Origin of the sequence: Microbacterium sp. 2FI, assembly GCF_005502885.1 — a bacterium.
GTDB lineage: Bacteria > Actinomycetota > Actinomycetes > Actinomycetales > Microbacteriaceae > Microbacterium.
The window spans coordinates 1-57671 of record NZ_SCMR01000023.1 but is presented as its reverse complement, the minus strand read 5'-3'; the positions used below and the strand labels follow the sequence as shown (position 1 = coordinate 57671).

At 69.5% G+C, this 57671-nt stretch carries 55 protein-coding genes (1 of these 55 running past the window's edge); 39 read left to right on the top strand and 16 right to left on the bottom strand.

The features are described from left to right. On the bottom strand, positions 1-801 hold the 5' portion of the coding sequence (locus tag FFS15_RS15775) for a serine hydrolase domain-containing protein (protein ID WP_137846002.1). The gene continues 225 nt to the left of window position 1, outside the view; 801 of the gene's 1026 nt are visible here — the first part of the coding sequence; the start codon lies at positions 799-801; its stop codon lies beyond the left edge, outside the window. Between the two features lie 76 nt (positions 802-877). Here FFS15_RS15775 and FFS15_RS15770 point away from each other — a divergent pair, with 76 nt between their 5' ends. Next, positions 878-2335, top strand: coding sequence for an amino acid permease (locus FFS15_RS15770; RefSeq protein WP_137846001.1), 1458 nt, complete (start codon positions 878-880; stop codon positions 2333-2335). Here the strand turns inward: FFS15_RS15770 and FFS15_RS15765 are convergent. Beyond that, positions 2268-3155, bottom strand: coding sequence for a DUF1653 domain-containing protein (locus FFS15_RS15765; RefSeq protein ID WP_137846000.1), 888 nt, complete (start codon positions 3153-3155; stop codon positions 2268-2270). The genes FFS15_RS15770 and FFS15_RS15765 overlap by 68 nt on opposite strands. A gap of 84 nt (positions 3156-3239) precedes the next feature. Here FFS15_RS15765 and FFS15_RS15760 point away from each other — a divergent pair, with 84 nt between their 5' ends. From FFS15_RS15760 to FFS15_RS15725, 9 genes are all read left to right on the top strand, one after another. Then, on the top strand, positions 3240-4232 hold the full coding sequence (locus FFS15_RS15760) for an NAD(P)-dependent alcohol dehydrogenase (RefSeq protein WP_137845999.1): 993 nt from the start codon (positions 3240-3242) through the stop codon (positions 4230-4232). Positions 4233-4421: 189 nt separating this feature from the next. Next, entirely contained in the window at positions 4422-4949 is a 528-nt protein-coding gene (locus FFS15_RS15755; RefSeq protein ID WP_137845998.1) for a hypothetical protein, read from the top strand. Between the two features lie 62 nt (positions 4950-5011). Then, positions 5012-6061 carry a zinc-dependent alcohol dehydrogenase family protein gene (locus FFS15_RS15750; RefSeq protein ID WP_137845997.1) on the top strand — a complete coding sequence of 350 codons (1050 nt, stop codon included), beginning with the start codon at positions 5012-5014 and terminating at the stop codon, positions 6059-6061. 119 nt (positions 6062-6180) lie between these two features. Further along, on the top strand, positions 6181-6348 hold the full coding sequence (locus FFS15_RS18700) for a hypothetical protein (protein ID WP_171013235.1): 168 nt from the start codon (positions 6181-6183) through the stop codon (positions 6346-6348). A 3-nt stretch (positions 6349-6351) separates the two neighbouring features. Beyond that, a complete protein-coding gene (locus FFS15_RS15745) occupies positions 6352-7065 on the top strand; it encodes a PH domain-containing protein (RefSeq protein WP_137845996.1) in 714 nt (237 codons plus the stop codon). Between the two features lie 201 nt (positions 7066-7266). Next, a complete protein-coding gene (gene rpsA, locus FFS15_RS15740; RefSeq protein ID WP_137845995.1) occupies positions 7267-8718 on the top strand; it encodes a 30S ribosomal protein S1 in 1452 nt (483 codons plus the stop codon). A gap of 119 nt (positions 8719-8837) precedes the next feature. After that, positions 8838-9371 (top strand): GIY-YIG nuclease family protein, encoded by a 534-nt coding sequence (locus FFS15_RS15735; RefSeq protein WP_137846011.1) that lies wholly within the window; start codon positions 8838-8840, stop codon positions 9369-9371. Between the two features lie 41 nt (positions 9372-9412). Beyond that, on the top strand, positions 9413-11116 hold the full coding sequence (locus FFS15_RS15730; protein WP_137845994.1) for an ATP-binding protein: 1704 nt from the start codon (positions 9413-9415) through the stop codon (positions 11114-11116). Further along, positions 11113-12279, top strand: coding sequence for a hypothetical protein (locus FFS15_RS15725; RefSeq protein WP_137845993.1), 1167 nt, complete (start codon positions 11113-11115; stop codon positions 12277-12279). The genes FFS15_RS15730 and FFS15_RS15725 overlap by 4 nt, the downstream gene beginning before the upstream one ends. 21 nt (positions 12280-12300) lie before the next feature. On the opposite strand, the gene FFS15_RS15720 is transcribed toward FFS15_RS15725, so the two are convergent. Further along, entirely contained in the window at positions 12301-13113 is an 813-nt protein-coding gene (locus tag FFS15_RS15720; protein ID WP_249354124.1) for a response regulator transcription factor, read from the bottom strand. 414 nt (positions 13114-13527) lie between these two features. On the opposite strand from FFS15_RS15720, the gene coaE reads away from it, so the two are divergent. The 4 genes from coaE (at position 13528) to FFS15_RS15700 (ending at position 19049) form a co-directional block, all read left to right on the top strand. Further along, the gene (gene coaE, locus FFS15_RS15715; RefSeq protein ID WP_137845992.1) at positions 13528-14154 is read left to right on the top strand and encodes a dephospho-CoA kinase; all 627 of its coding nucleotides are present in this window, start codon (positions 13528-13530) and stop codon (positions 14152-14154) included. A gap of 43 nt (positions 14155-14197) precedes the next feature. Further along, on the top strand, positions 14198-14749 hold the full coding sequence (locus FFS15_RS15710; protein WP_137845991.1) for a hypothetical protein: 552 nt from the start codon (positions 14198-14200) through the stop codon (positions 14747-14749). 41 nt (positions 14750-14790) lie between these two features. Continuing rightward, positions 14791-16866, top strand: coding sequence for an excinuclease ABC subunit UvrB (uvrB, locus tag FFS15_RS15705; RefSeq protein WP_137845990.1), 2076 nt, complete (start codon positions 14791-14793; stop codon positions 16864-16866). 149 nt (positions 16867-17015) lie between these two features. Further along, the gene (locus FFS15_RS15700) at positions 17016-19049 is read left to right on the top strand and encodes a bifunctional UDP-sugar hydrolase/5'-nucleotidase (RefSeq protein ID WP_212743179.1); all 2034 of its coding nucleotides are present in this window, start codon (positions 17016-17018) and stop codon (positions 19047-19049) included. A 69-nt stretch (positions 19050-19118) separates the two neighbouring features. On the opposite strand, the gene FFS15_RS15695 is transcribed toward FFS15_RS15700, so the two are convergent. Beyond that, positions 19119-19355, bottom strand: coding sequence for a hypothetical protein (locus FFS15_RS15695; protein ID WP_171013234.1), 237 nt, complete (start codon positions 19353-19355; stop codon positions 19119-19121). Between the two features lie 43 nt (positions 19356-19398). Here FFS15_RS15695 and FFS15_RS15690 point away from each other — a divergent pair, with 43 nt between their 5' ends. The 11 genes from FFS15_RS15690 (at position 19399) to FFS15_RS15640 (ending at position 31198) form a co-directional block, all read left to right on the top strand. Beyond that, entirely contained in the window at positions 19399-19875 is a 477-nt protein-coding gene (locus tag FFS15_RS15690; protein ID WP_137845989.1) for a MarR family transcriptional regulator, read from the top strand. A 9-nt stretch (positions 19876-19884) separates the two neighbouring features. Continuing rightward, the gene (gene uvrA, locus FFS15_RS15685) at positions 19885-22782 is read left to right on the top strand and encodes an excinuclease ABC subunit UvrA (RefSeq protein WP_137845988.1); all 2898 of its coding nucleotides are present in this window, start codon (positions 19885-19887) and stop codon (positions 22780-22782) included. Between the two features lie 5 nt (positions 22783-22787). Next, a complete protein-coding gene (gene uvrC, locus FFS15_RS15680) occupies positions 22788-24692 on the top strand; it encodes an excinuclease ABC subunit UvrC (RefSeq protein WP_137845987.1) in 1905 nt (634 codons plus the stop codon). 22 nt (positions 24693-24714) lie between these two features. Next, positions 24715-25596, top strand: coding sequence for an RNase adapter RapZ (gene rapZ, locus FFS15_RS15675; RefSeq protein ID WP_137845986.1), 882 nt, complete (start codon positions 24715-24717; stop codon positions 25594-25596). A gap of 57 nt (positions 25597-25653) precedes the next feature. After that, on the top strand, positions 25654-26631 hold the full coding sequence (whiA, locus tag FFS15_RS15670) for a DNA-binding protein WhiA (RefSeq protein ID WP_137845985.1): 978 nt from the start codon (positions 25654-25656) through the stop codon (positions 26629-26631). 131 nt (positions 26632-26762) lie between these two features. After that, positions 26763-27389: a superoxide dismutase gene (locus FFS15_RS15665; protein ID WP_137845984.1), complete on the top strand. Its 627-nt coding sequence runs from the start codon at positions 26763-26765 to the stop codon at positions 27387-27389. Positions 27390-27492: 103 nt separating this feature from the next. Continuing rightward, positions 27493-28503 carry a type I glyceraldehyde-3-phosphate dehydrogenase gene (gap, locus tag FFS15_RS15660; protein WP_137845983.1) on the top strand — a complete coding sequence of 337 codons (1011 nt, stop codon included), beginning with the start codon at positions 27493-27495 and terminating at the stop codon, positions 28501-28503. Between the two features lie 9 nt (positions 28504-28512). Continuing rightward, on the top strand, positions 28513-29742 hold the full coding sequence (locus FFS15_RS15655) for a phosphoglycerate kinase (protein WP_137845982.1): 1230 nt from the start codon (positions 28513-28515) through the stop codon (positions 29740-29742). Then, positions 29730-30521 (top strand): triose-phosphate isomerase, encoded by a 792-nt coding sequence (gene tpiA / locus FFS15_RS15650; RefSeq protein ID WP_137845981.1) that lies wholly within the window; start codon positions 29730-29732, stop codon positions 30519-30521. The genes FFS15_RS15655 and tpiA overlap by 13 nt, the downstream gene beginning before the upstream one ends. Positions 30522-30593: 72 nt before the next feature. Then, positions 30594-30842, top strand: coding sequence for a preprotein translocase subunit SecG (gene secG, locus FFS15_RS15645; protein WP_137845980.1), 249 nt, complete (start codon positions 30594-30596; stop codon positions 30840-30842). Further along, entirely contained in the window at positions 30842-31198 is a 357-nt protein-coding gene (locus FFS15_RS15640; protein ID WP_137845979.1) for an RNA polymerase-binding protein RbpA, read from the top strand. The genes secG and FFS15_RS15640 overlap by 1 nt, the downstream gene beginning before the upstream one ends. Positions 31199-31239: 41 nt before the next feature. Here the strand turns inward: FFS15_RS15640 and pgl are convergent, their stop codons facing one another. Genes pgl through tkt form a run of 6 tightly spaced genes read right to left on the bottom strand, consistent with a single transcriptional unit; the run spans position 31240 to position 39441 of the window. After that, positions 31240-32028, bottom strand: a complete 789-nt coding sequence (gene pgl / locus FFS15_RS15635; RefSeq protein WP_137845978.1) for a 6-phosphogluconolactonase — start codon at positions 32026-32028, stop codon at positions 31240-31242. Positions 32029-32037: 9 nt separating this feature from the next. Continuing rightward, positions 32038-33000: a glucose-6-phosphate dehydrogenase assembly protein OpcA gene (locus FFS15_RS15630; protein ID WP_137845977.1), complete on the bottom strand. Its 963-nt coding sequence runs from the start codon at positions 32998-33000 to the stop codon at positions 32038-32040. Then, a complete protein-coding gene (gene zwf, locus FFS15_RS15625) occupies positions 32997-34547 on the bottom strand; it encodes a glucose-6-phosphate dehydrogenase (RefSeq protein WP_137845976.1) in 1551 nt (516 codons plus the stop codon). Before zwf ends, FFS15_RS15630 begins: the two co-directional genes overlap by 4 nt. Before the next feature lie 25 nt (positions 34548-34572). Then, positions 34573-36195: a glucose-6-phosphate isomerase gene (locus FFS15_RS15620; RefSeq protein ID WP_137845975.1), complete on the bottom strand. Its 1623-nt coding sequence runs from the start codon at positions 36193-36195 to the stop codon at positions 34573-34575. After that, positions 36192-37316: a transaldolase gene (gene tal, locus FFS15_RS15615; protein ID WP_137845974.1), complete on the bottom strand. Its 1125-nt coding sequence runs from the start codon at positions 37314-37316 to the stop codon at positions 36192-36194. Before tal ends, FFS15_RS15620 begins: the two co-directional genes overlap by 4 nt. Before the next feature lie 19 nt (positions 37317-37335). Then, the gene (gene tkt, locus FFS15_RS15610; protein WP_137845973.1) at positions 37336-39441 is read right to left on the bottom strand and encodes a transketolase; all 2106 of its coding nucleotides are present in this window, start codon (positions 39439-39441) and stop codon (positions 37336-37338) included. 316 nt (positions 39442-39757) lie between these two features. Between tkt and FFS15_RS15605 the strand changes: the two genes are divergently transcribed. Then, positions 39758-40699, top strand: coding sequence for a heme o synthase (locus tag FFS15_RS15605; RefSeq protein WP_137845972.1), 942 nt, complete (start codon positions 39758-39760; stop codon positions 40697-40699). On the opposite strand, the gene FFS15_RS15600 is transcribed toward FFS15_RS15605, so the two are convergent. Further along, positions 40696-41079, bottom strand: coding sequence for a dinucleotide-utilizing enzyme (locus FFS15_RS15600; protein WP_137845971.1), 384 nt, complete (start codon positions 41077-41079; stop codon positions 40696-40698). The two genes, FFS15_RS15605 and FFS15_RS15600, sit on opposite strands and share 4 nt — an antisense overlap. Before the next feature lie 84 nt (positions 41080-41163). Then, positions 41164-42033, bottom strand: a complete 870-nt coding sequence (locus FFS15_RS15595; protein WP_249354122.1) for a COX15/CtaA family protein — start codon at positions 42031-42033, stop codon at positions 41164-41166. 349 nt (positions 42034-42382) lie between these two features. On the opposite strand from FFS15_RS15595, the gene sufB reads away from it, so the two are divergent. The 13 genes from sufB to FFS15_RS15530 all read left to right on the top strand — a co-directional run bounded on the left by sufB (position 42383) and on the right by FFS15_RS15530 (position 55649). Then, the gene (sufB, locus tag FFS15_RS15590; RefSeq protein WP_137845969.1) at positions 42383-43801 is read left to right on the top strand and encodes a Fe-S cluster assembly protein SufB; all 1419 of its coding nucleotides are present in this window, start codon (positions 42383-42385) and stop codon (positions 43799-43801) included. Further along, entirely contained in the window at positions 43802-45004 is a 1203-nt protein-coding gene (gene sufD, locus FFS15_RS15585) for a Fe-S cluster assembly protein SufD (protein WP_137845968.1), read from the top strand. Further along, positions 45001-45327 carry a non-heme iron oxygenase ferredoxin subunit gene (locus FFS15_RS15580; protein WP_137845967.1) on the top strand — a complete coding sequence of 109 codons (327 nt, stop codon included), beginning with the start codon at positions 45001-45003 and terminating at the stop codon, positions 45325-45327. The genes sufD and FFS15_RS15580 overlap by 4 nt, the downstream gene beginning before the upstream one ends. 11 nt (positions 45328-45338) lie before the next feature. Further along, positions 45339-46121 carry a Fe-S cluster assembly ATPase SufC gene (gene sufC / locus FFS15_RS15575; protein WP_137845966.1) on the top strand — a complete coding sequence of 261 codons (783 nt, stop codon included), beginning with the start codon at positions 45339-45341 and terminating at the stop codon, positions 46119-46121. 9 nt (positions 46122-46130) lie between these two features. Continuing rightward, positions 46131-46460 (top strand): metal-sulfur cluster assembly factor, encoded by a 330-nt coding sequence (locus tag FFS15_RS15570; protein WP_137845965.1) that lies wholly within the window; start codon positions 46131-46133, stop codon positions 46458-46460. A 44-nt stretch (positions 46461-46504) separates the two neighbouring features. Next, positions 46505-47665: an aminotransferase class I/II-fold pyridoxal phosphate-dependent enzyme gene (locus FFS15_RS15565; protein WP_137845964.1), complete on the top strand. Its 1161-nt coding sequence runs from the start codon at positions 46505-46507 to the stop codon at positions 47663-47665. Then, positions 47662-49038 carry an MFS transporter gene (locus FFS15_RS15560; protein ID WP_137845963.1) on the top strand — a complete coding sequence of 459 codons (1377 nt, stop codon included), beginning with the start codon at positions 47662-47664 and terminating at the stop codon, positions 49036-49038. The genes FFS15_RS15565 and FFS15_RS15560 overlap by 4 nt, the downstream gene beginning before the upstream one ends. A 44-nt stretch (positions 49039-49082) precedes the next feature. After that, complete coding sequence (locus tag FFS15_RS15555) at positions 49083-50027, top strand: siderophore-interacting protein (protein ID WP_137845962.1); 945 nt, start codon at positions 49083-49085, stop codon at positions 50025-50027. Then, positions 50024-51046, top strand: a complete 1023-nt coding sequence (locus FFS15_RS15550) for an iron ABC transporter permease (RefSeq protein WP_137845961.1) — start codon at positions 50024-50026, stop codon at positions 51044-51046. Before FFS15_RS15555 ends, FFS15_RS15550 begins: the two co-directional genes overlap by 4 nt. Further along, entirely contained in the window at positions 51043-52056 is a 1014-nt protein-coding gene (locus tag FFS15_RS15545) for an iron ABC transporter permease (protein WP_249354118.1), read from the top strand. The genes FFS15_RS15550 and FFS15_RS15545 overlap by 4 nt, the downstream gene beginning before the upstream one ends. Next, positions 52053-52856: an ABC transporter ATP-binding protein gene (locus FFS15_RS15540; protein ID WP_137845960.1), complete on the top strand. Its 804-nt coding sequence runs from the start codon at positions 52053-52055 to the stop codon at positions 52854-52856. Before FFS15_RS15545 ends, FFS15_RS15540 begins: the two co-directional genes overlap by 4 nt. 52 nt (positions 52857-52908) lie before the next feature. Continuing rightward, the gene (locus tag FFS15_RS15535) at positions 52909-53931 is read left to right on the top strand and encodes an ABC transporter substrate-binding protein (RefSeq protein WP_137845959.1); all 1023 of its coding nucleotides are present in this window, start codon (positions 52909-52911) and stop codon (positions 53929-53931) included. A 119-nt stretch (positions 53932-54050) separates the two neighbouring features. After that, positions 54051-55649, top strand: coding sequence for an ABC-F family ATP-binding cassette domain-containing protein (locus FFS15_RS15530; protein ID WP_137845958.1), 1599 nt, complete (start codon positions 54051-54053; stop codon positions 55647-55649). A gap of 6 nt (positions 55650-55655) precedes the next feature. Here FFS15_RS15530 and FFS15_RS15525 read toward each other — a convergent pair whose 3' ends face one another. The 4 genes from FFS15_RS15525 to FFS15_RS15510 all read right to left on the bottom strand — a co-directional run. Next, positions 55656-56537, bottom strand: coding sequence for an SURF1 family protein (locus tag FFS15_RS15525; protein WP_137845957.1), 882 nt, complete (start codon positions 56535-56537; stop codon positions 55656-55658). Next, positions 56534-56764, bottom strand: a complete 231-nt coding sequence (locus FFS15_RS15520) for a hypothetical protein (protein ID WP_137845956.1) — start codon at positions 56762-56764, stop codon at positions 56534-56536. Before FFS15_RS15520 ends, FFS15_RS15525 begins: the two co-directional genes overlap by 4 nt. Next, a complete protein-coding gene (locus FFS15_RS15515; protein ID WP_137845955.1) occupies positions 56761-57150 on the bottom strand; it encodes a DUF3099 domain-containing protein in 390 nt (129 codons plus the stop codon). Before FFS15_RS15515 ends, FFS15_RS15520 begins: the two co-directional genes overlap by 4 nt. Before the next feature lie 21 nt (positions 57151-57171). After that, a partial coding sequence (locus FFS15_RS15510) for a DUF4190 domain-containing protein (protein ID WP_137845954.1) occupies positions 57172-57671 on the bottom strand: 500 nt, incomplete at its 5' end.

Below are 57671 nucleotides of genomic sequence, written 5' to 3'. Positions count from 1 at the left end.
GTCCGCGACGGACGCCTGCGAGACCACCGCGCCGTCGGCGGCAGCGCGCCAGAACCGACTGAAGTCGGGGGCCGTGATGAAGGCGCCCCCGTCGCCGTTGCCGCGGACGGGCAGGTGCAGCACGTTCGTGCGGAGCGATTCCGGATCGTCGTAGACGTAGCCGAAGGCCGCGTCGCCCGGCAGCCCATCCAGCCGCAGATACGCCGTCTTCTCGAGCCCCGCGCGCTCGAACACGCGTGCGGCGATGAGGTCGTGGAACGGCAGCCCGCTGACCCGCTCGGCGATGATCGCGAGCACCATATAGCCGCCGTTGTTGTAGGCGAACCGCTCCCCGGGCGGAGACTTCTGCGGCTGGCCGTCGATCGCGCGCACGAACGCCTCGGTCTCGAACAGCTCGTGCACCGGCACCGTGAGGATGTAGTCGTCGACGTCCCAGTCGGCTTCCTCGTCGAGATAGTCGCCGATGCCCGACGTGTGGGTGAGCAGGTGCTCGATGGTCACACCATCGTCGATCAGCGGCAGATCGTCGTTCAGGATGCTGCGCACGGGCGTGTCGAGCGTGAGCGTGCCGTCCTCGACGAGCGAGATCACCGCGAGCGCCGTGAACGCCTTGCAGGCGCTGGCCATGCCGAACCGCGTGTCGACCGTGTTCGGGATGCCGTGGGCGCGGTCGGCGAGACCGTACGCCTGGGCGAACGCGGGGACTCCGTCGACGTCGATCGAGATGACGCCCGAGAAGCCGTCGGCGAGGGCGCGCGCGTCGAGGGATGCGGCGAGCGCGGGGAGGTCGGAAGCGGACATGTCTTCACGCTAGGGCGTGGGATGCCGCGGCAGAAGGGGGTCGCGGCGAGACGAGCGGCCCCTAGACTCTCGTGACATGGGCGCCGCGAACGAGCTCTTCCGTCGGAAGCCGATCACGCCGCCGGCGCCGGCGCCCGGCGGACTGACCCGCGGCATAGGCACCTTTCAGCTCGCGATGCTCGGCGTCGGGGCGACCGTCGGCACCGGCGTCTTCTTCGTCATGCACGAGGCGGTCCCGCTCGCCGGCCCCGCCGTCATCGTGTCGTTCCTGATCGCCGCGATCGCCGCAGGGCTGTCGGCGGTCTGCTACGCCGAGATGGCCTCGGCAGTCCCGGTGTCGGGATCGACATACTCGTACGCGTACGCCACGCTCGGCGAGATCGTCGCGATGGGGGTCGCCGCCTGCCTCATGCTCGAGTACGGCGTTTCGACCGCTGCCGTCGCCTCCGGATGGAGCGGCTACCTCGACCGGCTCGTGGGAGACCTCTTCGGGTGGGACATCCCGGCGGCGCTCGCCGCAGGACCCCTCGAGGGCGGTGTCATCAACCTGCCCGCCGTCGTGCTGGTCGGCATGTGCGCGCTGCTGCTCATCCGCGGCACCCGCGAGTCGGCGACGGTGAACACCGTGATGGTCTTCATCAAGATCGGCGTGCTGGTGATGTTCGGCGTCATTGCGATCAGCGCCTTCCAGGCCGACAATTTCGCCGACTTCGCGCCGCACGGCGCGGCGGGGGTGACGGCGGCGGCCGGAACAATCTTCTTCACCTTCATCGGCCTCGACGCGGTCTCCACCGCCGGTGACGAGGTGCGCGATCCGCAGCGCTCGCTGCCGCGCGCGATCCTGATCGCGCTCGTCACCGTCGTCGCGGTGTACCTCTTCGTCACGATCGCGGCGGTCGGCGCGCAGCCGTGGCAGGACTTCGAAGACCCCGAGCAGCAGAGCGCCGGTCTCTCGGTGATCCTCGCCGATGTGCTCGGCGCCTCGTGGCCGGCGACGCTGCTCGCGGCGGGCGCGGTGATCTCGATCTTCTCGGTGACGCTCGTGACGCTTTACGGTCAGACCCGCATCCTGTATTCGATCGGTCGTGACGGGCTGATCCCGAAGGCGTTCGCCCGCGTCGATCCCCGCACTCACACCCCGGTGTTCTCGACGGTCGTCGTCGCGATCGCGGTGGCGCTGCTCGCGGGCCTCGTCCCACTGTCGAACCTGTGGGACCTGGTGTCGATGGGCACGCTCGTCGCGTTCATCGTGGTCTCGATCGGCGTGATGGTGCTGCGGCGGACGCGCCCCGATCTGCCGCGCGGGTTCCGCGTGCCGGGGTATCCGGTCACGCCGATCCTGTCGATCCTCGCGTGCCTATACCTGATCTCCGGCCTCGGGTTCTCGACGTACGCGTGGTTCGCCGGGTGGGTGGCGGTCGTGCTCGCCTTCTACCTGCTGTGGGGGAGGCGGCACAGCCTGCTGGCTACGGCCGATCGCGCGGATGATCCGGCTGACCCGGCTGTGGACCCGCCGGCGGATCGACGCGGGTGAACCGCGGGCCCGCGTAACCGTCGCGCTCGACGTGCTCGGTCCACATCGTGACCGGTCGCACCCACAGCCCGCCGTCTCCGTACAGTGCGCGGTACACGACGTGCTCGGCCTCGGTCTCGCTGTGGCGTGCGACGCTCACGACCTCGTACTCGCCGCCCTTGAAGTGGCGGTAGCGCCCGGGGGCGACAGCCGTGGATCCGGTCGCGCGCTTGCCCGCGGTGAGGCCGTCGAGGATGAGGTCGAGACCGATGACGAACCCGTCGCCGGCCGGGGCGCCGTCGAAGTGCTGCCGTGCATGCGCGCGCAGGTGCGGGTAGGGGGCGAGCATCTGCTCGAGCGCATCGGGCTCGGGGAGCGCGCTCGCAGAGGGCGCGAACTCGAGAGCCTGCCACGTGTACCCGTAGACGTGGCCGTCGAGCACGTGCAGCGCGTGAAATGCGGCATCCCGATCGATTCCGCCGGCGCTGATGTGCGCGAGTGTCGCCTCGATCACGGCGAGGCGCGTCGGCCCGCCCGCGGCGAGGGGGAGCCGGAAGAACCACGGATGCCGCAGCAACGCCGCATGCGTCGACCCGCACAGCCGGTGCAGCCCGCGGCGCCAGTCGGACTCGTCTGGAGCGAGGTCGACCTCGCTCCAGATGCGGTCGCCGAGGCCGGCGTGCAGATCGCCCTTGTCGGCGATGTGGTTGTAGAGCGACATCGCCTCGACGCCGAGTTCGCTCGCGAGGCGGCGCATCGAGACGGCGGCGAGTCCCTCGCGATCGGCGAGGGAGAGTGCGGCGTCGATGACGGCATCCCGTGTCAGTCCCGCTCGTGCCATCCGCCCCTCCCTTGACAAACTTACGGCGTAAGCCTAGCGTCACCGGTGGAAACTTACGCTGTACGTCTTCGAGGAGCCATCTGCATGCGAGCGCTGACCTACGACCGGTACACGGATGCCGCGGGCCTTCGCTTCACGGATCAGCCTGTGCCCGAACCCGGCGACGGTCGTGTGCGGGTGCGCGTGATCGCCGCGGGACTCAACCCGTTCGACTGGCACATGCACCGGGGTGAGCCCTGGATCATGCGGATGCAGGAGGGCTTCCGCTTCGACGGGGTCCGCACCGCGGGGGCGGATGTCGCCGGAATCGTCGATGCCGTGGGGACTGCCGTGACCGCACTCGCCGTCGGAGACCGCGTGCTCGGCTCGATGGGCGGGGGAGCGCTCGCCGAGTTCGCCGTCGCGAAGGCAGGTGCGTTCGCGCGGCTGCCGGACGGGGTGTCGTGGGAGGATGCCGCGGCCACTCCGATGGCCGGGCTCACCGCGTTGCAGGGGCTCCGCGACGGCGGGGGACTGCGCGACGGCGGGAGCGTGCTGGTGTGGGGCGCGTCCGGAGGTGTCGGGCATCTCGCGGTGCAGCTCGCGCGTGTGCTGGGAGCTTTGCGTGTGGATGCCGTGTGCTCGCCGCGCACCGGCGACCTCGTGCGCGGGCTCGGCGCCGATCGGGTGTTCGACTACACAAAGGGCGAGCCGGGGTCGGGGGTCGGGCAGGGGGACTACGACATCGTGCTCGACACCGTCGCGACGGCGCCCATCGCGCGGCTGCGGCGGCTGCTGCGCCGGGGTGGGCGCGTGGTCATGGTCGGCGGGCTGAGCCGGGGGCGCGTGCTGGGTCCGCTGTCGTCGCTCGTGACGCGAACCGTCGCCGGCAACGTGCGACGCGTCGACGCCCGCGGTCTCATGGCCCGCGTCGACGCGAGCGACCTCGAACTGCTTGCCGGGTGGCTGGCCGCGGGCGCGATCGCGCCCGTCGTGCAGGAGGTGCTCCCGTTCGACCGTGCGGTCGAGGCGCTCGAGATCGTCGAGCGCGGGCACGTGGCGGGGAAGGTCGTCGTGCGCGTGACGGGCGACGGCTGAGCCTTCCGCCGGTGCGGTTTCACACGAGGGCGCCAGTTTGCGGCATCCGCGCCAGAGATCGGTGTAGCGGATGCCGCAAACTGGCGCCGTCGCGGGTCAGAGTCCCGGCCAGGTGCCCTTCCGCCGGCACGTGCGGCGGAGTAGTGTGCGCGTCAACGACGCCCGTGTGCGAAGGAATGGGGATCCCGCATGCGAACTCAGCGCTCCACGCTCGTCTCTGCGGCGATGCTCATCGTCTTCGTGCTCGTGGGGATCACCACGACTGCTTCGGCGTGCGCGCCGGCGGCGCGGCAGGCCGGACAGTACCTGCCCGACGCACTGGGATACACCGACGATGCGCTGCGGTCGGGCTCGCAGACGCTCGACGACCTGCGCATCGCCGCGCGGAACGCCGTCAGCGAGGCGAGCGACGACCTCGACACGATGGCCGACGATGTGGCACGGGCACAGACGGCGGTCGAGTCCAACCCGGCCGCCGACTTCGCATTCGAGTACGCCTGCTCGACCACCGTCGACATCGCCACCGGCGAGGTCACCAGCGTCGAGGACGCGTTCTACGCGCTGGTCGCGCAGTTGGAGGGTCTCGATGAGGCGCGCGGCATGCAGGCGGATGCCGAGGAGGTGCTCGGCGCGATCGACCTCTACTACTCGGGCGAGTCTGAAGCCGCGAACCTCGCGCTCACCGTGCTGCTCTTCAAGGCCGTCTACTGCGGTTGAGTCGGCGACCGTGCTCGCCATCGCGCGGTGCCGGTCGCGCGGCATCCCTCTAGGCTCGAATCGTGCTCGCCACCGTCATCCACGCCGCCCGCGACATCCGTGTCGAAGAAGTCCCCGACCCCGTGCTCTCCACCGGGGGCGATGCGATCGTCCGTGTCGTCGCCGCGTGCGTGTGCGGATCAGACCTGTGGCCGTATCGCGGCGTGACGGCGACCGACGAGCCTCACCGGATCGGCCACGAGTTCGTCGGTGTCGTCGAAGCAGTCGGTGACGACGTGCGCGACATCACGCCCGGCGATTTCGTCATCGCGCCGTTCTACGTGTGCGACGGCACGTGCGTCAACTGCCGCAACGGCGTGAGCACGTCGTGCCTCACCGGCGGCTGGTGGGGGAGTGCCGACCGTCTCGGCGGGTTCGCCGACGGCGGCCAGGGCGAGCGCGTGCGCGTTCCGCTCGCCGACGGAACGCTCGCCGTCGTACCCGGCCCCGTCGCCGATGACGAGATCCCCGGACTCCTCACCCTGAGCGACGTCATGGGCACGGGCCACCACGCCGCGGTGTCGGCAGGCGTCCAGGCAGGCGACTCCGTCGCGGTCGTCGGGGACGGCGCGGTGGGCCTGTGCGCGATCATCGCCGCGAAGCGCCTCGGCGCGACGACGATCATCGCGATGTCGCGTCATCCCGAGCGGCAGGAGCTCGCCCGGAGGTTCGGTGCCACGCACATCGTCGCCGAGCGCGGCAAGGATGGCATCGAACGCGTCCGCGAACTCACCGACGGCATCGGCGCCGATCGCGTGCTCGAATGCGTCGGCACGAAGGAGTCGATGGACCAGGCGCTTCGATCCACCCGCCCGGGCGGCATGGTCGGCTACGTCGGCGTGCCCAACGGCGGCCCCGAGCTTCCCATCGCGCAGATGTTCGGGCGCAACGTCGGCGTGAACGGCGGCGTCGCGCCCGTGCGCGGCTACATCGACGAACTTCTCCCCGACGTTCGATCCGGGGCGATCGTGCCCGGACTCGTGTTCGATCTCGAGCTGCCGCTCGGCGAAGCAGCGGAGGCGTACGCCGCAATGGACGAACGCCGCGCGGTCAAGGTGCTCCTGCGCCCCTGACGCCGTCGGCGCACATCCCGATCCGCGTGTCTGACGCGATCGCGGCGAAGTGTGGGGTACAACAGCATGTGCTGCGTTCCGGGGGGATCGTTCACCGCCGTCGTGAAAGGACCCCACCTGTGAAGCTCGTCAAGCGCGTCCTCATCGGACTCGTCATCGCATTCGCCGTGTTCTACCTCGTCACGAGGCCGGAGGATGCCGCGAATGCGGTGCAGGGTGCGTTCGGCGCCATCTGGGGCACCGGGGTAGCCGTCACCGAGTTCTTCGTCGCCCTCGCCGGCGGCTGAGCCGTGTTCGATCCCCGGATCGAGCGGCACCTGATCGCCGATCAGGGCGAGGTCGTCATCGACGAAGTGCGCAAGCACTGGGCAGCCGTCGTCGCCGCGACCCTCGAGCTCGGCGCGGGAATGCTCGTCACCCTGCTGGCGACGGTCGTTCCGCCGGTGGTCTGGTGGCTTCCTGCGCTCGTCGGCGTCGGCGTGATCCTGCACGCGTCGTGGCGCATCCTCGAGCAGCGCATGAATCGCTTCGTCATCACCAACATGCGCGTGTTCCGCGTGCACGGCATCCTGTCGCAGCGGATCGCGACCATGCCCCTCGCGCGCATCCTCGACATCTCCGTGCACAAGCCGCTCGTCGGCCGCATCTTCGGCTACGGGCACTTCATCTTCGAGTCGGCGGCGCAGTCGCAGGGGCTCCGCGAGATCCGCTACGTCGGCGATCCCGACGGGAGGGGCCTGACCATCCAGCGGGTGATCCAGCAGTCCGGCCTGCGCGGGTTCGTCGCCGACCAGTCGCCGTCGCCCCGGGTCGCACGGCCGCCGCTGCCGCCTGCGCCGACGCGGACCGCTTCCGACGCGCCCGGCGGCTGGGAGTGGCTCGCCGGAGCGCGCCGTCGTGAGGACGAGCGGCTGGCAGAACTCCGCGGCGAGCAGCTGACCGAGCCGATTCCGCCGTACGACCCCGATCGCACGACCACGGCGCCGATCGACCTGCCCCGCTGAACCCCGCATTCTGCTACTCTGGAGTGTCATTCATGTGGCTCTACAGCCACGCCTCGATGCGGTTCGCGCCGTCTCGTCTGTGACATCGCATCAAACAATCCGCTTCGCTTCGGCTCGAGGCATCCGTTCGCGCTCGCGCGGCCGGCCCGCCGATGAAGGCCGAAGCCCGAGACCCTCAACCCAACAAGGACAACCCACTACATGACTACCGCAACGACCGCCACGGCCACCAAGCAGGTCGCGATCAACGACATCGGATCCGCTGAAGACTTCCTGGCCGCGGTCGAACTGACCATCAAGTCCTTCAACGACGGAGACCTCATCGAGGGCACCGTCGTGAAGGTCGACCGCGACGAGGTCCTCCTCGACGTCGGCTTCAAGACCGAGGGCGTCATCCCCTCGCGCGAGCTTTCGATCAAGCACGACATCGACCCCAACGAGGTCGTCAAGGTCGGCGACGAGGTCGAGGCGCTTGTTCTCCAGAAGGAGGACAAGGAAGGCCGTCTGATCCTCTCCAAGAAGCGTGCTCAGTACGAGCGTGCGTGGGGCGACGTCGAGAAGATCAAGGAGACCGACGGTGTCGTCACCGGTTCGGTCATCGAGGTCGTCAAGGGCGGTCTCATCGTCGACATCGGCCTCCGCGGCTTCCTCCCGGCTTCGCTCATCGAGCTGCGCCGTGTTCGCGATCTGACGCCGTACCTCGGCCAGGAGATCGAGGCGAAGATCCTCGAGCTCGACAAGAACCGCAACAACGTCGTGCTCTCGCGCCGCGCGCTGCTCGAGCAGACGCAGTCGGAGTCCCGCACCACGTTCCTCAACAACCTCCACAAGGGCCAGGTCCGCAAGGGCACCGTCTCGTCGATCGTCAACTTCGGTGCGTTCGTCGACCTCGGTGGCGTCGACGGTCTCGTCCACGTCTCGGAGCTCTCGTGGAAGCACATCGAGCACGCGTCCGAGGTCGTCGAGGTCGGTCAGGAAGTCACCGTCGAGATCCTCGAGGTCGACCTCGACCGTGAGCGCGTGTCGCTCTCGCTCAAGGCGACGCAGGAGGACCCGTGGCAGGTCTTCGCCCGCACCCACGCCATCGGCCAGGTCGCTCCGGGCAAGGTCACCAAGCTCGTTCCGTTCGGTGCGTTCGTCCGCGTCGCCGACGGCATCGAGGGCCTCGTGCACATCTCGGAGCTCTCGGGCAAGCACGTCGAGCTCGCGGAGCAGGTCGTCTCGGTCGGCGAAGAGGTCTTCGTCAAGATCATCGACATCGACCTCGAGCGTCGCCGCATCTCGCTCTCGCTCAAGCAGGCGAACGAGTCGGTCGACCCCTTCGGCACCGAGTTCGACCCGGCCCTGTACGGCATGGTCACGGAGTACGACGAGAACGGCGAGTACAAGTACCCCGAGGGCTTCGACCCCGAGACCAACGCCTGGCTCGAGGGCTTCGACACCCAGCGCGAGAAGTGGGAGCAGGAGTACGCCGCTGCCCAGGGCCGCTGGGAGGCTCACAAGGCAGCCGTCGCCAAGGCCCTCGAGGCCGAGGCGAACGCACCGGCCGTCGAGGCCGGCTCGTCCTCGTTCTCTTCGGAGAGCACCGGCGGCGGCACCCTCGCCGACGACGAGGCACTCGCGGCTCTCCGCGAGAAGCTCTCGGGTCGCTGATCCGCAGCTGAACACCACACAGGGTCGGAGCCTTCGGGCTCCGACCCTGTGTCGTTCCCCCCGGCTACCGTCGAGGCGTGCCCGATGACGCTTCTGGATTCCCTCGTTCGTGCATTGAGATGGGCGACGGATGCCGTGGCACCGTGTCCGCCGATGCGCCGATCGCGCTGTGCGACGGCCATTTCGCCGAGGCTGCCGAGTGGGCCGTCCGTGAGCACGGCGTCGTCGACGTCCTGCCGTCGCCGTGTCGCCTGTGCGGGTCGCGCACCGGCATCCGCTATCCGTCGGGATGGATCTGCGCGAGCTGCGAGTGGCGCCACGGCGAGGTCGTCGACGGCGAGCTGGCACCACCCCGCGTCGACGTCGTGTACTACCTGCGCGTCGCCGACCGGGTGAAGATCGGCACGACCGCGAACCCGCGGCAGCGATTCGGCGCGATCTGGCACGACGAGCTCCTCGCCTTCGAGCGCGGCGATCGCGCGCTCGAGCAGCGACGGCATGCGCATTTCGCCGCAGACCGCTTCGCACGCACCGAATGGTTCCGCTTCTCCGACGATCTGCGCGCGCATGTCGCGGTCGTCGCGGCCGGGGTCGACGATCCGTGGGACCTCTTCCGACGCTGGACGAGCGAGGCGATCGCCCTCCGCGGCTGAGGCACCGCGCCGAAAGGCCCGGCATCCGTTACCGTCGCCATATGTCCGTCGCACCGAACCCGCGGCCGCACAGCGATGCGGTCCGCACCCAGCGCACGCGCACGGCGTGGCTGCGCGACGACTTCGTCGACCGGACGCGCGCCCGCACCGCGACCCTCAACCAGCTGCTGCTGGGGACGGTGGTCTTCGCCCTCGGCGTCCTGATCGCGCTCGGGCCGTTCGAGGGCGACGAGGTGCTGCTCTTCACCGGTGTCGTCGTCATCTTCGTCGTGACCGGCGCGACGCTCGTGATCCCCTGGAACCGGATCCCGTTCGGCTGGGTCGCCGTCGTCCCCGCGATCGACATCGTGGCGATCACGATGATGCAGATCGCCGCTCCCGGTTCTGCGTTCGGACTCCTGTGGATCTTCCCCACGACGTGGCTCGCGTCGGGGTTCGGGCTCCTCGGCATGTTCGCGGTGATCGTCTCCGTCGCCGGCATCGTGAGCGTGCTGATGGCGATCAGCGCATCGCAGGTCACGTATTCGACGCTCCTCGTGCCGCTCGTCCTGTTCGCGGTGGCGGTGACGAGCCACCTCAACGCCCGTCGCTCCGACGCCCAGCGGACCCTCCTCGCGAAACAGGCGCGGCTCCTCGGCCGCGTGCTCGAGCGCACGAGGCGCCAGGAGCAGGTCGTCACCGAGGTGCTCGATGCCGTCGACTTCGGCGTGATCCGGGTCACCGCCGACGGGAACATCGCGGTCACGAATGAAGCCCACGCTCGCCTCCAGCACGCGGTCGGAGACGATGACGAGGATGCCGCACCACCCGCGTTCCGCGACGACGGCGTGACGCGCCTCCCCGCCGACGAGCTTCCGCTCGAGCGCGCGCTGCGCGGTGAGGCCTTCGAGAGTCAGCTCGTGTGGTTCGGCATCGAGCCCGGCCCCCGCCAGGCACTCAGCATCACCGCGCGTCGCCTCACCGACTCGTCGGGGACGGATGTCGGCGCCGTCGTCGTCTCGCGCGATGTCACCTCCGAGCTCACCGCCCTCCGCGCCCGCGACGATCTGGTCGCCTCCGTCTCGCATGAGCTGCGGACGCCGCTCACCTCGATCCTCGGCTACCTCGATCTCGCGATCGAGGACCCGGACGTGCCCGACCACGTGCGGGCGAACCTCGACATCGCCGAGCGCAACGCCGAGCGACTGCTGCGGATCGTCGCAGACATCCTCGCCGCGTCGAGTTCGTCGTCGTCGTCGGTGGAGGCGTCGATCGCGCCCCGCTCCCTCGACGCGCGCGATGTGGTCCATGCCTCCGTCGAAGCTCTGATGCCGCGGGCGCAGAGCCGCGCGATCACCATCGACACCGGAGGGCTCGAAGAGGCGATGCTGTGGGCCGACCCCCTGCGCATCCGCCAGGTGATCGACAACCTGCTCTCGAACGCGATCGCCTACAACCGCGACGGCGGCACGGTCTTCGTCGGAACGACGACCGACGGCACCTCGAGCTGGATCCTCGTCCGCGACACCGGCGTCGGCATCAGCGAAGCCGACCGATCCCGCCTGTTCCAGCGTTACTACCAGGCCGGCGCCCCGCGCCGCGCCGGCACCGGGCTCGGCCTCGCCATCACGCGCGACATCGTGCGCGCCCACGGCGGCGAGCTCGGCCTGCACTCCTCGCCGGGCGTCGGCTCGACCTTCGTCGTCAAGCTCCCGGCATCCTCTCCCGACGCACCCGACGCACCCGCAGAAGGATCCACCTCATGAACCTCGAGATCGCGAGTGTGCTCGTCGTCACGGCTCTCGTCATCAACGTCAGCGGCATCCTGTTCATCGTCGAGACGCTCCTGCGCCGCGACGAGGGCGCGGGTCGTGTGTGGGCCCTCGCGTTCCTCGCCGCGATGCTCACGACCCTCGCGTACGTCATCTGGGCGCAGTCGCCGGATGCGTGGTGGGCGGTCGCGGTGGGCAACGGCGCGTTCGTCGCGGGGACGGGATGCATGTGGCTCGGATGCCGTCGCTTCAACGATCGCGCGATGGGGTGGTCGTCGTTCCTCGTGGCCACGGCGGTGCTCGCCGCCGCGATCGCCGTGATCGTCGAAGGACCCGACGGCGGCGACTGGGCGGGAGCCCTCTGGATGTTCGTCCCGCTGCTGGTGTTCGCCGGCTTCGGTGCGGTGGAGTGCCTGCGCGGCGAGCTCCGCGACTCGAAGACGGCGTGGGTGCTCGGGGCCGTGCTGGGGTTCCAGTCGCTGTTCTACGTCTCGCGCACCACGGCCTTCGTCACCTCGGGGCCCGACAGCTCGCTCTTCCAGCAGGCGTTCGGCACCGTCAGCACGAGCCTGCTGACGATCACCCTCACGATCGTCGCGGTCGTGTCGACCTCGGTGCTGCGAGCGACGCGCGCCCCGATGCGCGGGTATCTGAATCCCACCGGATTCAATGCGCCGCGCGACGGCATCCTCTCATCCGAGGAGTTCGCGACCGCGATGGCCGAGCTGTGCGCCCGCGCGCGCTGGCGCTCGGAGCTCGTCGGCGTCGTCGCCGTGCGCGTCGACGACCTCGAGCAGATCTCGACGGCATTCGGAAGCGAGGTGGCCCGCGCCGTCACCGAGACGTGGCGCACCGGCGTGCGCCGCCATGCGCCCTCGAACGCCCTCGTCGCCGAAGACGGACCCACCGGACTCCTCGTGGGCGTCGTCGTCGACGCGCCCGCGCAGGCGCGTCGTCAGGCGGCCGTGATCTATCGCGGTCTGTTCGACGACCTCGGCCGTGTCGGCGGGGGCGTGATCCCCGTGGTCGGCGTCGGAGTCGCGCTCTCCGATGCCGTCGGCTACGAGCCCGACGCGCTCGTGCAGGTCGCGCGAGACGCTGCGAGCCGCGCGGCGGTCAGCGTCGAATCGTCGGTGCTCGTCGGGGACGACGAGTAGCGGCATCCGTGCCTGTCGTCGCTACGGCGCCGTGAGCCGATAGCCGACGCCCCGTACCGTCTCGATCCAACGGGGGGCGGCGGGGGACTCGCCGAGCTTGCGGCGCAGGTTCGCGACGTGCACCTCGATTGCGCGGGCGTCGCTGTCGCTGACGAATTCGGCGCCGGTGTAGGTCTCGCCGCGGAGCATCAGCGCGAGGTCGGACTTTCCGCGGACGCGCCGGCCGGCGGTCAGCAGATCCGCCAGGATGTCGAACTCGCTGCGGGTGAGCTCGAGTTCGAGGTCGTCGACGGTCGCGATGCGGGTCGCGGGGTTCAGGCGCAGCCCCTGGTGCTCCAGCCACGTCGTCGGCGGGGCGACCGACTCCGCCATCGTCGCCGGTGCGGCGGGCGACGGTGCGGCGAGGTGCTGTCGCGGACGCCGCAGCATCGCGTCGATGCGCGCGCGCAGCTCGCGTGGCCGGAACGGCTTCGAGACGTAGTCGTCGGCGCCGGCCTCGAGCCCCTGCAACGCATCGATCTCCTCGGTACGCGCGCTCAGCATCACGATGTAGGTGGTGCTGACGGCACGGATGCGCTTGGCCGCCTCGAACCCGTCCATGCCCGGCATGTTCACGTCGAGTGTCGTCACGATCGGCTGATGCCGGCGGACGAGTTCGACGCCGGACTCGCCGTCGGCGGCGCCGTGCACCGTGAATCCGGCCTGCGCCAGCACAGTGGACAGGAGCGACCGGATGTCTTCCTCGTCCTCGATCACGACTGCGATGCGTTCTTCGTCCACCGACTCACCCTCCCGAGCCGGTGAGATGACGGTCGGCTCGCGGATGTCGGTCAGGATATCCCAGAACGCGGTCTGGAACCGCCGCTCGGCGGTGCTCACGTCAGATGCCGACGCAGCGCGATGCGCCGTCGCGCCGGGTGAGGCGGAAGCGGGAAGCCCCCAGAGCACCCCGCTTCCACCCCCGCCCGGAGCGAGAGGCCGCGCGGATGGCGAGGCAGGTCCCCAGGCCTCGCCGTCCGCGCGTGTCCGATGCACGAACGGTGCCGGCGGTCGCCCCCACGATCGCCGCCTCCGTCGTACGGGAGTCGATCCTCACGTCCGCACCTCCTCGGTGCCGTTCGAACGGAACCATCTCCTTCGGGTGCTCCCGACGCTAGCGCGGCGGCCTCAGGCGACCCTCAGGTCGAACTCAGGAGACGCTGAAGTTCACCGCGACACGAGGAGGTCGCACCGTGGCATCCTCGTTGCATGCCTCTCGTCGCACTCACCGGCGGTATCGCCTCGGGCAAGTCCACGATCGCCCGCCGTCTCGCCGAGCACGGTGCCGTCGTCGTCGACGCCGACCGGATCGTGCGAGACGTGCAGGCCCCCGGCTCGCCGGTGCTGGCTGCGATCGCGGCGGAGTTCGGGGAGCGGATGCTGCGGCCCGACGGCTCGCTCGACCGCGCCGGCCTCGGCTCCCGCGTGTTCGGCGACGCCGACGCCGTCTCTCGACTCAACGCCATCGTGCACCCCGCGGTGCAAGCGGAGTCCGCCCGCCGGTTCGCAGAGGCCTTCGCCGCCGACGCCGACGCGGTCGTGGTCTACGACGTGCCTCTGCTGGTCGAAGCCCGCGTCGGCGACCCGTGGGAGCTGATCATCGTCGCCCAAGCGCCGGTCGAGGTCCGCCGGCGCCGCCTGGTGGAGATACGCGGGATGAGCGAAGCGGATGCCGCAGCCCGCATCGCGTCTCAGGTCGACGACGACGCGCGGCTCGCGATCGCCGACGTCGTCATCGACACCTCGGGCACCATCGACGACACCCTCGGGCGGGTGGACGCCCTCTGGGCGGAGCTCCCGCGCCGGGTCCGGGAGCGGACATCGGGCGTATCCTGAGCACACCACGCAGAAGGGCGTGACAGCACGACGGAGGTGCGACATGGGGATGCTCTCGAGGTTCCGACGCAAGAAGTCGCCGTACCGGGCGCTCAGCGAGGAAGAGCGCATGTCGCGCTACGTGTATCTGCTGGGGACGCTCCCGGCATCCGTCATCGAGAGCGCGCACGCGACCGCCTTCAAGGACCTTCCCGCCGACCGGCGGCGCGAGATGCTCGAGCAGCTGAAGCCGTTCATGGCCGAGGACGAGAAGTCGGCGGCATCCGATGACCCTGTGCTGCTCGCGCGGCTCATCCGCCGGGCCGAGGAGCACCGCGCGAAGCGGGCCGAGAACGCGTCGGCAGCTCCTGCCGCGGCTACGGCGACGAGCGTCGCGGTCGACCCGCGAGACGGCGTCGACTCGCGGGATGTGCTCGCGAGCGCGGGAGTCATGGCGCTCGTCGCGAACAACTTCCTCTTCTCCGCTGCGATCACGAGCTACTTCACGGTCGGAGCGGGGTCGATGGTCATCGCCTCCGAGCCCGGCTGGGTGGGCGAGAGCTTCGGCTCGACGGAGAGCGGCGGCTTCGACGGCGGCGGAGGCTTCGGCGGCTGACCTCCGGCCCCGGTGTCGGAGCCCTCGCCTACGCTGGACGAGTGCAGCCCACACGTTCCGTCCGCCCTTTCGAGGTCGTCAGCGACTACGTCCCCTCGGGGGATCAGCCGCACGCGATCGCCGAGCTCGCGGCGCGCATCAACGCGGGTGAGACCGACGTGGTGCTCCTGGGCGCGACCGGCACCGGCAAGTCTGCGACCACGGCCTGGCTGGTCGAGGCGGTGCAGCGCCCGACGCTCGTCCTCGCGCACAACAAGACGCTGGCGGCGCAGCTGGCCAACGAGTTCCGCGAGCTCATGCCGAACAACGCGGTCGAGTACTTCGTCAGCTACTACGACTACTACCAGCCCGAGGCGTACGTCCCGCAGACCGACACCTTCATCGAGAAGGACTCGTCGGTCAACGCCGAGGTCGAGAGGCTGCGCCACTCGACGACGAACTCGCTGCTCTCGCGCCGCGACGTGATCGTGGTGAGCACCGTCTCGTGCATCTACGGCCTCGGCGCCCCCGAGGAGTACATGCGGGCGATGGTCGCGCTGCAGGTCGGCGAGCGCTACGACCGCGACGCCCTCATCCGCAAGTTCATCGCGATGCAGTACAACCGCAACGACGTCGACTTCTCGCGCGGCAACTTCCGCGTCCGCGGCGACACGATCGAGATCATCCCCGTGTACGAGGAGTACGCGATCCGCGTCGAGCTGTTCGGCGACGAGATCGAGGCGCTGTACATGCTGCATCCGCTCACGGGCGACGTCGTGCAGAAGCTCGATGCGGTGCCGATCTTCCCGGCGTCGCACTACGTCGCCGGCACCGAGACCGTCCACCGCGCGATCGGCACGATCGAGGACGAGCTCGCCGACCGGTTGAAAGACCTCGAGCGGCAGAACAAGCTGCTGGAAGCACAGCGGCTGCGCATGCGCACCACCTTCGACCTCGAGATGCTGCAGCAGCTCGGATTCTGCTCGGGCATCGAGAACTACTCGCGCCACCTCGACGGCCGCTCACCCGGCGAGCCGCCGCACACGCTGCTCGACTTCTTCCCCGACGACTTCCTCATGGTCATCGACGAGTCGCACGTGACGGTTCCGCAGATCGGGGCGATGTACGAGGGCGACGCGTCGCGCAAGCGCACGCTCGTCGAGCACGGCTTCCGCCTGCCGAGCGCGCTCGACAACAGGCCGCTGCGGTGGGACGAGTTCAAGAACCGCGTCGGGCAGACCGTCTACCTGTCGGCGACGCCCGGGCGCTACGAGATGGGCATCGCCGACGGCGTCGTCGAGCAGATCATCCGCCCGACCGGGCTCGTCGACCCGCACATCGTCGTCAAGCCCTCCAAGGGTCAGATCGACGACCTGCTCGAAGAGATCCGCGTGCGCGCCCACCGTGACGAGCGCGTGCTCGTGACGACCCTCACGAAGAAGATGGCCGAAGAGCTCACCGACTTCCTCGGCGAGCACGGCGTGCGCGTGCGCTATCTGCACTCCGACGTCGACACCCTTCGCCGCGTCGAGCTGCTGAGCGAACTGCGGGCGGGCGTCTACGACGTGCTCGTCGGCATCAACCTGCTCCGTGAGGGCCTCGATCTGCCCGAAGTCTCGCTCGTGTCGATCCTGGATGCCGACAAGGAGGGGTTCCTGCGGTCGGGAACATCGCTCATCCAGACGATCGGCCGTGCCGCCCGCAACGTCTCAGGCGAGGTGCACATGTACGCCGACACCGTCACCGACTCGATGCGCAAGGCCATCGACGAGACCGACCGCCGCCGTGAGAAGCAGGTCGCCTACAACCTCGAGCACGGCATCGATCCGCAGCCGCTGCGCAAGAAGATCGCCGACATCACCGACGCGCTCGCGCGCGAGGGCGCCGACACCAAGGCGATGCTCAGTCGCAATCGCAGCGGAGCGTCGGGCAAGGGCAAGGCGCCGACGCCGAATCTGCGCCGCACGGGCATCGCCGCCGAGGGGGCTCAGCAGCTCGAGGCGACGATCTCCGACCTGAGCGATCAGATGCTCGCCGCCGCGGGCGAGCTCAAGTTCGAGCTCGCGGCACGCCTGCGCGACGAGGTGCAGGACCTCAAGAAGGAGCTGCGCGCCATGGAGCGCGCCGGCCACGCGTGAGTGGCCGCGGGCGCAGAACATTGCCGGCCGGTGTCGGGTTCGCATCCACTTCGTGAGGGGTGTGTGAGGACTCGGCGGCGCGCCTTCCTTCCCGTGACCCCTCGGGTTAGCTTCGAAGGCACCCTTGCCCGAATGAAGGAGATCACGCAATGCAGCTACCCACGCCCGGTGCGACCAGCACAACGGCATCCGCACGAACCAGACGTCGAGTGGCGGCAGGAGCACTCGCCGGCGCAGCAACCCTCGCCCTCGCGCTCGGTGCCGTCGTGCCCGCACAGGCCGCGCCGCCCAGCGCCCCTCCGGGCAACGCCTTCGGGCGGATGATCGACATCAATCTGGTGACCGTCAACGACTTCCACGGGCGCATCGAGCAGTCCGGCGCGATCGCGGGCATCGCGCGGCTCTCCGGCGCCGTGAACGCGCTCCGCGCCGAGAACCCGAACACGATCTTCGCCGCCGCAGGCGACATGATCGGGGCTTCGACCTTCACCTCCTTCATCCAGGACGACGTCCCCACGATCGACGCGCTCAACGCCGCCGGTCTCGACGTGAGCTCGGTGGGCAACCACGAGTTCGACAGGGGCTTCGCCGACCTCACCGACCGCGTCATCCCGCTCGCCGACTGGGAGTACCTGGGGGCGAACGTCTACCACAAGGGCACGGAAGATCCCGCGCTGCCGGAGTACTGGATCACCGAGGTCCGCGAGAAGAAGAAGGCCGTGCGCATCGGCTTCGTCGGAGCCGTCACCGACGAGCTTCCGTCGCTCGTGAGCCCCGGGGGGATCGAGGACATCTCGGTCGGCAGCCCGGTCGAGGCCGCCAACCGCGTCGCCGGAGAGCTCAGCGACGGCGACGAGGGCAACGGCGAGGCCGACATCATCGTGCTGCTCGTCCACGAGGGCGCCGCGACCACCGACATCGCCTCGGCGACCGACGCGAGCACGCGGTTCGGCCAGATCGTGCTGAACGCGGACGACGACATCGATGCGATCGTCTCGGGTCACACGCACCTCGCGTACAACCACGTGATCGACGGTCGCCCGGTCATCTCGTCCGGCCAGTACGGCGAGCGCTTCTCGAACATGGAGATCAGCTGGGACACCAAGTCCGAGAAGATCACCGCGATGGAGAACACCGTGTACACGATGGCGACCGCCTTCGATGCGAGCGGCAACGTCACTGCCTATCTCGCCGAACCCGACCCCGTGCTCGTTCCGATCGTCACCGAGGCGACGAACGTCGCGAAGGTGCTGGGCAGTGTCGAGCTCGGCAGTGCCGCAGCGAACTTCGGGCGCGCGATCTTCAAGACGCCGGTCGCGGGGGAGTCGTTCCCCGAGAACCGCGGCGGCGAGTCGACGCTCGGCAACTTCGTCGCCGACGTGCAGAAGTGGTCGCTCAACGCCGATCAGGATCGCGGGGTTCAGATCGCCTTCATGAACCCCGGCGGACTGCGCGCCGACCTTGCGTCGGGCGAGGTCACGTACGCCGAGGCGGCCGCCGTGCAGCCGTTCGCGAACACGCTGGTGTCGATGACGCTCACGGGCGCTCAGATCAAGAGCGTGCTCGAGGAGCAGTGGCAGCCCGCCGGCGCATCGCGGCCGTTCCTCAAGCTCGGGGTCAGCGCCGGGTTCACGTACACCTATGACCCGCTCGGGGCTCCCGGGGCGCGTATCACCCAGATGTGGCTCGACGGTGTCGCGATCGACCCGGCGGCGCCGTACGTCGTCGGCGTCAACTCCTTCCTCTCCACCGGCGGCGACAACTTCACGACGTTCCGCTCGGGGACCGGCAAGGCAGACAGCGGCAAGGTCGATCTCGAGTCGATGGTCGACTGGTTCGACGCGTTCGGCACGGCTGCGATCGACCTCGGGCAGCGGGCGGTCGGCGTGAACGTGGCCGGCGGGACCACGGTCGCTGCAGGATCGACCGTCCTGGTGAACATGTCGTCGCTGGACTTCACACGTGACGAGCCGGACGCGCTCAACGTGCTCGTCACCTCGGGCGGCGCGACCGTCGGCAGCGCACCGGTCGACACGGACTTCACGCCGACCACGGACGAGGTCGGAACCGCCGCGGTCAGCGTCGCGATTCCGGCGGGTGCGAGCGGTCCGACGACGTTCCAGGTGTCGGTGGCTCCCACCGGGACGACCACCTCGTTCACGCTGAACGTCACCGCGCCCTGAGACTCCTCTGATCGCAGCGACCCCGGACGATATTCGTCCGGGGTCGCTGCGCGTGGTGGCGACGCCGCGTCAGGGGCAGTGCATGATCGGCTTGGGTCCGGAGCGATCGAATTCATGCGCGGTCATCGGCGCACCGCACAGCGGGCACGAGCGCTCGGCGCGCTCGGCGGCCGAGGGTGGGGGAGTCGACTCGTACGGCCCGACCGCGGCGGGTCCCGCCAGGCGGATGAGGTTCGCATTGAGGTAGGCGTACCAGCCGCCCGCCTCTTTCACGCGCTTGCGCAGCGGCATCCGATTCTCGGTCATGAAGATTAGTGTACTAATGATTAGTGGACGATAGGATGCCGTCATGACGGACGACCCGCTCGCGCTCGAGAATCAGCTCTGCTTCGCCGTGGTGACCGCGGCGCGAAATGTGGTGTCGGTGTACCGGCCGGTGCTCGAGCCGCTGGGACTCACGCATCCGCAGTACCTCGTGATGCTGGCGCTCTGGGAGCAGTCGCCGCGATCGCTCGGCGAGCTTGCGGGCGAGCTCGCGATGGAGCCCGCCACACTCTCGCCCCTGATCAAACGGCTCGAGACGCAGGGGCGCGTCCGCCGTTCGCGACGCAGCGACGACGAGCGTGTGCTCGACATCTCGCTGACCGACGAAGGACGAGCGCTGCGGGATGCCGCCCTCGACGTTCCGAGGCAGATCATGGAGCGGGTCGGCATGGACGTCGCCGAGGTCGTCCGGCTGCGCGATGCGCTGGCGCGTTTCGCGGGAGGCCGTTCCGGCGGCGGCGTCGAGTCCGGTGTCGGAGCCGGTGTCGGAGCCCCCGCCTAGACTTGTCGGGTGCCCATCGTCCCCGTCTCATCGCATGCCCACACGAGCGGAACACTGTCGGTTCGGGGTGCTCGCGTCCACAATCTGAAGAACGTGGATCTCGACATCCCGCGCGATTCCCTCGTCGTCTTCACGGGGCTCTCCGGCTCGGGCAAGTCCAGTCTCGCGTTCGACACGATCTTCGCCGAAGGCCAACGCCGCTACGTCGAATCGCTCAGCGCCTACGCCCGGCAGTTCCTCGGGCAGGTAGACCGTCCCGACGTCGACTTCATCGAAGGACTCAGCCCCGCGGTCTCGATCGACCAGAAGTCGACCAACCGCAACCCGCGCTCCACGGTCGGCACGATCACCGAGATCCACGACTACATGCGTCTGCTGTGGGCGCGCATCGGCGTGCCCCACTGCCCGGAGTGCGGCGAGGTCATCCAGCGCCAGACCGTGCAGCAGATCGCCGACCAGCTGATGGAGCTGCCCGAGCGCACGCGGTACCAGATCGTCGCGCCTGTCGTCACGCAGAAGAAGGGCGAGTTCGTCGACCTCTTCAAAGAGCTCTCGGCCAAGGGCTACGCGCGCGCCGTCGTCGACGGCGACCTCATTCAGCTGGCAGAGCCGCCGGTGCTCAAGAAGAGCTACAAGCACGACATCGCCGTCGTCGTCGACCGCCTTGTGGCCAGCTCCGACATCCTCAGCCGCGTCACCGACTCGGTCGAGACGGCGCTCGGGCTCGCGGGCGGCATCGTGCAGGTCAACTTCGTCGATGAAGAGGGGGATGCCGCATGGCAGTCCTTCTCCGAGAAGCTCGCGTGCCCGAACGGCCACCCGCTGCACCTGACCGAGATCGAGCCGCGAACGTTCTCGTTCAATGCGCCCTTCGGCGCGTGCCCCACATGCTCGGGCCTCGGCACGCGCATGTCGGTCGACGTCGAGCTCATGCTCGGCGACGACGAGCTGTCGATCCGCGAAGGCGTCCTCATTCCGTGGACCACGCAGGGCAAGGGGCTCTTCCAGTACTACGAGCGGCTCCTCGAGGGGCTCGCCGCCGACCTCAACTTCTCGCTCGACACCCCGTGGCGCGACCTTCGGGTCGATGTGCAGGACGCAGTGCTGCGCGGCGAGAACTACAAGGTGACGGTCAAGTGGAAGAACCGCTACGGCCGTGAGATGCGATACTCGTCGGGCTTCGAGGGCGTCGTGCCCTACATCGAGCGCCAATACATCCAGGCCGACTCCGACGCGCAACGCCAGCGCTGGTCCGAGTACCTGCGCGAGGTGCCGTGCTCGGCGTGCGACGGCGCACGCCTCAAGCCCGAGGTTCTCGCCGTCCTCGTCCACGGCCACTCGATCGCCGACGCCTCGCGCCTGAGCCTCGCCGACGCGCACGAGTACTTCGCGACGCTCGAACTCACCGAGCGCGAGGCGAAGATCGCCGCGCAGGTGCTGCGCGAGATCCGTGCACGCTTGAACTTCCTGCTGCAGGTCGGCCTCAACTACCTGAGCCTCAGTCGGTCGGCAGGCTCGCTGTCGGGCGGCGAGGCCCAGCGCATCCGCCTCGCGACGCAGATCGGGTCGGGCCTGACCGGCGTGCTGTACGTGCTCGACGAGCCGTCGATCGGGCTTCATCAGCGCGACAACCGGCGCCTCATCGAGACGCTCGTCACGCTGCGTGACCTCGGCAACACCCTGATCGTCGTCGAGCACGACGAAGAGACCATCCATGCCGCCGACTGGATCGTCGACATCGGCCCGCGCGCGGGCGTCGACGGCGGCAACGTCGTGCACTCCGGTCCTCTCGCCGAGCTCCTCGCCGAGAGCGGATCCATCACGGGCGACTACCTCGCCGGGCGCCGTGCGATCCCGACCCCCGCCAAGCGTCGGCGCATCGACCGGAAGCGCCTCATCACCGTCGTCGGGGCGCGCGAGAACAACCTGCGCAACGTCACGGCCGAGTTCCCGATCGGCGTGCTCACCGCGGTCACCGGCGTGAGCGGGTCGGGCAAGTCGTCGCTCGTGAACGGCATCCTCTACGAGGTGCTCGCCAACCGCCTCAACGGTGCGCGACGCGTCGCGGGCAAGCACACGCGCGTGACCGGGACCGACGACCTCGACAAGGTCGTCCACGTCGACCAGGCACCGATCGGCCGCACACCGCGATCGAACCCCGCCACGTACACGGGCGTCTTCGACCGGGTGCGGACGCTCTTCAGCGAAACCCCCGAGGCGAAGGCGCGCGGCTATCAGCCCGGCCGGTTCAGCTTCAACGTCAAGGGCGGCCGCTGCGAAGCGTGCTCCGGCGACGGCACGATCAAGATCGAGATGAACTTCCTGCCCGATGTCTACGTCGACTGCGAGGTGTGCCACGGCAAACGCTACAACCGCGACACGCTGTCGGTGCACTACAAGGGCAAGAACATCGCCGAGGTGCTCGAGATGCCGATCGCCGAGGCGGCCGAGTTCTTCGAGCCGATCCAGGCGATCCACCGGTACCTGAAGACTCTCGTCGACGTCGGCCTCGGCTACGTGCGACTCGGCCAGTCGGCGACGACGCTCTCGGGCGGTGAGGCGCAGCGCGTCAAGCTCGCGACCGAGCTCCAGCGCCGCAGCAACGGCCGCAGCGTCTACGTGCTCGATGAGCCGACGACAGGTCTGCACTTCGAAGACGTCGCGCGCCTCCTCGAGGTGCTGAACAGCCTCGTCGAGAAGGGCAACACGGTCATCGTCATCGAGCACAACCTCGACGTCATCAAGTCGGCGGACTGGATCATCGACCTCGGCCCCGAGGGCGGCTCCGGCGGCGGCGAGATCGTCGCCACCGGCACTCCCGAGGTCGTCGCCCGCGCCGAGGGCAGCCACACCGGCATGTTCCTCGCGGAGGTGCTGGCGACGCCCGCAGTCCGCAAAGCGGGCTGACAGGCATGGCCGACCAGCTCGCGTACAAGCCGCGGCCGGGCGAGATCCCCACGAACCCCGGCGTCTACAGATTCCGTGATCGTGACGGTCGCGTGCTCTACGTCGGAAAGGCGAAGAACCTCCGCTCGCGGCTGTCGAACTACTTCGCGCCCCTCCACACCCTTCATGAGCGCACGCGGCGGATGGTGCTCACCGCGGCGTCCGTCGAATGGACCGTCGTCGCCAGCGACGTCGACTCGCTCCAGCTCGAGTACATGTGGATCAAGGAGTTCGATCCGCCCTTCAACGTCCGCTACAAGGACGACAAGTCGTACCCGTTCCTCGCTGTGACCCTCGCCGACGAGGCGCCGCGCGTGATCGTCACGCGCAACCGGCGGATCCCGGGCGCGAAGTACTTCGGGCCCTACCCGAAGGTCTGGGCCGTGCACGACACGATCGACCTCATGATCAAGGTCTTCCCGATCCGCACGTGCAGCGACGCGTCGTATCGCAAGGCGATGGCGACCGGACGCCCGTGCTTCCCAGGCCAGATCGGCCGGTGCGGCGGTCCGTGCTCGATGAAGGTCTCGATCGAGGACCATCGGGCGATCGTCGACGACTTCGTCGCGTTCCTCTCGGGCGGCGACCAACGATTCACGAAGACGCTCACCGCCCGCATGCGCGAAGCGTCTGCGGCGATGGACTACGAGGCAGCCGCGGGCTTCCGTGACAAGCTGCAGGCGATCGATGCGGTGCTCAGCAAGAGCGCGCTCGTCCTCGCCGCCGACACCGACGCCGACCTCTTCGGCATCGCAGAGGACGAGCTGGCCGCCACGGTGCAGCACTTCGTGATCCGCGGCGGTCGCGTGCGCGGTGTTCGGGCGACGACGATCGAGAAGGAGCTCGACATCACGGGCGGCGACCTGGTCGACCAGGTGCTGCAGCGCACGTACGGCAACGCCGCACCCGCAGATATCCCCAAGCAGGTCCTCGTTCCGGTCATGCCCGACGACGCCGCCGAACTCGAGGCGTGGCTGCGCGATCGCCGCGGCCGCGGGGTCACGATCCAGATCGCCCAGCGAGGCCGCAAGGCCGACCTCATGCGCACCGCCAGCCTCAACGCCCAGCAGGCGCTCGTGCTGCACAAGACGAGGCGGACGAGCGATTACGTAGCACGCACACAGGCGCTCACCGACCTGCAGGACGCGCTGGGTCTTCTCGAAGCTCCGCTGCGCATCGAGTGCTTCGACGTGTCTCACCTCTCAGGCACCAACGTCGTGGCATCCATGGTCGTGTTCGAGGACGGGCTGCCGCGCAAGGACCAGTACCGCTCGTTCGGCGTGGCCGAGACCACCGACGACACCGACTCGCTCCACCAGGTGCTCCTCCGCCGGCTCGCGTACCTCGATCGGCCCGAGGAGGTCGAGGCGGATGCCGAGCCCGACGTGACCGCCGACGGCGAGGTCGTCGTCACAGCCCGGCGCCGACCGCGCTTCGCGTACCGTCCGCAGCTGCTCGTCGTCGACGGCGGCAAGCCGCAGGTCGAGGCTGCCGCCCGGGCGCTGCGCGATGCCGGCCACGAGGAGATCGCACTGTGCGGCATCGCGAAGCGACTCGAGGAGGTGTGGATGCCGGGGGAGGAGTATCCCGTCATCCTTCCCCGCACGTCCGAGGCTCTGTATCTGCTGCAGCGGCTCCGCGACGAAGCGCATCGGTTCGCCATCACCCACCAGCGACGTCGACGCAAGCGCGACATCCAGTCGGTGCTCGCCGAGATTCCCGGTCTCGGCGACGCGAGGATCAAGGCGCTGCTGCGCCACTTCGGCTCGGTGGCAGGGCTCAAGCGTGCGACGCCGGACGAGATCGCCGAGCTCCCCGGCGTCGGCCCCAAGCTCGCAGCCGCGATCCACGCGCATCTGTCGGATGGGTAGGCTGAACCCGACGGGGGTGGTCATGAACGACGCGGAGCGCCGAGAAGCCGGCGAAGTGCTGATCGTCACGGGGATGTCGGGCGCCGGGCGGTCGACGGCGGCGAACGCGCTCGAAGACCTCGACTGGTACGTCGTCGACAACCTCCCGCCGCAGATGCTGCGGCCGCTGCTCGACCTCACCGAGCTCGCGGGGGAGTCCCTCCCCAAGGTCGCGGTCGTCGTCGATGTGCGCGGACGCGATCTGTTCGCAGACCTGCCCGAGGCGATGCGTGCCCTTCGCGAGCGCCGTCAGATCCGCCTGCTGTTCCTCGACGCCTCCGACGAGGTGCTCGTCCGCCGGTTCGAGGCGGTCCGTCGCCCGCACCCGCTGCAGGGCGACGGCACGATCCTCGACGGCATCCGTCGAGAGCGCGACCGCCTCGCCGCCGTGCGCGAGAGCGCCGACCTCATCATCGACACGTCGTCGCACAACATCCACCAGCTCGCGACGCAGGTGGCGGAGCTCTTCCGCGACGAGGGCGCTGCCCGTCATCTGCTCACGATCATGAGCTTCGGGTTCAAGTACGGGCTGCCGCCCGACGCCGACCTCGTGGCAGACATGCGATTCCTGCCGAACCCGTTCTGGAACGAGGACCTGCGCGCATTGACCGGTGAGGACGAGGGCGTCCGCGACTACGTTCTCGCCCAGGCCGGGGCGCTCGAATTCATCGACGCGTACGCCGCGGCGATGCTCCCCGTGATCGCCGGATACCAGCGAGAGAACAAGCGGCACTCGGTGATCGCGATCGGCTGCACCGGCGGCAAGCACCGCTCGGTGGTGATGGCGCGTGAGCTCGCGACGCGCCTGGCCGACGCACCGGGGATCGCGGTGCGGGTGAAGGATCGCGACCTGGGCCGCGAGTGACGCGCCTGCGCGAGTAGGCTTGACCCTCGTTCCCCACCCCACACCGCGAGGAGACCCGTGTCGCTGACCGCCGACGTGAAGGCCGAGCTCATCACTGTGCGCGACCCCCGCCCGACCGCTCGTGTGGCCGAGCTCACCTCGCTCCTGCGGTTCTCCGGCGGGCTTCACTCGATCGCGAACCGGGTGGCCGTCGAGGCCGAGCTCGACTCCGATGTGCTGGGCCGACGCGTCGCCCGCGACCTCGTCGAGCTGTACGGCGTGAGGCCCGAGCTGGTCCACGTCCAGGGCTCGGGCACCCGCAGCGGCAGCCACTACGCCGTGCGCGTGATCGAGGGCGGCGAGACCCTCGCGCGACAGACCGGTCTGCTCGACCAGCGCCGTCGGCCGGTGCGCGGCCTCCCCAACAAGCTCACGACCGGCTCCCGCGGCGATCTCGCCGCGATCTGGCGCGGCGCGTTCCTCGCCGCCGGGTCCCTGAGCGAGCCGGGTCGCTCCGCGGCGCTCGAGATCACCTGCCCGGCCCCCGAGGCCGCGATGGCGCTCGTCGGCGCGGCGCATCGCCTCGGCATCCCGGCCAAAGCCCGCGAAGTGCGCGGCGTGCCCCGCGTCGTCGTGCGCGAGGGTGAGGCGATCCGCGCGGCACTGTCGGCGATGGGCGCCGAGCGCGCCGCCGCCGAATGGGACCAGATGCGCCAGCGCCGTGAGGTGCGCGCCGGCGTCAACCGCCTCGTGAACTTCGACGACGCGAACCTCCGCCGGTCGGCGCAGGCCGCAGTCGCCGCGTGCGCCCGCGTCGAGCGCGCCCTCGAGATCCTCGGCGACGAGGTGCCCGACCATCTTCGTGAGGCCGGCGATCTGCGCCTCGCGCACCGCGATGCGAGCCTCGACGAACTCGGCCACCATGCCGACCCGCCGCTGACCAAGGATGCCGTCGCCGGTCGCATCCGTCGCCTCCTCGCGATGGCCGACAAGAAGGCCGAGACCGACGGCATCCCCGGCACCGAGTCGGCCGTGCCCGCAGGCCTCGAAGACTGAGTTTCCGCGCCTTTACGGCACGTCACAGAGGGAAGCAACCCCCGCCGCGCGGTGTTGCCCCTCAGTAGGATGAACGCGTCACCCTCGCAGTGCCGGGATCCACGGCGCTGCGCCGACTGGAAGAAGAGAACATGGCGAAGTACACCTTGCCCGACCTCCCCTACGACTACGCAGCGCTCGCACCGAGCATCAGCGCGACGATCATGGAGCTGCATCACAGCAAGCACCACAATGCGTACGTGACGGGTGCGAACACCGCTCTCGAGCAGCTCGCCGAAGCGCGCGACTCGGGCAATCTCGCGAACATCAACAAGCTCGAGAAGGATCTCGCCTTCAATCTCGGCGGGCACACCAACCACTCGATCTTCTGGACGAACCTCTCTCCCAACGGCGGCGACAAGCCGACGGGCGACCTCGAGTCGGCGATCGATGACCACTTCGGGTCGTTCGACAAGTTCCAGGCCCACTTCACCGCCGCTGCGCTCGGCGTGCAGGGTTCGGGCTGGGCGGGACTGTTCTGGGACTCGATCGGCGAGAACCTGATCATCCAGCAGTTCTTCGACCAGCAGTCCTCGTTCGCGGCGGGCTCCGTGCCGCTGCTGCTGCTGGACGTGTGGGAGCACGCGTACTACCTCGACTACAAGAACGTGCGCGCCGACTACGTCAAGGCGTTCTGGAACATCGCCGACTGGCAGAACGTGCAGGACCGCTTCACGGTGGCCCGCGAGAAGACCTCGGGCCTGCTGGTACTGTCATAGCAAGCGTGGGCGTCCCGGCGGGCAGCCCCGCCGGGACGCCGTTGTCCACCGTCTGAACGCACAAACCGCGCACTCGCGCACGACACTTCTCAGGAGAAATTCCGTGGCTGTCAAGATCGGAATCAACGGCTTCGGCCGCATCGGACGCAACTACCTTCGCGCGGCTCTCGCGCAGGGGGCAGACCTGGAGATCGTGGCGGTGAACGACCTCACCGACAACAAGTCCCTCGCGCACCTCCTCAAGTACGACTCCGTCGGCGGCGTTCTCGCCGAGGACGTCTCGTACGACGAGGACTCCATCACCGTCGGCGGCAAGACCATCAAGGTCTTCGAAGAGCGCGACCCCGCGAACCTCCCCTGGGGCGAGCTCGGCGTCGACATCGTCATCGAGTCGACCGGCCGCTTCACCAAGGCCGAAGACGCGAAGAAGCACGTCCAGGGCGGCGCCAAGAAGGTGCTCATCTCCGCTCCCGCCACCGGCGACGACGTCACGATCGTCATGGGCGTCAACGAGGGCGACTACAACCCCGAGACCGACGTCATCATCTCCAACGCGTCGTGCACCACGAACTGCCTCGCGCCCCTCGCGAAGGTCTTCAACGACGCGTTCGGCATCGAGCGCGGCTTCATGATGACCGCGCACGCCTACACGGCCGACCAGAACCTGCAGGACGGCCCGCACAGCGACCTGCGTCGTGCGCGTGGCGCAGCGATCAACATCGTCCCCGCCTCGACCGGTGCCGCGAAGGCCATCGGCCACGTGCTGCCCGAGCTCAACGGCAAGCTGAGCGGCTCGTCGTACCGCGTGCCGGTGCCCACCGGCTCGATCGTCGACCTCACGATCGTCACGCCGACCGACGGCCTCACCGCCGACCAGATCAACGCCGTCTACAAGACCGCTGCCGCCGAGGGCCGTCTCGCCGGCTTCCTGCAGTACACCGAGGACCCGATCGTCTCCAGCGACATCCAGGGCAACCCGCACTCGTCGATCTTCGACGCGGAGCTGACCAACGTCAGCGGCAACCTGGTGAAGGTCTCGGCGTGGTACGACAACGAGTGGGGCTACTCCAACCGTCTCGTCGACCTGACCGAGTACGTCGCCGAGCGCCTCTAAGCGATCGCCATGACCCTGCGCACCCTCGATTCGCTCGTGGAGTCGGTGGGCACGCTCGCAGGCACGCGTGTCATCGTCCGTTGCGATCTCAACGTCCCTCTGAAGGACGGCGTGATCACGGACGATGGCCGCGTGCGCGCGTCGCTGCCCACGCTCAACGCCCTCATCAACCAGGGCGCCCGACTCGTCGTCTGCTCGCACCTGGGCCGCCCCGACGGGGCCCCCGACGAGAAGTACAGCCTCGCCCCGGTCGCCCAGCGACTGTCGGAGCTGCTCGGCAAGCCCGTCGCGTTCGCTCGCGACACGGTGGGCGAGTCCGCGCACGAGGCTGTCGCCGCCCTCGAGGACGGCGACGTCGCGGTGATCGAGAATCTGCGCTTCAACGCCGGCGAGACCGCGAAGGACGACGCCACGCGTCGTGCCTTCGCGGAGCAGCTCGCGGAACTCGGAGATGCGCTGGTGTCGGACGGCTTCGGCGTCGTGCACCGCAAGCAGGCGAGCGTCTACGACCTCGCCGAGATTCTGCCGTCGGCGGCCGGGCTGCTGATCGCGGCCGAGCTCGATGTGCTCGACCGCCTCACCGAGAACCCCGAGCGCCCGTACACGGTCGTGCTCGGCGGTTCGAAGGTGAGTGACAAGCTGGGCGTCATCTCGCACCTGCTGCCCCGCGTCGACCGCATCCTCGTGGGCGGCGGCATGCTGTTCACGTTCCTGGCAGCGCAGGGTCACAAGGTCGCCTCCAGCCTGCTCGAGGCCGACCAGCTCGACACTGTGCGCGACTACATGCGCACGGCGGAGGCGACAGGCGTCGAGATCGTGCTCCCGACAGACGTCGTCGTGGCGTCGAAGTTCGGTGCGGATGCCGAGCACGTCGTCACGCGCGCCGACGGCATCGAAGACACGCCGTTCGGCGCATCGGGCCTTGGCCTCGACATCGGGCCCGACACGGCCGCGACCTTCGCCGAGGCGATCCGCAGCAGCCGTACCGTCTTCTGGAACGGACCGATGGGCGTCTTCGAGCTCGCGCCTTTCGCGTCCGGGACGAAGGCGGTCGCGAAGGCACTCACCGAGGTCGACGGCCTCTCGGTCGTAGGCGGCGGAGACTCCGCTGCCGCCGTGCGCCAGCTCGGCTTCGCGGACGACGAATTCGGACACATCTCGACGGGCGGCGGCGCGAGCCTCGAGTTCCTCGAGGGCAAGAAGCTTCCCGGACTGGAGGTCCTCGGATGGTCGCTGTGACCAGAACACCGCTCATCGCAGGCAACTGGAAGATGAACCTCGACCACCTGCAGGCGGTCGCGTTCGTCCAGAAGCTGCACTGGACGCTCAAAGACGCCAAGCACGAAGACGGATCGGTCGAGGTCGCGGTCTTCCCGCCCTTCACCGACCTGCGCACCGTGCAGACGCTCCTCGACGCCGACAAGATCCCGTTCGCCCTCGGCGCGCAGGACATCTCCGCGCACGACTCGGGCGCGTACACCGGTGAGATCTCGGGGGCTTTTCTCGCGAAGCTCGCCAACCGCTACGTGATCATCGGGCACTCCGAGCGTCGGCAGTACCACGCCGAGACCGACGAGGTCGTGGGATCGAAGGTGCAGGCCGCCCTCCGGCACGGCCTGGTTCCCGTGATCTGCGTCGGCGAGACCGCGGAGGACCTCGAGAAGTTCGGGGCGAGCGCGGTGCCGGTCAGCCAGCTGTCGGTGGCCCTGGAGAGCGTGGCGGCGGATGCCGACATCGTCGTCGCCTATGAGCCGGTGTGGGCGATCGGATCGGGCCAGGCGGCGACGCCCGAGCAGGCCCAGGACGTCTGCGCGAAGCTCCGCGTCGTCATCGCCGACAAGCTCGGTGAGGATGCCGCTGCCCGCACGCGCGTGCTGTACGGCGGCTCCGTGAAGTCGTCGAACATCGCCAGCTACATGCGCGAGCCCGATGTCGACGGTGCGCTGGTCGGCGGTGCGAGCCTCGTCGTGGACGAGTTCGCGGCGATCATCCGCTACCAGAAGCACGTCGGCGTATAGTCCGGCCGGCGCCACCGTATACTTGACCCTTGTGCGATCAGCGAATGATCGCAGCGAAAGGCTTCAACGACTGTGCAGATCCTCGAGTTCGTCCTCCAGGTGCTCCTCGGCATCACGAGTCTCCTGCTGACCCTCCTCATCCTGCTCCACAAGGGTCGCGGTGGTGGGCTGTCCGACATGTTCGGCGGCGGCATGACCTCGGCGCTGGGATCCTCCGGCCTCGCTGAGCGCAACCTGAACCGCTTCACGGTGGTGCTGGCGCTCGCCTGGTTCGTCTCGATCGTGGCCCTCGGCCTGATCACGAAGTTCCAGGCCATCTGATGGCGACCGGGGGGAATGCGATCCGCGGGACGCGCGTCGGCGCCGGTCCCATGGGCGAGCAGGACCACGGCTTCCACGCGGATCGCGTCGCGATCTCGTACTGGGACGCTCTCGGCAACGAGACGGTCCGGTACTTCGCCGCCGGGATCCCCGAGGAGGAGATCCCCGACACGATCGACTCGCCGCACTCCGGGCTTCCCGCAGGTCGCGACAAGGAGAACCCTCCGGCTGTCGCCAAGACCGAGCCGTACAAGACGCACCTCGCTTACGTGAAGGAGCGCCGCACCGAGGAAGAGGCCGACGCCCTTCTCGACGACGCCCTCAAGCAGCTTCGCGACCGCCGCGGTCAGGACTGAGGTCGAACGGCCGCGAGATCCCTGCGTCTCTCGGCCCGGCCTCAGTACTCTCGGTCGATGAGTTCCGGCGGTACTTTCGCCGCCGCCGCCTCGTCGACGAAGAACACGGTGCGCTTGCGCCCCTTGGCGCCGGCGGCGGGTACGCTCGCGTAGCTCGCTCCCGCGAGGGCGAGGCCCAGCGCTGAGGCCTTGTCGGCGCCGGTGAGCACCATCCAGACGCGCTTGGAGCTGTTGATGACGGGCCTCGTCAGGCTGACGCGCTCGGGCGGCGGCTTGGGGGAGTCGCGCACCGCGACGACCGCCTGATCCGTGATCTGGATCTCGGGACGGTCGGGGAAGAGCGAGGCGATGTGGCCATCGGGCCCGACGCCGAGGAAGCAGACGTCGAACGACGGCCACGCCCCTTCCGCTCCGGCGAATCGCGCCAGGTCTGCGGCGTACGCGGCAGCGGCTGCGTCGAGATCGACACCCTCGTCCGATGTCGCGGCGGCATGGATGTTCTCGGGCGGAAGGCCGATCTCCACGAGAGCGTCCAGCAGCGCGGCACGGGACTGCTTCTCGTTGCGGTCGGCGTCGCCGCGAGCGACGAAGCGCTCGTCACCCCACCAGAAGTGCACGCGCGTCCAGTCGATGCGGTTGATCCGTTCGTTCCGCGACGCTGCGGCGAGGACGGCCGAGCCCATCGATCCACCGGTCAGGGCGATGTGTGCGGACTTGCCCTCATCGACGCGTTTGGCGACGCGGCTGAGGAATCGTGCGGCGACGGATTCGGCCAGCGCCGCCGGGTCGGATCCGATGACGACACGCTTCTCGGCCCATTCCTCAACCATGCGACGCACTCATTCCGATTCCCGCGTCTCCTTCGTCGCCGGCCGGTGCAGCAGCTCCCAGCCCTCGGTGATGACACGACCATACAGGACGTCGGGATCCAGGCGCCGGAGCTCCTCGGCCAGGCACTCGCGGAGCGTGCGACGCGGGAACGCGAGGTCATGGATCGGCTGCCCGGGCTGTGTGAGGATCGCGACGTCCGAGTTCGGACGCTCGAGCACGACCTCGCCGCTGGGGCGGACGAGCGTGACCGACTTGATGCCGTGCGGCCACTCCGCGGAGTCGAGATAGGCCCAGTCGACCGGCACATCCAGGGTGAGCCGCAGCCATGCGGCCAGCAGCGCCGTGGACGGCGAGTCGGCCGCGCCGCGGACGCGAACACCGGTCACCGCCTCATACGGCGGCTGGTCGAGGATCGCGGCAAGCTGCTCGCGCCAGCGCGTCAGACGCGTCCAGGCGAGATCGGTGTCTCCCGGCGCGTACTTCGAGCCGAGATCGGCGACCCAGGCGGCCGGGTCGGTCTTCGTCGCGGCATCCGTGATCCGACGCTGTGCGATCTTGCCGATCGAAGTCTTCGACGGGTTGTCGGGCGTCCGATTGGGCCACCACACCACGACCGGGGCGTCGGGAAGGAGGAGACCGGTGACGAGCGACTCGAGGTTCGAGTTGCCCGCCTCGCCGGCGATCCGGAGCGTGATGACCTCGCTCGCGCCGGCGTCTCCGCCGACGCGGATCTGCGCGTCCAGACGCGACTCGGCGTCCTGGTCGTTGCCGATCAGCAGCACGATGACCCGCATGGGGTGCTCGCGCGATGCGTCGTTGGCGGCCTCGATGACCTCCTCCATCGCACCTTCACGGGTGAGGATGATGAGCGTCAGCACGCGTCCGAGGGCGACTGCACCGCCCTCTTCGCGCACGTTGACGAGCGCGCGCGAGATCTTGCTGACGGTGGTGTCGGGCAGGTCGACGATCACGGGCGCCTCCAGGTACGGCCGTCGCGGGAGAGCATCTCATCCGCGGATGCCGGGCCCCACGACCCGGGCGAATACTGTTCGAGCGGACCGCCTTGCGCCGTCCAGAACTCCTCGATCGGGTCGAGGATCTTCCACGAGAGCTCGACCTCCTCGTGACGGGGGAACAGCGGCGGATCGCCGAGGAGCACGTCGAGGATGAGGCGCTCGTAGGCCTCGGGGCTCGCCTCGGTGAAGGCGTGGCCGTAGCCGAAGTCCATCGTGACGTCGCGCACCTGTGCTCCTGCGCCCGGGACCTTCGAGCCGAAGCGGATCGTGACACCTTCGTCGGGCTGCACCCGGATGACGAGAGCGTTCTGCCCCTGACCGGACGTCTGATTGCGCGAGAACAGCTGCTCGGGCGCGCGCTTGAAGACGACCGCGATCTCGGTGACGCGGCGGCCCAGGCGCTTGCCGGTGCGGAGGTAGAACGGCACACCGGCCCAGCGGCGCGTGTTCACTTCGAGGGTGATCGCCGCATACGTCTCGGTGGTCGAATGCGGGTTCATCCCGTCTTCCTCGAGGAAGCCGAGCACCTTCTCGCCGCCCTGCCAGCCGCCCGCGTACTGGCCGCGGGCGGTCGAGCGGGCGAGGTCCTTCGGAAGGGTGACGGCTGCGAGCACCTTCTCCTTCTCGGCGCGGAGGTTCTTCGCGTCGAACGAGATCGGCTCCTCCATGGCGGTGAGGGCCATGAGCTGCAGCAGGTGGTTCTGGATGACGTCGCGCGCCGCGCCGATGCCGTCGTAGTAACCGGCACGGCCGCCGACGCCGATGTCCTCGGCCATCGTGATCTGCACGTGGTCGACGTAGTTGCTGTTCCAGATCGGCTCGTACAGCTCGTTCGCGAAGCGCAGGGCCAGGATGTTCTGGACCGTCTCCTTGCCGAGGTAGTGGTCGATGCGGAAGATCGAGTCCGTCGGGAAGGCAGTGCGAAGCGCGTCGTTGAGCGACTGCGCCGAGGCGAGGTCGTGGCCGAAGGGCTTCTCGATGACGACGCGGCGCCAGCGGTCAGGCTGATCGGCGGTGTCGTCGACGAGCCCGGACGCCTTCAGCTGCTCGGCGACGAGGGGGAAGTCCTTCGGCGGGATCGACAGGTAGTAGGCGTGGTTGCCCATCGTGCCGCGCTCGACGTCGAGCTTCTCGACCGTGTCGCGCAGACGCGCGAACGCCTCGGGATCGCCGAACTCGCCCGAGACGAATCGGATTCCCTGCAGCAGCTGCTGCCAGGTCTCGTCACGGAACTCGGTGCGGGCGTGCTGCCGGACGGCGTCGTGCACGACCTCCGCGAAGTCCTGGTCCTCCCAGTCGCGGCGCGCGAACCCGACCAGGGCGAACCCGGGCGGCAGCAGTCCGCGGTTGGCGAGGTCGTAGACCGCGGGCATGAGCTTCTTGCGGGAAAGGTCTCCGGTGACACCGAAGATGACGAGCGCGCTGGGGCCGGCGATGCGGTTCAGACGGCCGTCTTCGGGGTCGCGCAGCGGATTGCGGCCGCGCGAGATCTCGACAGTCATGGGGGCGGGGGCTCCTACCGGGCTGCTATTGGGCTGCTTCGAAGAGCGAGAGCACTTCGATCTGGGGGTCGGTCAGCGTGAGAGTCACCACGGGGCGGCCGTGGCCGTCGGCGAGCACGCCGGCGTCGCCCGCGGCCTGAGCCTGGATGAGCTGGCCGAACGTGAACGGACGCCCGGGAATCTCGAGATCGACGTCGGTCTGCTCGAGGATCTGCAGGAACACGCCGGTCGCGGGACCGCCCTTGTGGTACTGCCCGGTGGAGTGGAGGAACCGCGGGCCCCAGCCGAACGTCGTCGGCTTTCCGGAGTCTGCGGCGACGAGTTCGCGCAGGCCCTGCAGCTGCGGCAGCGCGAGGCGGTTCACATACGCCTGGATGGCGACGTACCCGCCATCCGGCACCTGAGCCCACAGCGCGTCGAGGACACCGGCGACGGTTCCGGACGCCGCGAGCGCCGGGTCGGAGACGCGCACCTCGACGCCCTCGACGATGAAGGCCGGCGGCGCCTGCTCGGGGCGGGCGTCGAGCAGTCCTCGAGCGGCGATCTTGGCGGACTCGACGTCGGGCTGGTCGAAGGGGTTGATGCCCAGCATCCGTCCCGCGATCGCCGTCGCGTACTCCCACACGACGAACTGCGCGCCGAGCGAACCGCTCACGAGCACCTCGCCGTGGTGGTGCTCGAACAGGTGGAATCGCTTCGCCTCGTCGACCAGGCGCACGATCTGCACGTCGGTCGCGCCCGATTCGACCTCGGGCGAGACGGGGAGAAGGACGACGGGCAGGATGCCGGTGCCTTCCTTTCCGGTCGACTCGGCCACCAGCTGCTCGATCCAGTCGGGCAGGCCCACGATGTGGGTGCCGTCGGTGACGAGACCGAGCTTGTCGCGTCGGGGCTCGCCCCCGGCGATCGCCGCCGCCAGCACGAGGGCGGGGTTGTCGGGGCTGTCGATCGCGACCTCGAGGAGCGTCGCCTCGGCCTCGTCGAGGATCTCGGCGATATCGACGCCGGCGAGACCCGTCGGCACCAGGCCGAACGCCGTGAGCGCCGAGTAGCGGCCGCCGACGGTCGGATCGGCGTTGAAGACGGTGTAGCCGTCGGCGCGAGCGGCCTGATCGAGCGGTGAACCGGGGTCGGTGACGACGACGATGCGCTCGAGCGGATCGATGCCGAGGTCGCGGAAGGCGGCCTCGAACGCGCGCTTGGCCGAGTCCGTCTCGACGGTCGAGCCGGACTTCGACGAGACGACGAGCACGGTCTTGGCGAGATCGCCGGCCTGGGCGTCGCCGTCGAGAGCCGCGAGCACCTGACCGGGAGCGGTCGAGTCGAGGATCACGAGCGGCACGCCGGCGGTCTGCGCGATGACCTCGGGTGCCAGCGACGAACCGCCCATGCCGGCGAGCACGACGCGGGTGACGCCCTGGGCGACGAGCGTCTGGCGCAGCGCGACGATCTCGGGCACGAGGGGTCGCGAGACGCTGACGGCCTCGACCCAGCCGAGTCGGTTCGACGACTCGTCTTCTGCGTCGGGACCCCAGAGCGTCGCGTCGCCGGCGGTGATGCCGCTGGCGACGAGGCTGGCGACGAGACCCGGAAGCGTGGCGTCGACGACCGACTTGACGTGGCCGCTCAGGTGGATGTCGAAGCTCATCGTGCGACCTGTGCGGCCGCGCTCTCGAGCGCGGCCTTGACCGTCGCCTGCAGATCGTGCCACGAGGCGATGAACTTCTCGACGCCTTCGTCCTCGAGGACCTGGGTGACGTCGGCGAAGTCGACGCCGACGGCGGCGAGGTCCGCGAAGACATTGTGGGCGGACTGGTAGGTCCCCGTGACGGTGTCGCCGGCGATCACGCCGTGGTCGAAGGTCGCCTCGAGCGTCTTCTCGGGCATCGTGTTGACCGTTCCGGGGGCGACGAGCTCGGTGACGTAGAGGGTGTCGGGCAGCGCCGGGTCCTTGACGCCGGTCGAAGCCCACAGCGGACGCTGCGCATTGGCGCCGGCATCCGTCAGCGCCTTCGCCCGGTCGGTGGCGAACTCCTTCTCGAACAGCTCGTACGCGAGGCGCGCGTTCGCGACGCCGGCGAGCGACTTCAGGCCGATCGCCTCGTCGGTGCCGATCGCGGAGAGGCGCTTGTCGACCTCGCTGTCCACGCGCGACACGAAGAACGACGCGACCGAGTGGATCGCGGAGATGTCGTGACCGGCATCCTTCGCCTTTTCGATGCCCGAGAGGTACGCGTCGATGACCTCGGCATAGCGCTCGAGGCTGAAGATGAGCGTCACGTTGACCGAGATGCCCTCGGCGAGGACCGCGGTGATGGCGGGGAGGCCGGCCTTGGTCGCGGGGATCTTGATGTGCACGTTCGGACGCGCGACCGTGGCCCACAGCTCCTTGGCCTGCGCGATCGTCGCCTCGGTGTCGTGGGCGAGGTCGGGGGAGACCTCGATCGACACGCGGCCGTCCACGCCGTGCGTGGCGTCGTAGACGGGGCGGAAGATGTCGGCGGCATCGCGCACATCGTCGGTCGTCGCGGCGAAGATCGCCTCATCGACGGTGGCACCGGATGCCGCGAGCTCGCCGATCTGGGCGGCGTACGAGTGCCCGCCGCCGCCGATCGCGCCCTGGAAGATGGTCGGGTTCGTCGTCACGCCGCTCACGGTGCGGGACGTGATGAGCTCGGTGAGGTTGCCCGACGTGATCCGCTCGCGCGAAAGGTCGTCGAGCCAGATGCTCACGCCCTGGGCGGCGAGCTGTTCGGTGGGGGTGCTCATGCTGCGTTCTCTACTTTCTCTACACCGCCGCGTGCGCGGCGGCGACAGTCTCGCGTGCCGCCTCGACGACGGCGTCGGCGGTGATGCCGAACTTCTGGAACAGGGTCTTGTAGTCGGCGGAGGCGCCGAAGTGGTCGATCGCGACCGAGCGACCGGCGTCGCCGACGATGCCGCGCCACGTGAGCGCGGAGCCGGCTTCGACCGAGACACGTGCCTTGACGGCCTTCGGCAGCACCGACTCGCGGTACGCCTCGTCCTGCTCGGCGAACCACTCGAGCGACGGGGCCGAGACCACGCGGGCATTGATGCCCTCGGCGGCGAGCGTCTCGCGGGCGGCGACGGCCAGCTGCACCTCGGAGCCGGTGGCGATGAGGATCACATCCGGGGTCCCGTTCGGCGCCTCGGCGAGCACGTACGCGCCCTTGGCGACGCCTGCGGTCGAGGCGAACGTGTCGCCTTCGGCGTCGCCTTCGCCGCGCGGGAACACCGGGATGTTCTGGCGGGTCAGCGCGATGCCGGCGGGGCCGCCCTGGCGGCGGAGGATCTCGAGCCATGCGGCCGAGGTCTCGTTCGCGTCGGCCGGACGCACGACGGCGAAGTTGGGGATCGCTCGGAGCGTCGCGAGCTGCTCGACCGGCTGGTGCGTCGGGCCGTCCTCGCCGAGGGCGACGGAGTCGTGAGTCCACACGAAGATCGACGGGATGTCCATGAGCGCTGCCAGGCGCACCGAGGGGCGCATGTAGTCGCTGAAGATCAGGAACGTGCCGCCGAACGGGCGGGTGGGGCCATGCAGGCGGATGCCGTTGACGATCGCGCCCATCGCGTGCTCGCGGATGCCGAAGTGGAGGACGCGCCCGTAGGGGTCGCCCGACCACTCGTGCGTCGACCATTCCGCCGGGATGAAGGACTTCGCGTCCTTGATGGTCGTGAGGTTCGACTCGGCGAGGTCGGCCGAGCCGCCCCACAGCTCCGGCAGCTCGGCGGCCAGCGCGTTGATGACGTTCCCCGACGCGGCACGGGTCGAGACCTCTTTACCGGCCTCGAAGACCGGGAGCGCGTCGGCGATGTCGGCGGGCAGTTCACCGGCGAGGAGACGCTCGAGCAGGCCCTTGCGCTCGGGATTCGCTTCTGCCCACGCGTCGAACGAGACCTGCCACGCGGCGCGGTCCTCGGCGGCGCGGTCCTTCAGCGACCGGGTGTGGGCGATGACGTCGTCGGCGACGGCGAAGGTCTCGGCGGGGTCGAAGCCCAGCACCTCCTTCGTGGCGGCGAGCTCGTCGGCGCCGAGCGCCGAGCCGTGGATCTTGCCGGTGTTCTGCTTGCCGGGCGACGGCCAGCCGATGATCGTGCGCAGCACGATGAGCGACGGCTTGGCCGTCTCGCCCTTCGCGGCCTCGATCGCCGTGTAGAGCTCGGCGACGTCTTCGACGTACTCGCCGGACTTCTTCCAGTCGACGACCTGCACGTGCCAGCCGTACGCCTCGTAGCGCGCCGCGACGTCTTCGGTGAACGCGACGTTCGTGTCGTCCTCGATCGAGATCTGGTTCGAGTCGTAGATCGCGATGAGGTTGCCCAGCTGCTGGTGCCCCGCGAGCGACGACGCCTCGCTGGTCACACCCTCCTGAAGGTCGCCGTCGCCGGCGATCGCGTACACGAAGTGGTCGAACGGCGACGTTCCGGCGGCGGCCTCGGGGTCGAACAGGCCGCGCTCGTAGCGGGCGGCGTAGGCGAAGCCGACAGCCGACGAGAGGCCCTGGCCGAGCGGGCCGGTCGTGATCTCGACACCGGCGGTGTGGCCGTACTCGGGGTGGCCGGGCGTCTTCGAGCCCCACGTGCGCAGCGCCTTGAGGTCGTCGAGCTCGAGCCCGAAGCCGCCGAGGTACAGCTGCACGTACTGCGTGAGTGAGGAATGGCCCGCCGAGAGGATGAACCGGTCGCGGCCGAGCCAGTCGGTGTCGGCCGGGTCGTGGCGCAGCACGCGCTGGTACAGCAGGTACGCGGCGGGAGCGAGGCTCATCGCGGTGCCGGGGTGGCCGTTGCCCACCTTCTCGACGGCATCCGCTGCCAGCACGCGTGCGGTATCCACCGCGCGCCGATCAATCTCATCCCAACGCAGTTCCGACACCGGCAGCCTTTCTCGAAGGTGGTGCGCCCAGAATCCGGCCGGTCCGCGGCCCTTGTCCGGAGGAGAAAGGGGGAGTCGGCGCGAGGCGCGCGTGTGGTCTCAGCATAGCGAAGGGGCATGCCGCCCCGGCCATGTGGACCGCTGTGTGACAGAGTCTTGCGAACCCGCAGACGGCTTCCGTGTCATCGCCGTGTCGTCGGCATCACGTTCTGCTCACGGCGGCGAGGGGTCGATTGTGAGGCGCCTCGCCGGGGCCTGGCCCGCGGCGCCGATGCCATAGACTTGACGAGTTCTGCAGGCGGCGATTGCGGGGGCGATGGACATCACGACGACGGTCGGGCCTGCGGCATCCGCTCGCACCGCTCCGACTGCGCCCCGCAGCTTCGGGCGCACGGTGCGCGCCTACATCGCACTCACCAAGCCCCGCGTGCTCGAGCTGCTGCTGGTCACGACGGTGCCGGTGATGATCCTCGCCGAGGGCGGGTTCCCGAGCATCTGGCTCGTGCTGGCGACCGTCATCGGCGGCTCGCTGAGCGCCGGGTCGGCTGCGGCTTTCAACATGTACCTCGACCGCGACATCGATGCGCACATGCAGCGGACGATCAACCGTCCGCTCGTGACGGGCGAGGTGTCGCCGCGCGGCGCGCTCATCTTCGCGTGGACCCTCGCTGTCGTCTCCACGGTGTGGCTCTGGTTCACGACGAACTGGCTGGCGGCCGTGCTCTCGGCCGGGGCCATCTTCTTCTACGTCGTGATCTACACGATGATCCTCAAGCGCCGCACCGAGCAGAACATCGTGTGGGGCGGCATCGCCGGCTGCTTCCCGGTCGTCATCGGCTGGACCGCCGTGACCGGCTCGCTCGCCTGGCCGCCGGTGATCCTGTTCGCGCTCGTGTTCCTGTGGACGCCGCCGCACTACTGGCCGCTGTCGATGAAGTACAAGGAGCAGTACGAAGAGGTCCACGTGCCGATGCTCGGCGCGACCCGCAACGGCTCGCAGGTGGGCCTCCAGGTCATCCTCTACGCGTGGGCGACCGTGGCCTGCTCGCTCCTGCTGATCCCCGTCGCGGGGATGGGCCTGGTGTACACCGTCTCGGCGCTCGTCTTCGGCGGCTGGTTCATCTACGAGTCGCACCGCCTCTACAACCGCGCCGTGCGCGGGACAGAGCCGCGACCGATGCGTGTGTTCCACGCATCGATCACGTATCTGACTCTGCTGTTCGTCGCGATCGCGATCGACCCGCTGCTGCCGTTCTAGCGAGCGGGAGTCGGCTCGTCCTCGGCGACCGTCTCGGCCTCGACGTCGGTGGCGTCGTCCGCGAGCGTGTCTGACTCGTCATCCCAGTCGATCGGCTCGACGACCTCGACCGGCGGGTGCGGGCGGAGCGTTGCGACCGAAGCGACGGTCAGGGCGAGCAGGATGCCGACGATGCCGGCGCCCACGAGCACCGCGCCGAAGACCGCCTGCGACTGGCCGACATAGACCTCGACACCGGTGGCGGTGCCGTCGGTGAGGGTCGTGGTCATCGTGGCGAGCGTCTCGCTGAGGCTCATCGCCCCGTAGCCGGCCGTGGCGATCGAGCCGGCGACGAGGCCCCAGAACGGGATGCTGCGGACAAGACGGGGACGCGTGGTCATGGAATCACTCCTCGGTGGCGCGGCCCGGGCGGCCGCGGCATCCGCCACGCTTCCATCCGCGTTCGTGCGAACGCGATGCAGTCCCTATGAGTCGGCTGTGTGCGCCGGCGCGGCCGCGGGCGCCTTCAGATTCATCACGACGGCGGTCATCGCGGCGACGAGCATGACGGCGAGCACCATGTGGATGTTCACCAGCACGATCGGCAGTCCGGTGCGCGCCTGCCACAGGCCGACCACGATCTGCAGGGCCTCGACGGCAAGCAGCAGACCGGTCCAGAGAGTGAGCCGCAGCACCGGGGGAGTGCGCCGCGAACCGGCGACGAGGACGAGCGTCAGTGCCAGCGTGATGTAGGCGGGCCACGAGTGCACGTGCTGCATGAACTCGGGGTTCAGGCCGTTGCGGGCGGCGCCGCCGTCGCCGGCGTGCGGGCCGGAGCCGGTGACCAGGATGCCGACCACCACCGTCACGAGCACGAAGACGCTCGTGACGTGGGTGGTGACGGCGTACCAGCGCGGCACCGCGAGGACGCGCGGCCCGGGCGTCGCGTAAACGCGGACGACCAGCACGGCCGACAGTGCGACGAGAAGCACCGACGCGAAGTAGTGGAGTCCGACGACGTAGGGATTGAGGTTCGTCAGCACCGTGATGCCGCCGATGATCGCCTGGAGGGGCACATAGAGCCCGATCGAAAGCGCGAGCCAGAAGAGGTCGCGGCGCTCACGGCGCATGCGGACGACGAAGAGGAACATGAGGATCGCGACGATCACGAGCACGAACGTCAGCATCCGATTGCCGAATTCGATCACCCCGTGGATGCCCATCTCGGGGGTGTTCACGAGCGAGTCGGCCGTGCACTGCGGCCATGTCGGGCAGCCGAGGCCCGATCCGGTGAGGCGGACGAGCCCACCGGTCCCGACGATGCCGATCTGCACCACGAGCGTCGCCCAGGCCATCCAGACCACGCGGCGGTCGATGGTCGCGGGAAGCCACTCCCACAGCCGCCGCGCGATTCCCGGGCGGGGCGTGGTCGTCGGTTCGGCGGTCATACGGGGGGTCGCTCCTCGGGCCGGTTCCGCACGCACAGCATGAACGACGCGGAGCGTCCGATGCCGGGGGAGAACCTGTAGAATCGTGGGGTCGGGTGCGTGCACCTCTCGGAGGTGCGCATCACCGACAGTCTAGGCGCGATGGCCGGCGTCGAATGAGAGGGCCCATCAGCGGCATCCCCCTCCGGTAACTCCACCGGAGGAGTCGGAATGCCGGGGCGGATGACACCGCAGGGGCCCGGAGGAGAACGTGACGATGTCTGATGTGCTGATCGACCGCCCGGAGCTTGAGAGTCTGGGTGTCTACGAATTCGGGTGGCACGATACCGATGCCGCCGGCGCTGTCGCCCAGCGCGGCATCAACGAGGGCGTCGTCCGCGGCATCTCCGCCCTCAAGAGCGAGCCCGAGTGGATGCTGAAGACCCGCCTGAAGGGCTACCAGCTGTTCGGCCGCAAGCCGATGCCGACGTGGGGCGCCGACCTCAGCGAGATCGACTTCGACAACATCAAGTACTTCGTGCGCTCGACCGAGAAGCAGGCAGGGTCCTGGGAGGAGCTCCCCGAGGACATCCGCAACACGTATGAGCGCCTCGGCATCCCCGAGGCCGAACGTCAGCGTCTCGTCTCCGGTGTCGCTGCGCAGTACGAGTCCGAGGTCGTCTACCACCAGATCAACGAGCAGCTCGAGGCGCAGGGTGTCATCTTCATGGACACCGACACGGCGCTCCGCGAGCACCCGGAGTTCTTCGAGGAGTACTTCGGCACCGTCATCCCCGCCGGAGACAACAAGTTCGCCGCGCTGAACACCGCCGTGTGGTCGGGCGGCTCGTTCGTCTACGTGCCCCCCGGCGTCCACGTCGAGATCCCGCTGCAGGCCTACTTCCGCATCAACACCGAGAACATGGGCCAGTTCGAGCGGACGCTCATCATCGCCGATGAGGGCTCGTACGTGCACTACATCGAGGGCTGCACGGCTCCGATCTACAAGAGCGATTCGCTCCACTCGGCCGTCGTCGAGATCATCGTGAAGAAGAACGCCCGCGTGCGCTATACGACGATCCAGAACTGGTCGAACAACGTCTACAACCTCGTCACCAAGCGCGCCGTGGCGCACGAGGGCGCGACGATGGAGTGGATCGACGGCAACATCGGCTCGAAGGTCACGATGAAGTACCCGTCGATCTTCCTCGTCGGCGAGCACGCCAAGGGCGAGACCCTCTCGGTCGCCTTCGCCGGCCCCGGCCAGCACCAGGATGCCGGCGCGAAGATGATCCACATGGCGCCCTACACGCAGTCCTCGATCGTCTCGAAGTCGATCGCGCGCGGCGGTGGCCGCGCCGGCTACCGCGGCGAGGTGCGGGTCGATGCCAACGCGCACCATTCCGCGAACACCGTGCGCTGCGACGCGCTGCTGGTCGATTCGATCTCGCGGTCCGACACGTATCCTGCGATCGACATCCGCGTCGACGACGTGCAGCTCGGTCACGAGGCGACCGTCTCGAAGGTCAGCGAAGAGCAGCTGTTCTATCTGCAGTCGCGCGGCCTCCCCGAAGACGAGGCGATGGCGATGATCGTGCGCGGATTCATCGAGCCGATCGCCCGCGAGCTTCCGATGGAGTACGCGCTCGAACTCAACAAGCTCATCGAGATGGGCATGGAAGGCAGTGTCGGCTAGATGACGGCAGCAACACAGGCGCCGATCGTGGCGCCCGGTTCCACCGCGCACACCGACGGGGCATGGGGGGTCGCACCGATCCAGACCCGCTCCGAGCGCCCGCGGTCGTACGACCCCGCTGACTTCGCGACGCCCACCGGGCGCGAGGTCAACTGGAAGCACACGCCGATCGACCGGCTTGCCGTGCTCTTCCAGGATGCCGAAGCAGACGCCTCGGGCGACGCCATCGTCGTCGCGGTCGACGCACCCGACGGAGTCGTCACCGGCAGCCTCCGCGTCGGCGCCGCGCCGCGCGGCGACGTCTTCCAGCCCGAGGATCTGACGGCGGCGCTCGCGTGGTCCCGCACCGACGACGCCCTGCACGTCCGCATCCCCGACGGCGTCGAGATCGCCGAGCCCGTGGTCATCACCACCACCGGCGGAGGCGCAGACCGCGCCGCGCACGACCACATCGTGATCGAGGCCGGGGCGAACGCCCACGCGACGGTGCTGCTGCGTCACGGCGGAGCCGCCGCGCTCGCGCAGAACGTCGAGATCGTCGTCCGCGACGGGGCTCACCTCGAAGTGGTCACCGTGCAGCAGTGGGACGACGAGGCCGTGCACACGGCATCGCACCAGGCCCGTGTCGACCGCGACGCGACGCTGCGTCACATCGTCGTCAGCTTCGGCGGCGGCGTCGTGCGGGTGAACCCGAGCGTCGAACTCGCCGGCACCGGCTCGCGCGCCGAGCTCTACGGACTCAGCTACTCCGATGCCGGCCAGCACCTCGAGAGCCAGGTGTACCTGCACCACAAGGGCGCCGACACCACCGGTGACGTGCTCTACAAGGGCGCGCTCCAGGGCGACGGCGCACGCAGCGTCTGGATCGGCGACGTGCTCATCGGCGCGAACGCCGTGGGCACCGACTCGTACGAGGCCAACCGCAACCTGGTGCTCACCGAGGGCGCCCGCGCCGACTCGATCCCGAACCTCGAGATCGAGACCGGCGACATCCGCGGCGCCGGCCACGCGAGTGCGACCGGGCGCTTCGACGACGAGCAGCTGTTCTATCTGCAGGCGCGCGGCATCGCCGAAGACGAGGCCCGGCGCATGGTCGTGCTCGGCTTCCTCTCCGAGATCGTCCAGAAGGTCGGCGTCGCCGAACTGGAAGCCGAGCTCTTCGACGCCATCGAGACCGAACTCGCCCAGGAGGCCCTCCGATGACCGCTCAGCGCGTGTGCGCCCTCAGTGACCTCGAGCAGGACGCGGCGCTCCGCGTCGAGGTCGACGGCGTGGCCATGGCCGTCGTGCTCGACTCCAACGGCGAGGTGCACGCGATCGGCGACGTGTGCACGCACGGCGACATCTCGCTCGCCGAAGGCTTCGTCGACGGCGACACGCTGGAGTGCTGGGCCCACGGCTCGGCATTCTCGCTCGTCACCGGCAAGCCCCTCAATCTCCCCGCGTACGAGCCGGTCCCGGTCTTCGCGGTCACCATCGACGGCGATGACGTGCTCATCGACCCGGCCGTCAAAAAAGAGCTGTGAAGGAAGTCCCCATGTCTGTCCTCGAGATCCGCGACCTGCATGTGACGGTCGAGACCGAAGCCGGAACCACGCCGATCCTCAACGGCGTGACCCTCACGATCCGCACCGGTGAGACGCACGCCATCATGGGCCCCAACGGCTCGGGCAAGTCGACCCTGGCGTACACGATCGCGGGCCACCCGAAATACACGGTGACGAGCGGCTCGATCTCGCTCGACGGCGACGACGTGCTCGAGATGACGGTCGACGAGCGCGCACGCGCCGGCCTGTTCCTCGCGATGCAGTACCCGGTGGAGATCCCCGGCGTCACCGTCACCAACTTCCTGCGCACCGCCAAGACCGCGATCGACGGCGAGGCCCCCGCGATCCGCACGTGGACGAAGGAGGTCAAGCAGTCCATGAAGGATCTGCGCATGGACCCCAAGTTCGCGGCCCGCAACGTCAACGAGGGCTTCTCGGGCGGCGAGAAGAAGCGCCACGAGATCCTCCAGCTCGAGCTGCTCAAGCCCCAGATCGCCGTCCTCGACGAGACCGACTCGGGTCTCGACGTCGACGCGCTCAAGATCGTCTCCGAGGGCGTCAACCGCGCGAAGGAGCAGACCGGCCTCGGCGTGCTCCTCATCACGCACTACACGCGGATCCTGCGCTACATCCACCCGGACTTCGTGCACGTCATGATCGGCGGCCGCATCGTCGAGGAGGGCGGTCCCGAGCTGGCCGCTCGTCTCGAGGACGAGGGCTACGACCGATTCATCGAGCCGCTGGCCGATGCCGCCGTCGACGGCGAAGCGTAGAATCGTTACATGACCGCAACCCTCACGCCCGAGAAGTACGACGAGGTCAGCGAAGCGCTCAAGGACGTCATGGATCCCGAACTGGGGATCAACGTGGTCGACCTCGGTCTCATCTACGACCTCGGGTGGGACGACGAGAACGACGCCCTCGTCATCCACATGACGCTGACGTCGGCGGGGTGCCCCCTCACCGACGTGCTCGAAGAGCAGACCGCCCAGGCGCTCGACGAGGTCGTGGACCGCTTCCGCATCAACTGGGTCTGGATGCCGCCGTGGGGTCCCGAGCGGATCACCGACGACGGCCGCGACATGATGCGGGCGCTCGGCTTCGCCATATGACGCCCGAGGGGCGCGGCATCCGTTCCCCTCGATAGTCTCGACGGGTGAGTGTCACCCCCCTGCAGGCCCTGCCGATCGGCCAGCTGCGACAGCGGTCCAGCACCAAGTGGCGGAAGTACGGCGAAGACGTCCTGCCGCTGTTCGTGGCCGAGACCGACTACGCCTCGGCGCCGGCGATCACCGCCGCGCTCAGCCGTGCTGTCGCTCTCGGTGACACCGGCTACACCCCTCCCGACCCGGGTGTCGCGACCGCGTACGCCGCGTTCGCGGAGCGCCGCTTCGGCTGGATCGTGGACCCCGCGCGCATCCGCACGACGTGCGACGTCATGATGGGCGTCGTCGAGATCCTGCGCCGGGTGACCTCTCCCGGCGACCGGGTCATCGTCACCACGCCCGTGTACCCGCCGTTCTTCGAGTGCATCCCCGAGGCCGGTGCCGTCGTCGAGCGCGTGCCGCTGGTCGACAGCGGCGCCGGATGGGAGCTCGACCTGCTCGGCATCGAGGCGGCCTTCGCGGGCGGTGCGCGCGCGATCCTGCTGTGCAATCCGCACAATCCGACCGGCACCGTCCACTCGCGTGAGACACTCGCCGCCCTCGCCGACCTCGCGGCCGGGTTCGGCGCCGTCGTCATCAGCGACGAGATCCATGCGCCGCTCGTGAACGCGGGTGCGACCTTCACGCCGTTCCTCGACGCCTCACCCGTCGCCGCGCGCGTCGGCTATGCGGTCGTGAGTGCGAGCAAGGCCTTCAACCTGGCCGGGCTTAAGTGCGCGCTGATGGTGACGGCCGACGACGCGACGACGCGGGTCGTCTCAAGCCTTCCCGACGAGATCGAGTGGCGCACGGGGCTCTTCGGCGCGATCGCCGCGGTCGCCGCCTTCGCACCCGAGAGCGACGAATGGCTGGACGCCCAGCTGGCGGCGCTGGACGAGAACCGCGTGCTGCTCGCCGAGCTCCTCGCCGAGCACGTTCCCGGCGCCCGCTACCGGATTCCGGATGCCGGTTTCCTCGCGTGGGTCGACCTGTCGGCGCTCGGCTGGGGCGACAACCCCGCCGTGAAGATCCTCCGCGACGCCCGCGTGGCGCTGCACCTCGGGCCGCTCTTCGGCACCGAGGGCAAGGGTCACGTGCGCATCAACTTCGGCTGCTCTCCGGATGTCCTCCGCGAGGCGGTGGAGCGCATCGGCGCACTGGTGCGCGCGTGAGCACACCGGTCGACACGCTCGAGGGCATCTGGCACCCGCGCTTCGTGTGGGTGACGGTGGGGGCGATCGCGCTCATCTTCCTTGCGGCGATGCAGGCTCTCGCCGTCACCACGGTGATGCCGGTCGTCAGCGCAGACCTCGACGGCGACGCGCTGTACGCCGTCGCGTTCGCCGGCACGCTCGCCACGAGCGTCATCGGCATGGTCGCCGTCGGCGCGTGGTGCGACCGCGGGGGAGTGCTGGCCCCGCTGTCGACCGCCGTCGCGCTGTTCGTCGTCGGACTCGTGCTGGCCGGTGTCGCGGCGTCGATGCCGGCGCTCGTGATCGGCCGACTGATCCAGGGGCTCGGGATGGGCGGGCAGACGGTCGCGCTCTACGTGGTCGTCGCGCGCGTGTACCCGCCGGCCCTCCACGGTCGCGTGTTCGCAGCCTTCTCGGCCGCGTGGGTCGTGCCGTCGCTCATCGGACCGTTCCTCGCCGGCGCCGTCGCGGAGTTCCTCCACTGGCGCTGGGTCTTCCTCTGGGTCGCAGCCCTCACGGTGGTCGCCTTCGCGATGGTGGTGCTGCGCCTGCACGGATTGCCGCTGCACACCGACGAACCGGCGACAGGCGGCGTCGCGCCTCGGCTCGCGTGGGCGACGGCGGTGGCCGCGGGGGCACTGGCGCTGAGTCTCGCCGGTGACATCGGGCCATGGCGCTGGGCGGTGGTGGCGGCATCCGTCGTCGTGATCGCGATCGCGATCCGGCCGCTCCTGCCGCGGCGAACGCTGGTGTCGGGGCGCGGGCTGCCGAGCGTCGTGCTCATGCGCGGCCTCATCGCCGGGGCGCTGTTCGGAGCCGAGATCTACGTGCCGTACCTCTTGATCGAGGAGTACGCGTTCTCGCCGACGTGGGCGGGCCTCGGACTCACCGCGGCTGCGCTGGCGTGGGCCGCGGCCGCCGACGTGCAGGGGCGGTTCGGCGACCGCATCGGCAACACCCGCATCAGCCTTCTCGGCACGGGGCTGCTGGGCACATCCACCGCGGTCGCGGCGGCGACGGCGCTGCTCGGGCTTCATCCGGCTGTGCTGATCGCCGGCTGGGCCCTCGCCGGCGCCGGCATGGGTCTCATGTACCCGCGGCTGACGGTGCTCACTCTCGCGTATTCGACGCCGAAGGATCAGGGCTTCAACTCGTCGGCGCTGTCGATCTCGGACTCGGTGGGGGCCGCGGTGACGATCGCGACGATGGGTCTCGCCTTCACGGCTCTGGCGGGGACGGATGCCGCGTTCCCGGCCGTGTTCGCCATCGCCACTGCGCTCGCGCTCATCGCTCTCGTGCCGGGACTGCGTCTCGGACACGCCCACGAGGAGCGGCATCCCGTCACGATGTGACGCCCGATTTGGGCGGGCAGGGCAGGCAAGGCTAGCCTAACCTCGTGAGTACTTCCTCGGTCGCCCGCACGCGTCCCGCCTACCGCCCCTACGCCGCCACGGTCGCCGGAGTGGAACGGCTCTCGCCCCACTTCGTGCGCGTCGCCTTCACGGGCGCCGACTTCGACGTCTTCGGCACGGCGGGCCTCGATCAGCGCATCAAGCTGATCCTGCCGCGAATCGACGGCGGTCTCAGCGACATCGGCCAGCACGACGCCGCGTCGATCGCAGCGGGGGACTGGTACACCACGTGGCGAGACCTGCCCCACGAGACGCGCAGCCCGCTGCGCACCTACACGGTGCGCCGGGTCGATGCCGAGCGGCGCCGACTCTTCGTCGACTTCGTCGTGCACCACGACGCGGGGCCGGCCGGTTCGTGGGCCGAGCGTGCCGCCGCGGGGGACGAGATCGTCATCGTCGGCCCCGACCAGCGCAGCGACGGGTACCGGCTCGGACTCGACTGGCACCCAGGAACCGCGCGTCGCGTCGTCCTGGCCGGAGACGAGACGGCGGCTCCGGCGATCTGCTCGATCCTCGAGTCGCTCGACGAGACCTACGAGGTCGACGCGTTCATCGAGGTGCCGACGGGCGCGGATCGGCTCACGCCCGATGTGCCGGCCTCGTTCCGTGTGACCTGGCTCGCGCGTGACGATCGCGCGCACGGCGCCGCGCTGACCGAGGCGGTGGCCGCCTGGACCGGGACCGCCGGCGACGTGCTCGCGGCGGCAGCTGCCCCGCGGCGGCAGGAGCTGGCCGACATCGACGTCGACCAGGAGCTGCTGTGGGACAGCCCGGAAGACTCCGAGGGCGAGTTCTACGCGTGGATCGCCGGTGAAGCGGCGATGGTCAAGACCCTCCGCCGTCACCTCGTGCAGGGCTGCGGCGTCGACCGCAAGCGCGTCGCATTCATGGGGTACTGGCGGCTCGGTCAGTCCGAGCGCCAGGAATGATCGCAGCCGCGCAGAGGACCGGGCACGCTCGCACCGCCTGGGTCTCGGCTGCGGCGATCGCGCTGCTCGTCGTCGCCGTCCTGCTGAGTCTGGGCGTCGGCGCCCGGCCGATCGTGCCTGCGACCGTCCTCGATGCGCTCCTGCGGTTCGATCCGAGCGACAACGACCACGTGGTGGTCGTGACCCAGCGCCTGCCGCGCACGATCATCGGGCTGCTCGCGGGCATCGCGCTCGCGCTGGCGGGAACGGTGATGCAGGGGCTCACGCGCAATCCGTTCGCCGACCCGGGTCTTCTGGGCGTCAATGCCGGCGCGTCTGTCGGCGTGCTGCTCGCGATCACGCTCGCCGGCATCACGCGTCCCTCCGGCTTCGTGTGGTTCGCATTCGGCGGAGCGGCGATCGCGGCGGTCGCCGTCGCGCTCATCGGGTCGCGCGGACCCGATGGCTCAGCGCCCGCCAAGCTCGCGCTCACCGGTGCCGCGATCACCGCCGGCCTGACCTCGCTCACCCTGCTCGTGCTCACGACGCAGTCCGCGGCGCTCGACGTCTACCGCTACTGGTCGGTCGGTGCCCTCAACGCACGCGGACTCGACAGCGTCGTCCTCGTGTTCGGGCCGATCGTCATCGGCGTCGTGCTCGCACTCGTGTCGGCACGAGGACTCGACCTCATCGCCCTCGGCGACGAGACCGCCACCGGCCTCGGACACAGCGTCGGCCGCACGCGCACGGTCGGCGTCCTCGCGAGCGTCCTGCTGGCCGGCGGCGCCACCGCGATCGCCGGGCCGGTCGTGTTCCTCGGTCTCGTCGTGCCGCACGCCCTGCGTGCGATCGTGGGCGGCTCATACGGGCGGCTGCTGTGGATTGGGATGCCGCTCGGCGCCGCGCTCCTGCTCTTCGCGGACGTCATCGGCCGGGTCGTCGCACCTCCGGGCGAGGTGCAGGCGGGCGTCGTCATCGCCTTCATCGGCGCGCCGGTGCTGATCGCGCTCGTGCTGCGCGGACAGAAGGTGACGCTGTGAACGGCCTCGCCGTCGTCCGCGCCGCGGCATCGCGGCGGCATGCGCTCATGCTCGGCGGGCTCGTCGCGCTGCTGCTCGCCGCCGCCGTCGCCACGCTGCTGATGGGTGACTACCCCCTCACCCCGGCGCAGGTCTGGACCGCGCTCACCGGGGCCGGCGAGCGCGTCGAGGCGTACGTCGTGCTGCAGGTGCGTCTGCCGCGGCTGCTCATGGCGCTGCTGGTCGGGGCGGCTCTGGGCGTCGCGGGCGCACTCCTGCAGTCGCTCCTGCGCAATCCGCTCGCCAGTCCGGAACTGCTCGGCATCTCGGGCGGCAGCAGCGTGGCCGCCGTCTTCGGCCTGCTGATCCTCGGCATCACAGGCCCGCCGCTCGCGGCGATCGCCTTCGCGGGCGGGCTCGCGGCGTCCCTGCTGCTCCTCGCGGCCGCTCGCGGGCGCGCCGCGGGCTACCGGCTGATCCTCGCCGGCATCGGCCTGTCTTTCTTCACCGCCTCGATCATCGGCTTCCTCATGACGAAGGCGCAGCTGCAGCAGACGCAGGCGGCTCTCGTCTGGCTGACCGGCAGCCTCTCGAGCACGCCCTGGTGGCAGGTCGTGGTGCTCGCTGTCGTGTGGGTCGTCGCGCTGCCCGTGCTCTTCGTCACGGCGCGGTGGCTGCCGGTGATCGCCCTCGGGCCCGAGGCGGCCACCGGCCTCGGCGTGCGACCGGGCCTCGCCCGACTGCTGTGCGTCATCGTCGCGGTGCTGCTCACCGCCGTCACGTGCGCGTTCGTCGGTCCGATCTCGTTCATCGCGCTGTGCGCTCCCGCGATCGCACGGCCGCTCGTCGCGCACGGCCGCATCGCGCTCGCGGCGAGCGCGCTGGTCGGCGCGACGCTGCTGGCAGTCTCGGACCTCATCGCGCAGTTCGCGCTTCCCGGCGTCGCGATGCCGGTGGGCGTCGTCACCGGGGCCCTCGGCGCGGTCTTCCTCCTCTGGCTGCTCGCGACCTCGAAGGGACGCACCCTATGAAACTCAGCGTGCACGATCTCGAAGCCGGCTACCCCGGTCGCACCGTCATCTCGGGCCTCGACCTCTCGATCGCGCCCGGTCGCATCACGATGATCATCGGGGCCAACGCCTGCGGCAAGTCGACCCTGCTCGGCGCTCTCGCGCGGCTGCGGCCGCAGCTCGGCGGTCGCATCGAGCTCGACGGGACGGATGTGACCCGCATCCCGCGCCCGGCCTACGCGCGCGCGGTGGGGCTGCTGCCGCAGCATCCCGTCGCCCCCGAGGGACTCACCGTCGCCGAGCTCGTTTCGCGTGGACGCCATCCGCACCGTGGCCTCTTCCAGCGCTGGAGTGCGGACGACACCGCGATCGTCGACGAGGCGATGCGCCGTACGGGCACCTCAGAACTCGCCGGTCGCCCGGTGGGCGACCTCTCGGGCGGTCAGCGGCAGCGCGTGTGGATCGCGATGGCCCTTGCGCAGGAGCCTCGGATCCTGCTGCTCGACGAACCGACGACGTTCCTCGACCTGAGCCACCAACTCGAGGTGCTCGATCTGCTGCGCGACCTCAACCGCGAGCAGGGCACGACGATCGTGGCGGTGCTGCACGACCTGAATCTCGCCGCACGGTACGCCGACGAACTCATCGTGATGGCCGATGGCCGACTGATCGCGCACGGGACTCCCGCCGACGTCCTCACCGCCGACGTGGTCGCCGAGGCGTTCGCCCTCGACGCGCTCGTGATCCCCGACCCGCTCACCGGGACGCCCCTCGTGGTTCCCGTCCCCGGTGGCGCCCACAACCCGCCCGACGCCGGTTGAGCACCGCTCAGCCGTCACAGATCTGCACCCCCGAAGAAAGGAACCCCTTCCCATGAACCGATTCCGCTCCGTACTCGCGACGACCGCCGCCGGCGTCGTCGCGCTGGCCCTCGCAGGCTGCGCCTCCGCCGCGCCCGAGACCGCTGACGAGTCCGCAGGCGCCGCCTCCGGTGCCTTCCCGCTGACGATCGAAAGCGCGCTCGGCGACGCGGTCATCGAGACCGAGCCGACCCGTGTGGCGACGTGGGGCTGGGGCGCGACCGACGCGGTCCTCGCACTCGGCATCGTTCCGGTCGCCATCCCGTCCGACGACTACTCCGGCGGCGACGACCGCATCTCACCGTGGATCGCCGACGCCCTCGACGAGCTCGGCGGCGAGGCGCCGACGATCCTCGACAACTCGACGTTCGAGCTCAAGGTCGAAGAGCTCCTCGCGACCGACCCCGACGTCCTGATCGCCCCCTACTCGGGTCTCACGCAGGAGGAGTTCGACGAGGTCACCGGTGCCGGCATCCCCGTGGTGGCGTACCCCGAGGGCGCATGGGTGACCCCGTGGCGTGACGTCGTCACGATCACCGGCGAGGCGCTCGGAATGGATGCCGAGGCCGAGGCGATCCTCGCGGAGCTCGACGCGACCGTCGCCGATGCCGCAGCCGAGCACCCCGAGTTCGCGGGAACCACGATCTCGACACCGGTCGACTCGGCCGGTGTCTGGTACCTGTACCTCCCCGCCGACCCGCGCGTGGAGATCCTCGAGGACCTGGGCTTCGTGTCTCCGCCCAGCGTCACGGAGCTCGACACGGGCGAGTCCACCTTCTACACGACGGTGAGCCCCGAGAACCTCGACAAGATCGACTCGGATGTCGTGCTGACGTTCGTGGACGAGGGCGCGCTCGAGACCTTCACCTCGTCGACGACGGCGCAGCTGATCCCCGCCGTCCAGAAGGGCGCGGTCGCCTCGCTCATCAACGGCGAGCAGGTGTCGGCCCTCACTCCGACGCCGCTGACGCTGCCGTGGATCCTGCCGACGCTCCTCGAGGAGCTCGCCGCGGCGACGGCGATCGCCCAGGGCTGACGCTCACCGCAGAACCGGATCGCCCGGGGGCCCGACCGCGTCGGGCCCCCGGGCGATCTATACTGGGAGGCTGGCCGTTCGGCCGACTTCACATCCACCGACGGAACGGACGTTTCGCTGTGCTCGCCGTGCACGACCTCGAGATCCGCGTGGGCGCCCGCGTGCTCATGTCCGACGTGGCTTTCCGCGTCTCCGACGGCGACAAGATCGGCCTGGTCGGGCGCAACGGCGCCGGCAAGACCACGCTGACGAAGGTGCTCGCCGGCGACCTCCAGCCCGCCGACGGCAAGGTCGAACGATGGGGCGAGCTGGGCTATCTGCCCCAGGATCCCCGCACCGGTGACCCCGAGATGCTGGCGCGCACGCGCATCCTCGACGCCCGCGGGCTCGGCACACTCGCTCTCGGCATGCACGAGGCCTCGCTCGCGATGGGCGATGACGACCCGGCCGTCGCGGCGAAGGCGATGAAGCGCTACGGCAACCTGACCGAGCGGTTCGAAGCGCTCGGCGGCTACGCGGCCGAGGCCGAGGCAGCATCGATCGCCCACAATCTCTCGTTGCCCGACCGCATCCTCGACCAGCCGCTGAAGACCCTCTCGGGCGGCCAGCGCCGCCGCATCGAGCTCGCGCGCATCCTGTTCTCGGATGCCGAGTCGATGATCCTCGACGAGCCGACGAACCACCTCGACGCCGACAGCGTCGTGTGGCTGCGCGAGTTCCTGCGGAACTACAAGGGCGGGCTGATCGTGATCAGCCACGACGTCGAACTCGTCGGTGAGACGGTGAACCGCGTGTTCTACCTCGACGCGAACCGCCAGGTCATCGACATCTACAACATGAACTGGAAGAACTACCTGCGCCAGCGCGTGGCCGACGAGGACCGCCGCAAGAAGGAGCGCGCCGGGGTCGAGAAGAAGGCCACACAGCTGCAGCTGCAGGCTGCCCGGTTCGGCGCCAAGGCGTCGAAGGCGGCAGCCGCCCACCAGATGGTGGCGCGTGCCGAGAAGATGCTGTCGGGTCTCGACGAGGTCCGCCAGGAGGAGCGCGTCGCCAAGCTGCGGTTCCCCAAGCCCGCCGCGTGCGGCAAGACCCCCCTGATGGCGTCCGGGTTGTCGAAGTCGTACGGATCGCTCGAGATCTTCACCGACGTCGACCTTGCGATCGACCGCGGGTCGAAGGTCGTCGTGCTCGGCCTCAACGGCGCGGGCAAGACGACGCTCCTTCGCATCCTCGCCGGGGTCGACAAGCCCGACACCGGGCAGCTCGAGCCGGGGCACGGCCTCAAGATCGGCTACTACGCCCAGGAGCACGAGAACCTCGACGTCTCGCGCTCGGTGCTCGAGAACATGATGTCGGCGGCGCCCGACATCAACGCGACCGAGGCCCGCAAGGTGCTCGGCTCATTCCTGTTCACCGGAGACGACGTGCTCAAGCCCGCCGGCGTCCTCTCGGGCGGCGAGAAGACCCGCCTGTCGCTCGCGACCCTCGTCGTCTCGAGCGCGAACATGCTGCTCCTCGACGAACCCACGAACAACCTCGATCCGGCGTCGCGCGAAGAGATTCTCGGGGCGCTGTCGCACTACGAGGGCGCCGTCGTGCTCGTGTCGCACGACGAGGGCGCCGTCGAAGCGCTCAACCCCGAGCGCGTGCTCATCCTGCCCGACGGCGTCGAGGACCTCTGGGGCCGCGACTACGCGGACTTGATCACGCTCGCGTGAGCTGAGCTAGCGGCTCGTCGCGTCGAGGAGCGCGTCCTCGTCATCGGCATCGCGATCGCGACGACGGCGGGATGCCGGAGCCGTCGGCGCGGCATCCGTCTCGGCGTTCTCCTCCGCGTCCTCTCGGCGATGGCGCCGCTCGGTGCGGATCACGTAGCCGATGAAGACGAAGCCCATGATCGCGAAGAGGATCCACTGGATCGCATACGACAGGTGCGGCCCCGGGTCCTCGGACGGCGCCTCGAGCGGGTTCGGTCTCGACGCGGGCGCCGGGTCCTCCGACACCATGATCCCGTAGGCGCTCAACTCGAGCGCCTCGGCGGTCGCCGGATCGATCGCTTCGGCGACGAGCGCGAGGTTGATCGTCGGCACCTGCCCCTCTGGCGCCGAGCGTCCCGACGACGGCAGCGGCTCGCCCGGCTTGAGACGCGCGATCACGGTGACCGCGCCACTCGGGGGAGCGGGCACGGCATCGGGCTCGGGCTGATCCTCACCCGGCGCCACCCAGCCGCGATCGATCAGCAGCACGCGCCCGTCGTCGAGGCGGAAAGGCACGAGCACCTCGAACGCGGAGGTGCCGCCGTGCGGCCGATTGCGCACGAGGAGCTGGTCATCCGGAACGTACTCGCCCTCGAGCCGCACCGGGCGCCACTGATCGGCGGGGTCGAGGGCCGATCCCGCCGGGATCAGCTCCTCGAGCGCGACGGCGGGTGCGTCATAGTTCGTCTCGACCAGCGCGAGCTGTGCCGAGCGCTCCTCGTTGCGCGTGAACTGCCAGTTCGACAGGAACGCGCAGGCGATCGCGAACACGACGGCGAGCGCGATGTAGATCGACCAGCGGCCGGCCTTCGGCAGGTCCTGCATGCTGACCGCCCTACGGCCGCTCATCGGATCGCCTCCGTGTCATCGACGAGGGGTCGCACCGCGACCGGGAAGTCGCGAGCGGCGAGGTAGTCGCGGAGGTAGTCGCGATGCTCGTCGCACGCCGCCCATGTCTTCACCCGGTCGGCGGCGTGGATGCGGGGATTGCGCCACTCCACCCGCCACGCGGCCGGGGCGCGGCATCCTGCTCGTGAGCACGTCGCATCGACGTGCTCACCGGGATCCGCGCTCACCCTCGACCGTCCGCGGGATCCGTCGTGGCGTCGTCGCTGGGCCGCGTCTCCTCGAGGCGGATCACCGTCGGGGCCGCCGCGCGAGGCTCGGGGGCCGATGCGGGCTCGGCGGGTGCCGCGGTGAGCGCCCGCTCGGGATCTTCGCGCACCGTCCGCCGGACGTTCTCGCTGACGTTCGCCGAGACCACCGCGATGTACGGGAGCAGGATCGCCGCAGCACCGAGCACCCACGTGTACCAGCCGTACGGCGTGATGACGACCATGAGGATGAAGCACGCGACGCGCACGCCCATCATCGTGAGATACCGGATCGAACGCGCGTCGACATCGTCGCGCGGTGCGCGCGGCAGTGACGTGGTGGACGGCGTCCGGCTGGAGCTCTTCACAGTGCTTCCAGCGTACGCCGCTCAGGAGCTGTAGGTCGTGGGATACGTCGCGACGATGAAGCTGAAGAACGCGATGACGGCGATGATCGCGATGATGCTGAGGGCGATCCCGACCCAGCCCGTGATGGTGCCGCCGAGAGCGAGGCCACGACCCTGCTCGCCGGTGCGCTTGATCTGGCTGAGCGACATGTGACCGGTGATGACGCCCACGACCGAGCCGATGAACGGGACGAAGGTGAGGCCCGCGATCGAGGCGATGAGCGAGACGATCGCGAGGGTGTTCGTCTTCGCGGTCGCGCCGTAGCTGTAGGCGGGTGCGGCGCCGTATGCGGGGGCCCCGTAGGACGGCGCGGAGCCGTAAGCCTGCGTTGTGCCGTAGCCGGGAGTCGTCCCGTACGCGGGCGGAGCGTCGTAGGCCGGGGGCGCCGTCGGCGCTGCCGGAGCGGGTGTACCCGGGGCTGCCTGCGGGTTGTAGGCCGGCGGCGGCGGGTACGCGCCGGGCGCCGGGGCGGGGTTCGGGG

Coding starts and splice junctions, on each gene's coding strand:
- FFS15_RS15605 (WP_137845972.1), top strand. CDS start 39,758: ATGGACATCACGACGACGGTCGGGCCTGCGGCATCCGCTCGCACCGCT.
- FFS15_RS15655 (WP_137845982.1), top strand. CDS start 28,513: ATGACCCTGCGCACCCTCGATTCGCTCGTGGAGTCGGTGGGCACGCTC.
- FFS15_RS15535 (WP_137845959.1), top strand. CDS start 52,909: ATGAACCGATTCCGCTCCGTACTCGCGACGACCGCCGCCGGCGTCGTC.
- FFS15_RS15735 (WP_137846011.1), top strand. CDS start 8,838: ATGGGCGACGGATGCCGTGGCACCGTGTCCGCCGATGCGCCGATCGCG.
- pgl (WP_137845978.1), bottom strand. CDS start 32,028: ATGGTTGAGGAATGGGCCGAGAAGCGTGTCGTCATCGGATCCGACCCG.
- FFS15_RS15765 (WP_137846000.1), bottom strand. CDS start 3,155: ATGGCACGAGCGGGACTGACACGGGATGCCGTCATCGACGCCGCACTC.
- tal (WP_137845974.1), bottom strand. CDS start 37,316: ATGAGCACCCCCACCGAACAGCTCGCCGCCCAGGGCGTGAGCATCTGG.
- uvrC (WP_137845987.1), top strand. CDS start 22,788: ATGGCCGACCAGCTCGCGTACAAGCCGCGGCCGGGCGAGATCCCCACG.
- FFS15_RS15770 (WP_137846001.1), top strand. CDS start 878: ATGGGCGCCGCGAACGAGCTCTTCCGTCGGAAGCCGATCACGCCGCCG.
- FFS15_RS15665 (WP_137845984.1), top strand. CDS start 26,763: ATGGCGAAGTACACCTTGCCCGACCTCCCCTACGACTACGCAGCGCTC.
- FFS15_RS15540 (WP_137845960.1), top strand. CDS start 52,053: ATGAAACTCAGCGTGCACGATCTCGAAGCCGGCTACCCCGGTCGCACC.
- FFS15_RS15700 (WP_212743179.1), top strand. CDS start 17,016: ATGCAGCTACCCACGCCCGGTGCGACCAGCACAACGGCATCCGCACGA.
- FFS15_RS15760 (WP_137845999.1), top strand. CDS start 3,240: ATGCGAGCGCTGACCTACGACCGGTACACGGATGCCGCGGGCCTTCGC.
- FFS15_RS15620 (WP_137845975.1), bottom strand. CDS start 36,195: ATGAGCTTCGACATCCACCTGAGCGGCCACGTCAAGTCGGTCGTCGAC.
- sufB (WP_137845969.1), top strand. CDS start 42,383: ATGTCTGATGTGCTGATCGACCGCCCGGAGCTTGAGAGTCTGGGTGTC.
- FFS15_RS15690 (WP_137845989.1), top strand. CDS start 19,399: ATGACGGACGACCCGCTCGCGCTCGAGAATCAGCTCTGCTTCGCCGTG.
- FFS15_RS15725 (WP_137845993.1), top strand. CDS start 11,113: ATGAACCTCGAGATCGCGAGTGTGCTCGTCGTCACGGCTCTCGTCATC.
- rpsA (WP_137845995.1), top strand. CDS start 7,267: ATGACTACCGCAACGACCGCCACGGCCACCAAGCAGGTCGCGATCAAC.
- FFS15_RS15550 (WP_137845961.1), top strand. CDS start 50,024: ATGATCGCAGCCGCGCAGAGGACCGGGCACGCTCGCACCGCCTGGGTC.
- sufD (WP_137845968.1), top strand. CDS start 43,802: ATGACGGCAGCAACACAGGCGCCGATCGTGGCGCCCGGTTCCACCGCG.
- FFS15_RS15570 (WP_137845965.1), top strand. CDS start 46,131: ATGACCGCAACCCTCACGCCCGAGAAGTACGACGAGGTCAGCGAAGCG.
- FFS15_RS15580 (WP_137845967.1), top strand. CDS start 45,001: ATGACCGCTCAGCGCGTGTGCGCCCTCAGTGACCTCGAGCAGGACGCG.
- FFS15_RS15525 (WP_137845957.1), bottom strand. CDS start 56,537: ATGAGCGGCCGTAGGGCGGTCAGCATGCAGGACCTGCCGAAGGCCGGC.
- FFS15_RS15600 (WP_137845971.1), bottom strand. CDS start 41,079: ATGACCACGCGTCCCCGTCTTGTCCGCAGCATCCCGTTCTGGGGCCTC.
- FFS15_RS15710 (WP_137845991.1), top strand. CDS start 14,198: ATGGGGATGCTCTCGAGGTTCCGACGCAAGAAGTCGCCGTACCGGGCG.
- FFS15_RS15595 (WP_249354122.1), bottom strand. CDS start 42,033: ATGGCCTGGGCGACGCTCGTGGTGCAGATCGGCATCGTCGGGACCGGT.
- FFS15_RS15640 (WP_137845979.1), top strand. CDS start 30,842: ATGGCGACCGGGGGGAATGCGATCCGCGGGACGCGCGTCGGCGCCGGT.
- FFS15_RS15755 (WP_137845998.1), top strand. CDS start 4,422: ATGCGAACTCAGCGCTCCACGCTCGTCTCTGCGGCGATGCTCATCGTC.
- FFS15_RS15730 (WP_137845994.1), top strand. CDS start 9,413: ATGTCCGTCGCACCGAACCCGCGGCCGCACAGCGATGCGGTCCGCACC.
- sufC (WP_137845966.1), top strand. CDS start 45,339: ATGTCTGTCCTCGAGATCCGCGACCTGCATGTGACGGTCGAGACCGAA.
- coaE (WP_137845992.1), top strand. CDS start 13,528: ATGCCTCTCGTCGCACTCACCGGCGGTATCGCCTCGGGCAAGTCCACG.
- tpiA (WP_137845981.1), top strand. CDS start 29,730: ATGGTCGCTGTGACCAGAACACCGCTCATCGCAGGCAACTGGAAGATG.
- rapZ (WP_137845986.1), top strand. CDS start 24,715: ATGAACGACGCGGAGCGCCGAGAAGCCGGCGAAGTGCTGATCGTCACG.
- zwf (WP_137845976.1), bottom strand. CDS start 34,547: ATGACTGTCGAGATCTCGCGCGGCCGCAATCCGCTGCGCGACCCCGAA.
- FFS15_RS15695 (WP_171013234.1), bottom strand. CDS start 19,355: ATGACCGAGAATCGGATGCCGCTGCGCAAGCGCGTGAAAGAGGCGGGC.